This window comes from Terriglobales bacterium (assembly GCA_035624455.1).
In the GTDB taxonomy this organism is placed as follows: Bacteria; Acidobacteriota; Terriglobia; order Terriglobales; family Acidobacteriaceae; genus DASPRM01.
In genome coordinates this window covers 1-57,671 of record DASPRM010000004.1, presented here as the reverse complement: position 1 = coordinate 57,671, position 57,671 = coordinate 1, and the positions used below count along the sequence as shown (strand labels likewise).

Sequence of the window (57,671 nt, the reverse complement as noted above, 5' to 3'; positions counted from 1 at the left end):
TGCGGTTGCCGGCGTTTTCGGCGGTCTGAACACTGGTGATCTTCCCGAAGGTGGCGGGAGAAGAAACATCGGTCGAAGGGGCTGCATAGTTGAGATGATTGGGCAGATTGGTGAACGTGCTCTCAAATTTGATTCGAGCCTTCTCCCCAATAGCGAAGGTTTTGGAGAGTCCGCCCGCAATTGCCACCGTGCCTGCGCCTACCAGACTTCCAACGCGGCAGTTGCCGGTTGCTCCAGCAGGAACAGGATTGAACGCGTTGATATTGAAGTATTCGTTCACGGTAGGCTGCGAGAGGTTACCGTTGGCTACGCAATCCGGCCGCTGGAGTGCGCCACGATAAACAAGGTTGAGATTTCCAGGATCGTAATTGGGGCTCGTCACCGGAGTCAGAAATGGTCCCGTCTGCCACATGCTGACGGTGCTGATCGACCATCCACCAAAAATGGCTTGTGGCACGGAACTCATATGGTTGAGGAAGTGCCGGCCATTGCCCACCGGAAGTTCGTAGATCGCGGAGACCAGCACCCGATTACGCCGAACGGCCGCGACGTCACCGCGATTGGCCGCCAGGTCGAATCGGTTGGCTACGGGGGTTCCGTAGATGACTTCGGGAGAGAAGGCAGTGGGAGCATCTCCGCCCACATTGCCCAGGCTCTTGGCCCACACGTGACTCGCCTGTAGCGTCAGGCCACCGCGGCTGCGATGGTTGATTTCCGACTGCAGGGCTTCGTAGTTGACGGAGCCTTGATTCTCAGAGGAGAGAATGCGTCCCCAGTTGAGGTACGGCCGCAGATTGGGATTGGGCGACACTGCACTGGGCGGGACCTGATTCAAGTCCACGGTCTGGCTCATGCGATACGAGTTGGTGCCGACATAGCTGACACGCAGGGTGGTGTCGCGAATCAATTCTCTTTCCACAGTCAAATTCCATTGCGCTGACTGCGGATCCCGATAGTTGATGGGCGTGTTCTGATAGAAGTCGCCCGTTCCGGCTATCGTCAGAGGATTGTCGGGTGTGCGAACGTTGGGGAACTGGTAGGCCGGCAGGCCGCTGACCACACCATTGGCGGTGGTGCGCACAACACCTACGCTGATATTGGTGGTGTTGAACGAGAGCTGCCCCAGGTTTGTCATGGTGAAAATCCCGAAGCCGCCACGGATCACAGTTTTTTCGTTGCCGAATGGGCGATAGGCGAATCCGATGCGCGGCTGAAAGTTCTTTTTGTAGAACTCGCGGACCCCAGAGCCCAGTCCTTGCGAGCTGGCGGATTCTACCGGACCGCAGGGAAGCGCGGGATTGGAGATACCATAGGGGTTGTACGCTCCAGCACAAGCATTGATGGACTCGAGGAATCCCTGCACGGGCACGTTGTGATCAGGAACAATTACGCCTCCATTCCTCTTGTCGAATGCGGTGAGGTTGTTGAGCGGGCTGACGAAAGGCGGCAAGGCTTGCCAGCGCAGGCCGAAGCTCAAGGTCAACCGAGGGTGGATGCGCCATTCGTCTTGCGCGTAGAGTCCGGTCTGCCAGGTGTGGGCAAGCACATCCGGCCCTGATTGTGCCACATAGGTCTTGGCCGGCAATCCGAGCAGGAAGTCGGCAAATGCCGACTCGCAGAGATAAGGAGCCGTTGCGGTGGGATCGCCGCAGGCCTTGTTTCCCGTCAGAGCGCCGGAGGTAAACGTAAACGCCCCGAAGTCGTCGGATCCGCCGAAGCTCTCGATATCGGCGTAAGCGACACGACGAATGTCAGCCCCAAACTTCAGGCTGTGCTTGCCGCGTGCCCAACTCAGGTTGTCGGTGAATTGGATCGTTTGCGACTTGGTTACGCCCGCTTTGTCGCGACCAATGGGAGTGAGACCCGTGCCGTCGTTGAAATTGAAAGTAGGAAAGGCCGAAGCATCGGGGTGGTCGCTGAGGTCAAGCCCGAGCAGGCCCAAGTCCTGCACTGCGGTCGCACCCTGAATGGGAAACTGCACGCTCATCCGGAACATCGATAGTCCGAAACGCGCTTCATTCACCAGAGTGTTGGTGATCGCGTAGTTGTGAGAGAAGATCAAGTTGCGATCGGTTTCGCTGTCTTGATCGCTGGGAAGAAGCGGGTTGGCGATCGTGGTAGAAATGTTTTTCGCGCTCCAGCGAACGTAGAGAGACTGCTTGTTAGTCAGCGTGTGATCTACGCGGATGTCGTAGCCATCGGTGTTGCTGGGGGTTGCAGTCTGCTGCAGATAATTTGCGCCTGCCGCTGTCGCATTAGGTAGCTGCGTCAGGTAATTCTGCAACAACGATGCGGAGGTGGCGCTAATGCGGTTGGCGGGAATCGTGTTGTTGGCGAACGGCTGACCAGTAAGCGGATCAACTACCCGGCCGTAGCTGCCAGTCAGCTCATTCAGATTGCCCGCCCGCATATCTAGACTCGGCACGTTTAAGAACAACGGCGTTACTGTGCGGCGACGGTTTCCTTCGTAAGCGACAAAGAAAAATGTGTGGGGTGTCTTGCCCGTCAGGTGGGGAATCCTCAGCGGTCCTCCCAGGCTTCCGCCGAAGGTGTTGAAGGCCTTATGGGGCTTGCTGGGAAATCCATAAGTGGTGGCATCCAGAGCGCTGTTTTGCAGGTACTCAAAAGCGCTGCCGTGAAAGTGATCGCCGCCGCTCTTGGTGGCGATGGTGACATCGCCGAGCTGAGCGAATTCCGCGTTGTTGTTGAACTGCGAGACCTTGAACTCGCTGATGAGCTCCGACGAAGGGTTCATATTCGCCAGTGCCCCGTTCTGTCGGATGTTGACCGTGGAAGCGCCGTCGACCGAGTACTGGACTTGCGAGGGCAGGCCGCCGCCAATGGTGACATTGCCGTTGCCATCCTGCTGTGTGCCTGGGACCGTGGCCAGCATTGCCAGGGAACTGGTGGTTGCGCCACGATAGTTGACCGGGAGCTGAGAGATTTGGATGAAGTCCTTGGACTCGGCGAGCGTCGCGCTTTCGGTGTTGATCATGGGCGCGGTGCTGCCGACATCGACGATTTCTGATCCGCTGTGCACTTTCATCGAGAGATCGACACGCAGAGTCTGACGAGCTTCGAGTTGCACCGATTCCAGCTTGAATTGGTTGAAGCCCTGGGCATTGGCCGTGATCTCGTAGCGACCAGGTTTTACGTTCATGAACTGAAAGGAGCCATCCATTTCAGAGGCGGTATCATGCGTGGACTGCTCCTCCAGGCTAAGAAGCGTGATCTTGGCCGCAGGGATGACTAGCCCGCTGGGGTCTTTTACTACGCCCAGGATCGAGCCGAAGGTGGACTGGGCATGTGCCGCCGAGGAGAGAACAACGGCACAGGCCAGCAGAACAGTTGCAGCCGACGAAAGTCTAAGCACGTGATGCACCCTCCGGGGGAGCCAGACTTGCTCCTTTGTATTGCGGTTCAGAAATCCACGACTGCTGACCCTATTCTCTGGAGGAGGTACAGAAATCCCCCTGCGCTTCTTCCACGCATAAGTTTTGTTGCAAACATCAGGGAATTACGTGGGAAACGAATTCTTATGCCAGGCACTGAGAAAGCTATTAGCAGTCGGACATCTTCCCCTCACGAAGTCATTCTTTGGTGCGGGCAATCTGAAATGTTCAAGTAAGCGAAAGGTAGACCGAATCGCATAAAGAAGTCGTAAGGGCCGACATGCGAAGTTTGTATGGAGGGGATAAAAACTTCTGATACCCGCTCTGCGCTCAGAAATACGCGCGCAGCTCCGGAAAGCGTTTCAAGACGAGAAGTTTGCGATTCGAGGGTTCGGAGCAGAGGTCTTCGTCCTCCAGTACCCAGGTGTTATCGTGGGGCACAAAAACCGCGTTCAGACTGGCGCCGATTGCCGGATTAATATCGGATTTGGGAGAGTTGCCCACCATCCAGGTGACCTCGGTCGATAAGCCATACTTCTGGACAATCGATCGATAGACCGGGACATCTTTTTCTGCCACCACTTCAATGGCGGCAAAATATTCTTTCAGACCAGAGCGTTCGACCTTGCCGGACTGCTCCGTCAGGTTGCCCTTGGTGACCAGAATGAGATGATGCCGCTCGGAAAGATACAGCAGCGTCTCGGGCACGCCTTCGATGATCTCCACGGGGTGGTCGGCAATCGAGTGGGCGAAACCAACTATCTTCTGGTGGAGTTCGTGAGTGATCGGCTCGACCGAAAGCCGTTCGAAGGTTTCCACCAGAGCGTGAGCGAAACTGTGCAGGCCGTATCCGTGCTTCAGGATGTTGCCGCGCTCTACGTCGTTGAGAAACTCGCGCACCTCAGCAGGCGAATAGTGCTTCTGATCCAGAAAAGAAATGAAATTGGCAATAGCGCGCTCGAAATAGATGTTGTTTTCCCAAAGCGTGTCATCTGCATCGATCAGCAGAGTTTGGGAGCCGTTGTTGGACAAAGCAGCCATTATCGACAAATCAAACAGAGTGCCTTATGTTTGGTTTGAAACTGAGTCGGAGGTTCCTGAAGGAAAGTTTAGCTCACGAAATCGACTTTCGCCGGATGCGGTATGATCCCCGCCTCATAGCCCATATCCAGAAGCCGTCGCACCGCTTCCCGCCCTTCCGCTCCGTAGTCCACCGTGCGCTCGTTAACATACATTCCCACGAACTTGTCGGCTGACTGTGCATCGAGATCGCGGGCAAACTGCATGGCATAGGCCAGGGCCTCTTCGCGATGATCCAATGCGTATTGAATGCTGTTCTTCAATGCCAGAGCGACGCTTTTGATCACTTCCGGCTGCAGGTCTCTCCGGATCACATTTCCGCCCAGAGGCAAGGGGAAACCTGTCATATCGCGCCACCATTTTCCCAGGTCCACGATGCGGTGCAAACCCGACCTGGAATAGGTCAACTGCCCTTCATGAATAATCAATCCAGCGTCGTATCGGCCTTCGAGAATACGTGGGATGATCTGATCGAAAGGCACCACAACGGTTTCCACCCTGGGCGCGAATAATCGCAGCACCAGATACGCGGTCGTTAGCGTGCCAGGAATCGCGAGCCTGATCTCCTTGATCTCGTTGACGGAAAATTTTCGGTTGGCGACGATCATGGGCCCATATCCTTCCCCTACGCTGCCTCCACTCGACAATAGCGCATACTTCTCCTGCACATAGGGGTAGGCGTGGAAGGAAATGGCGGAAACGTCGTATACGCCATCCATCGCTTTGCGATTCAGTGTCTCGATATCACAGAGGGTATGGCTGAACTTGAGGCCAGGAACCCGGACTTTGTTTGTCGCCAGTCCGTAAAACATGAAGGCATCATCGGAATCCGGACTGTGGGCGACAGTGACGTCTTGAACGAGTGCAGTTGTACTAGTGGTCGCCATTTTCGGTCTCCCCGGAGCGATTCTCGCAATCTCCCGCTGGCCGGAGCTTAGCTGAAGAAACTCCCGATAATAGGGCTGCGCTTCAGTCGCAACGATATTGCTGCCGCAGATAGGATCTTGATAACCTCTGCGAAAATGAATGGATAGAAGCCAAAATAGGCCGCCTTGCTGAAAGGCGTGTGGATCAGGAGCATCAGCCAACCGATCCCGGAAGCAAAGAGCGCCAACTCACCTGCGCAACAAGCAACCAGGTTTCGTAAGAAACTGGCCCCATCACTTTGAGCGATCCAGCCCGTCAGCGCGGCCACAAATGGGTAAGCCATCAGGTAGCCACCAGTCGGGCCAAAGAGCTGAGCAATTCCTCCCGGACCGGCGGGGCTGAACACCGGCATACCTGACGCGCCTTCCAGCAGATAAAGCACGAGGGCAGCAAAACCTCGACGCGCACCCAAGACCAATCCAATCAATAGCACGCCGAAATTAGCTAATGTCAGAGGAATAGGGGTAAAAGGTAAAGGAATGGATAACCGTCCACACACAGCCATAAACAGGCTGGCTCCGACCACGAGCGCCACCTGTTTGAGGATCACCGACGACGGTCGTGATGCAGCGCTCACCGCTGTCTTTGACATGCTGTTTCCCCCTTTCCGCGACTAGTCTCTGCCGCTGCTCACCATCTGCTGCTCTTCGATCTCCTGAAGGGCTTTGCGCAGCATGGCATCGGACTCAAACATCTCGTGGCGAATACGGAGATAGAACGAAGCTGACGCCCACAGCAGCGCCACTCCACTCAGCACACAGACCGCAAACAGGAATTTAATTATCAATGCGTGAATAGAATACCAAAGTCAGTACTGAATTCTCCTCAGCCGGGCGGTTAGAGCAGAGGGCGATTCCCTCTACCTGGCCGCCATCGCCGCCTCTACTTCGTCCGCTGTCCGTACCAGGTTTCCTGACAAGCGTACCAGCCTGCCGCCCTCATCGACCCAAAAGATATCCTCGATGCGGACTCCGAGGTTCTCCTCGGGAATGTATATTCCGGGTTCAATGGTGAATACCATGCCCTTGTCGAGCGGGATGGAAGTGTCGCCTACATCGTGGACATTCAGACCTACGTGGTGGCTGAGCCCGTGGATGAAGTACGGGCCCAATGGATGACCGTGCAGGTCTTTGCCATGGCTATTGATGTAATCGAGGGCAACCCGGTAAAGCGAGTCCGGACCATCACGGCCGAGGCTGGACTTTCCGGCTTGAAATGCCCTGACGGCGGCATCCTGCGCACCCAGCACGATGTCATAGATCTCGCGTTGCCGAGGAGTGAACTTGCCGTTGGCAGGCAGGGTACGAGTGATATCGGAGGCGTACATTGAGTACTCTCCGGCAACATCCATTAGTACCAGGTCTCCATCTTTTATCGCTCGGTCGTCCCTGGAGTAGTGCAGCACCGTGGAATCAGGGCCTGAACCCACAATCGGTGCATAGGCTGGCCTTTCGCAGCCCCGCTTCTGAAATTCGTACTGCATCAGTGCGGAAATGTCATGCTCGTTGAGCCCCGGCCGCACTGCCTTCATGGCTGCCTGATGAGCCGCTACGGAAGCATCGGTAGCCGCTCGGATCAGCCGGATCTCCCCGGCATCCTTCACCACACGCAGGGCGGCAAGAAGGGGTCCGATGTCGGCGATAGACAGATATGGGGGAAACGCGTTGGCGCGCTGCAGCCATTCTATCGACGCGTCGGAGATGGGCCCTTTGTTGACGTACAACGTGCTGCGGCCAGAGGGCAGAAGTCGCATTAGCTCATCGCGCAGTTGATCGAGCGTCTCTACGCGATCAAAGCCTGTAACCTGCGCCGCTTGGCGGTTGTCTGCTCCCAGCTTGCCCCCAGTCCATTTTTCCTGGATCGGATTATGAGCCGGAAGAAACAGGATTTCACTGTAGGGCTGGGCCGGGCTTGAATCGCTTGCTGGGTGCGCAGGGATGATGAGAACTGCGGCCCCCGGCTCGGCCCATCCGCTTAAGTAATAGAAGTTGTCGTCCTGACGAAAACCATAAACTGCATTGGGCCCTTGCGCTTCCGTCGCCGCGAAAACGAGGAAGGCACCCTCAGCCTTCTCGGCGAGCCGAGTGCGCCGAGCCCGGTAATCCGCATTCGGCTGACGCTCGATCGCCCACAACAGCGATGTAATCAGAAGAAGAACAGGGATCAGCGGCTTGCGCAATCTGCCTCGCAGTTACAGCAGGAGATGCGCGGGATTATACATCGGCAATTTTTCATCTCCGATGCGCTAGCGTCGCAACACTGCAGCAATCGCGATTTGTAAGGAACCGGCTTACTTACCCGGCTTGTTGGCAGCTTGTGCCTGGATCACGCTGTCGACATTCGTCTTATCGATCAAGATCGCCCCGGTGTCCACAAAAGCGGGAAGTGGAGAAGTTGTGGAGCCGGAGACCGAAGGCAGCGTGGGATACGCGTGGTGCAGGTCATCCAGCATCTTCAGGCCGAAGTAACCCATGGTGTAAGGCCGTTGCGCGATAGTAGCCGCGATGACGCCTTTCTTCACCCAGTCCAGCGTAGCTTCATCGGTGTCCATGGCGATAATGGTTTTTCCGGCAGTTTTACTGTTGTTGATGACGGTGGCTACTTCTTTCCCCGCCAGAGCTTCCAGACAGAGAAAACCATCGATCTTCTCCTTGCTGTCGATCACCTTTTGAGTTTCGTCGAAGGCCACGCGCGGGTCGCCCTTAATGTCCACGACGCGAGCAATTTTGATTTGAGGATACTTCTCAAACACCTGCCGGTACCCGCGTAAGCGATCCTCGAGGTTGGTCTGATTGGGCATGGTGAACACGATGACCGTGCCTTTACCCTGCAGTTGCTTAGCCGCGATCTCGCCACCCAGGATTCCGGCCTGGTAGTTGTTTGTGCCAATAAAGAAAAGGCGTTTGCTGGCTGGAGAGTCTGAATCGATAGTGAGCACCGGGATCCCCGCCGCAATCGCATTATCGATATCGGCCTTCATGAATTGGGGATCGGCAAGGGAAATAAGAATCCCTGAGGGCTTCGGATTTTTTGCCAATATCCGCCTGAACTCGTCTTGTTGAGCCTTAGCGTCGTAGGTGTCTGGTCCTGCGATCTCAGCCCGAACCTTGATTTCGGTGGCTGATTTGAGAAATCCTGCAGCCGCTGATTGCCAGTAGGGAATTTGAGTGTTCACGGTAACCAGGTAATAGCGCTCATCAGCGCTGTGCTCGCCACAGCCGGTTGTAATAACAAGAAGGAGAACCGGAAGTAAGAGCAACCAACAGCTTCGCTTCGACGACATCAGACACCTCCATTGAGGCCGAATCATCGTGAATTGGGGGAAAGCCGGGCGGCATTGTAGTGCTTAGCGGGCCAGAGGAAAAGAGCATCCTTCCCTCTCTGAGATCAAACGCCGACAGGATAGGGCTTTGCCGTCTGTGGCTCACGCGCTTCCCGGCCCAGGAATCGCTCGAATCTTCCCTGCAACAGCGACATCAGACCGGTGCACCAGTAGCCGAAGACGAAAAGGGCGAGAAAAGGCACCGTAATGTAATTCTCATTGATTACGGCGTAGTAAACCGTAGCCGCAAAATACGTCCCGATTCCCAGCTCGGCCCAGGGAATCCATCCCAGACGCTTGCGATATTTGCCGGTGCGCGGCTTGTCGCTCTTGGAGATCACCCGGTACTTGGGAGTCCGGGCAAAGGCCGTCTGTTTTCCGAAGAGCGCCTCCAGCACTGCCTTGGTGTTGGTGATAGTCAAACCGATGCCCAAAGCCATCAGGAAGGGCAGGTAGAGGAATGTGCGAAGCCAGGTACGAGGAAAGAGCTGCTTTTGGGAGACGAGGTAGAAGCTGGAAATCGAAAACGTCGAGGCCATAAACAGCGGCAGGTCGATGTAGAGCATCTGAAACCAGCCCTGGTAAAAGCGAATAATCATGGCCGGCAGCAGCAAGGTCGATAGCACGATCATCAGCGGATAGCTGATATTTGCCGTCAGGTGATACCAGGCTTCCATCTTGACCCGTCGCGGGGCATTGCTTTTCAAAACCAGGGGAAGATCTTTGAGGGCGCACTGAATCAGACCTTTGGCCCAGCGCGCCTGCTGGGTCTTGAAGGCGGTCATTTCCACCGGCAACTCGGCGGGACATTCCACGTCCTCCAGGTAGAGAAATTTCCATCCCTTCAGCTGCGCTCGATAGGAGAGATCGGTATCCTCCGTGAGCGTGTCGTGCTGCCAGCCGCCCGCTTCGTCAATGGCCTTTCGACGCCACATTCCGGCGGTGCCGTTGAAGTTGAAAAAAAGATTGCTGCGCGAACGTCCGCCGTGCTCAAGGACAAAGTGGCCGTCCAAAAGGATGGCTTCCACTTCGGAAAGAAACGAGTAGTGGCGATTCAGGTGAGTCCAGCGGGTCTGGACCATGCCGATCTCAGGGTCGGCAAAAAAGTGGACAACGCGCATGAGCCAGTCTTCCGCAGGAACGAAGTCGGCATCGAAAATCGCGATCAGCTCTCCCCTGGTTTGTTGCATCCCGTGCTGCAGCGCGCCGGCTTTGTAGCCCGAACGATTGCTGCGATGGATATGGCTGATGGCGTGACCCATGGCAGCGTAGCGCTCTACGACACCGCGTGCGACTTCGACCGTCTCATCGGTAGAGTCGTCGAGTACCTGAATTTCCAGCTTCTCGCGCGGATATTCAAGCCGGCAAATCGCGTCCACCAAGCGATCGACCACGAACTGTTCATTGAAAATAGGCAACTGGATGGTGATCAGAGGCAGCTCCGAGAATTTGTGCGTCGCCTCTGTCTTCTTGTTCCTGCGGTTCTTGTAATACATGTAGACCAGTTGATAGCGATGCAGACCATAGAACGCCAGCAGGATAAGAACGATGAAATAGGGGATCAACAGCGCCATATCGAAGGCATTGGCACGGTATAGCCCGCGAAAGGTCGTATCGAGTACGTGGGTGCGGACCCAGTGCCCAATCCCCCTCGGTTGGGCAAACACACTAAACGCCAAGAATGCGAGCGCAAAAACCAATTTGTCCCCGGGAAACAGAGATCGACTTGCAGCAGCTAACGATGCATTTTACTTGAAGGGCGGTTGGGTCTGTCGAGGACAGGCAATCATGACTGTCCGCGGATCTCAATTCAGGAAATACGTTCTGTATAGCGTATCGCGTTGCACCGGGCGAAAGCCGGCATCGCGGATGATCCGACGCAGCTCTTCTTCGGTGGTGCAGTTGCTCGTTCCTGCTGCCTTCACCACGTTTTCTTCGAGCATCACCGAACCGACATCGTTGCCGCCGAACCGCAGGCCCAGCTGACAAACCTTCAGTCCCTGGGTCACCCAGCTTGATTGCACATTCAAGAAATTCGACAGATACAAACGGGAGATCGCCAGAACCTTCAAGTACTCGACCGCGGTAGCTTCATCCCAGTGGCGTCCGCCCATAGCGGTATTCTTAGGCTGAAAACTCCAGGGGATAAAGGCTGTAAATCCGCCGGTTTCCTCCTGAAGCTCGTACAACCTTTGGAAGTGATTTACACGATGCTCGTAACTCTCGCCGACGCCAAACATCATGGTAGCGGTGGTGCGCATGCCGAGCTTGTGCGCGGTTTGGTGAACGTTAATCCAGTCTTCAGTGAGGCATTTCAGCCGGGCGATTCGATAACGCACTTCGTCATCGAGAATTTCGGCTCCGCCGCCGGGGATGGAGTCCAGGCCCGCGTCGCGCAGACGCCTAATAGTGTCCTCAATTGTAAGCCCGCTGTACTCGGCGATGGCGATGATCTCAGAAGCCGAATAACAATGCAGATGAATTCTGGGAAAGAGCTGCTTGATGCCGCGCAACAGCTGCTCGTGCCAGTCAATCTTCAGATCGGGATGCAGACCGCCCTGCATCAACACGCCGGTTCCCCCCAGCTCGACGGTCTCGCGGATTTTGTCGTAAATGGTCTCAAAATCGAGGATGTAGCCTTCGGCAGCCAGCTTGCCTTTCAGCGGACGGTAAAACGCGCAAAAAGTGCAGTACTCGGTACAGAAATTCGTGTAATTGATATTGCGGTCGATGATGTAGCTGACGATGCCATCGGGATGAAGCTTTCGCCGCTGCTGGTCGGCTTCCATGCCGATGCCAATCAGGTCGTCAGACCGGAACATCTCGAGCGCTTGTTGTCTGGTTAGCGACATCCCCACTCCCGGGTAAAGAAACCCGCAGGTTCATTGTAGACGCTAGAGCCGCGAAAGCGCACCACTGCTTGTCATGGTTTGAAAGAATTGCCAGAACCTTCAAATCAAACCTACGTCTAAGGGGAGCAAAAGCCGGTGCTTGCCGACGGCAGGAACCTGCGGGCTCCGCCAGGGAAAGGTTACTCCAATGAAACAAGTGCGACTCTTCTTCGTATCGGCAGTGCTTATTTTTTCCGTGACGCTCATGGGACAAGGGACAAACAGCCAGGCTGGGAGTTCGCCTCAGACGCAACCGCCGCCAACCGTCGCGTCGGTGGTGGACCGTCAAATCAGCAACATTGAGAAGCTCATCGTAGGCGTCGCCGATGCCATGCCGGAAGATAAGTTCAATTTCTCTCCTGAGAGTTTGAACATTCCCGGCAGCGACTACAAAGGTGTGCGCACATTTGCTGTGCAGGTGCGGCATGTTGCCGCTTCTAATTACTTTATATGGTCTCCGGTTACAGGCGAGAAGCTGCCCGAAGGTTTGAAGGACGGGAACGGTCCCGAGAACTTGAAGACCAAAGCGGAGATCATGAAGTTCTTGAACGATTCTTTTGCCCTGGGGCACAGAGCAGCTGCCAGCTTGACACCTGAAAACATGATGCAGGTGCCGGAGCACAGCAGATCGCCGCGCCTGAATCTGGCTACATTCGGCGTTGCTCACGCATACGATCATTATGGACAGATGGTGGAGTATCTGCGGATGAACGGAATCGTGCCGCCAGCCAGCCGGGGGAAGACAGACTAAGGTGCTTCCGCTCTGGAGTGGAAGGTTCGTGAACTAAGTTGGGCGAGGAGCTCAGAGCCAACCTATCCATACATCCGAAACGCGGCACTGCCCACGAAGCGAACCGTCGGAGGCGCGGCGATCAAACCACACTCGGCCGCATAACGGTAGAAGAGTTCCAGCCCTTCCAGGTTCTCGCGATCCAGATAATAATGAATGTTCTGGGTCAAATAAGAGTGCACGTTTTCCTGAGTGAGCCCTAATTTGGGCGCCCATTCACGGCCCAGGGTGGCAACATTCTGCGGCTCCAAGCCATGATCGCGAGAGCTGCTGAAAATCGAGTCCAGTTCCATGCGCGGATGCGCTTCAGACAGAGCCGCCATCCGGATGGCCCAGAAAGCGAACACAAACGGCTTGCCAGTGAACTGATGCCACTGTTCCGCGAGGTCGTAGGTCAGGTATCGCTCGCGCCCCACCTGCAGTGCGCGATCCCCTATCAGCAATGCAGCATCACATCCCGCCAGCATTAGCTCAAGATCTGGAGGCATGGGCACGAATTCCCGGCGCACTCCGGCCCCGGTTGGAAAAAACCTTCCCATCAGAATCTGGGCCAACGCCACCGAAGTTCGGGACGAAGTGTCAGCAGCAACGGTGCGAATTTCTTCCAGCGGCTTCTTGCAGATCAGCAAAATGGATCGCACAGCCCGTTTGGAGGCGATGGCTGCATCGGGAATGATCAGCAGATTCGGAATCGTGGCGAACACGACAGAGGGGATGATCCCTATGTCAGCCACGCCCGTCGCCAGCGCTTCTGCGCACGCCGAGGGAATGGTGTAGGAGATCTCAAAATCTTTTCCCACCGAGCTGTGTTGGAAATCCCACATAAGAGGGGCAGTATTCAGGTAGGAGATCGCGGAGATCCGGAGCGGGCGCATCAAAACGGTCCATTGTAACAAAGCGAATGCGACGTACTTCCTTGACGCGCGGACAACAGCCGGATACATTCGCCAGGTTTAGTGAATTCCCGGCGGACCCTCAGGAAATTCGGTTGAGTACTTCATCTCCCGCTACGACACAGCAACTGGAATGGTTAGCGCTGGCACTTACGCCAGGTCTTGGGGCAACGCGCTCACGGCATCTGGTGGATCACTTCGGCAATGCGGACCGCGTGTTTCACGCGTCGCTTACGGAGTTGGAGGCTGTTGGCCTGCAGCCGGTTTCGGCGCAGGCGATCTTCAACGGAGAATCGCTGGCTAAGGCGGAAGAGGAAGTTGCACGCGCAACAGCGGTGGGGGCCGAAATAATCACGCTGTCCGACGACGCCTATCCGTCGCCGCTCCGGCAGATCTACGATCCACCGGTGTGCCTGTATGTCATTGGAAACAAGGGAATTATTGGATCAGCCGGAATTGCCGTGATCGGAACCCGGCATCCGACGCCCTACGGGATCGGCATGGCGTCCCGGCTTTCCTGCGACTTGGCGGCGCGCGGCATCATCATTATTAGTGGCATGGCCCGGGGGGTGGACAGCGCAGCCCACCGCGGCGCGATCGAGGCGAAGGGTAAAACCGTAGCTGTCTTTGGGACCGGCGTCGACGTCATTTATCCCCGCGAAAATCAGAAATTGTCGGAGCAGATTCTGGCTCTGGGTGGGGCTTTGATCTCTGAGTTCCCGTTGGGGACCTTTGCAGCTCCGCAGAATTTTCCGATTCGCAACCGCATTATCAGCGGGCTCTCGATCGGCGTGCTGGTGATTGAGGCGGGCGAATACAGCGGCACACGCATTACCGCACGTTGCGCACTGGAGCAAGGCCGCGAAGTTTTCGCCGTTCCCGGAAATGTGACCAACAAGAACTCCTGGGGACCTAACACCCTCATCAAGCAGGGAGCGAAGCTCACTGCAACCTGGGAAGATGTGTGGGAAGAGATCCCTCCAGATCTGCGGCTGCAACTCGCGCCCGAGGCGGGTTTCGCAACCAAAGGCGGTTCTACGGCATCGTTATTCGAGCAGGAATCGTTAGCGCCGCAGGAGAGGAAGATATTTCAGCTGCTGCGGGCGGACGAGGCGGTGCACATCGACGAGATCGTGGAACGCTTGGCCGACGCGATGTCCTCATCGGAAATTTTCGCGTCGCTATTTGAATTGGAGATGTCGGGAAGAGTGAAGCAACTGCCCGGGAAAAATTACGTCAAGACTTTCTGAATCAGCCGGTTGCCAAGGGAATAACACTTCCGTTCTCAAACCAACGGTTGACGAACCGTCCCGTATCCGTGCTAGCTTCAAGAACAGTTTCTTAAGAATGAGGTTGTTTTGGCGAAAGGTTTAGTTGTCGTTGAATCGCCGGCTAAGGCGAAAACCATACAGAAATACCTGGGAAGGGGCTATTCGGTCGAGGCGTCACTCGGCCATGTGAAGGATCTGCCCAAAAGCAATCTCGGGGTCGATATCGATAACGACTTCGAAACCGAGTACGTCGTCATCCCCGGTAAAGAAAAAGTACTGGCGAAGCTGAAGAAGGCCGCCAAGTCTGTGGATGCAATCTATCTGGCGCCCGACCCCGACCGCGAAGGCGAGGCCATCGCTGCACACTTAGCGGAAGAGCTTGGCGGGGAGGCATTCAACGGAAAGAAGAAAAAGAAGGCTAGCAAACTGGATATTCGCCGCGTCACCTTCAACGAAATCACGGCACGCGCGGTGAAGGCGGCGTTCGAGCATCCGCGCGACATCGACCGCAATCTGGTCGATGCCCAACAAACCCGCCGCGTCTTAGATCGCCTGGTAGGCTACCAGGTTTCCCCGCTGCTCTGGGATAAGGTACGTCGTGGGCTCTCCGCGGGACGAGTCCAGACCGTAGCGCTGCGCTTGATTGTCGAGCGCGAACGCGAAATCAAGGCGTTCCAGAAGCAGGAATACTGGACCATCGATGCCCATCTGGCCGCGGCAAAACCGCCTGCCTTCGATGCACGCCTGATCGGCAAGGGCCAGGACAACGAGAAAATCGAAATTCCCAACCAGGAAGAAGCCGACAAGATCAAGACTTTCCTGGAAAAGGCGGACTGGGTTGTCCGCTCGGTCGAAAAGAAGGAACGCCGCCGCAATCCGGCAGCTCCGTTCACCACCAGCAAGTTCCAGCAGGATGCCTCACGCAAACTGCGCTTCAGCGTGAAGCGCGCAATGATGATCGCTCAGCGTCTCTATGAAGGCGTAGAGTTGGGCGACGAGGGCCTCGTCGGGCTCATCACGTATATGCGCACCGACTCCGTGCACGTCTCGAATGACGCGCTGACGGAAGTGCGCGAGATGATCCCGCTGCAGTTCGGAGCGCAGTATCTTCCTGAAAGCGCCAATCTCTATAAATCCAAGAAAGGAGCCCAGGAAGCGCACGAAGCCATTCGGCCAACTTCGGCTCTCCGCCATCCCGACGCGATAAAGAAATATCTCAAGGAAGACGAGTACAAGGTTTACAAGCTGATTTGGCAACGCTTCGTCGCCTCGCAGATGTCGCCGGCAGTTTTCGATCAAACCACGGTTGACATCGATGCCCAGCAGGGAAGCGAATCCTACCGGCTCCGCGTCACCGGTTCCGTACTGAAGTTTGATGGCTTCCTCAAAGTCTACGAAGAATCGAAAGACATGCGGGACGAAGACGAGGAGGCGCTGAAACATAAGCTGCCACCGCTGGCAGAGGGACAAAAGCTCACCCTCAGGCAACTGCGTCCGGAGCAGCATTTCACCGAGCCACCGCCGCGTTACAACGAAGCTTCTCTGGTGAAAGAGCTTGAGGAGCGCGGAATCGGCCGTCCTTCCACCTATTCGGCGATCCTGAGCACGATTCAGGAGCGCCAGTATGTCAATAAATTGGGAGGCAAATTCGTCCCCACGGAGATTGGACTGGTGGTCACCGATCTTCTGGTTGAGAACTTCAAAGACATCTTTGATCCGCAATACACTGCGCGTCTCGAGGAAGAACTCGACGATATCGAAGAAGGCAAAGAGAAGTGGACGGAGGCGCTGAAGGAGTTCTACAAGAAATTTCAGCGCGACCTCTCCTACGCCGAGAAGCACATGGAAAATCTCAAGGCGATGGAGAAGCCCACCGACGAAAAGTGCGAGCGCTGCGGATCACCGCTGGTTATCAAGTGGGGCAAACACGGATCGTTTTATGCCTGCAGTTCTTACGACAAAAACGATCCCAACAGTTGCACCTTCACCAAGGAAAATCCTATCGATCTGCCGGATCTCGATTCGGCCGACATGCAGGAGACCACGCAGGAGGAGTACTGCGAAAACTGCGGCCGCCCCATGGTCCTGAAGCGTGGACGCTTCGGACAGTTCATGGCCTGCACCGGGTATCCGGATTGTAAAACCACGCGGCGCCTCGATCAGGGGAAAAAGGTCCCCGACATTCCCCTGGACGAGAAGTGTCCCCAGTGCGGGCGGAATCTGATCCTCCGGCATGGGCGCTATGGTGAGTTCACGTCGTGCAGTGGCTATCCGGAATGCAAGTACGTCAAGCAGAACTTCATTGGCATGAAATGCCCGCAATGCAAGGACGGAGAGCTCGTGGAAAAGCGGGCCCGCAAGCGAGGGAACTCGTTTTACGGCTGCTCGAATTACCCGAAATGCAAGTTCACTTCTGCCAATCGGCCGATTCCTGAGAGGTGCCCGGAATGCGGACACGAGTACCTGGTGCAGAAATTCCTGAAATCGGGGCCGGTGATCGCCTGTCCGAACGAAAACTGCGAGTATTCGCGACCCGTCGAAGCTCCGGTTCCGCAGCTGACGTAATATACGCGAGTCTCACCTGGCCAACATAGCCTGCGGCTCCTGCACCGCAGCATTGCCATTCTCTGTAGGCCGCTGCTCCCCGCGCAGTGCCAGCCACATTTCCATCACTCGCTTCTTCAGCAGAGAGGTTAGCTCTTCGTAGGCAGCTTCGGGATCTGAAGTCTCCTTGGGCGGATAGATGGGATCGCCGAATGCCATCTTCAAAGGCGCGAATCGCTGGAAATGCTTGCCGCGTGGCCAAGCCTCATAAAATCCATCAAGCGCGACGGGATAGATTGGGACCTGGAGGTTACAGGACAAAATGGCGGCGCCTTTCTTGAAAATCCTCGGGCTGCCGTCGATGCTTCGTTCGCCTTCCGGGAAAAGAATGAGCACCTTTCCGCGCCGCAAACCGAAAGCGCCGGCGCGCATAGCGGGAACCAGATTGGCATCTGGATCTACCGGTACCAGATTCAGCGTGTACGCCAGCTTTCGCGCCAGGCCGGTTCCGAAAATCTCGCTGGTCCCCACCGAAAACTGGTCGCGAAACAACCGCCAGGGGAGGACACTCAGCAAAATGATTGGGTCGAGATAGCTCTGATGATTGGGCGAAAGAATAAACGGACCGCTCTTTGGCAGTTTTTCCAGACCGGTGACGCTCAGCTGGAATCGGTCTCGCGCGAATAGTTGAACAATACAACCCACGGTGTACCAAAAATGCAGCGCGAACGAGTGAGGCTTGGAAAACTCGACAATTTCGGGTTCGGTGGGATCGGCGCTAAGTACGGAGCCCCAAGCGGTGGCGGACTTGCGTTTGCCATTGCTGCCCATGTTGCTACGCACGGCATCTATCAACTCGCGAACCGTGTAAACCTCCGACACGACTCCGTCGGGAACGTGAGCCCCAAGTTCGCGCTCCAGCGACACTAGTAGTTCGACGCGCTCCATCGAGTCCAAGCCCAAATCAAGCTCCAGATTGTCCGTGGGGTGAACCTCCGCAACCTGCTTTTTTGACGAGGCCCGTACCACTTCCAGCGCGCGCTGGACATCTGGAATTGCCACCCATTCGCGATCACCTGCATTCAAGGCTCGCGGCCGCAATGGCTCCGCTTCGGCCCGCTGTCCATCGCCTGCTCTCACCTGCGCTTCCACCGCGTTTCGCTTCAGCTTGCGCGTCGTGGTACGCGGAAGGTCCTCCTGCCATATTTCGTAGCTCAAAATTCGTTTGGTGGAAGGCAGTTGGGAAGAGAAACCCTCGATTTCGTAGCGAATGATCTCTCTCGCATTCACAATCTTCTGCTCGCGCAGAACGTCAAAATCGGGAACAATCACGGCGTGAAGTCTCTCGGAGAGCGGCTCGCCCGGCTGGCCCTCGATCCCCAACACACACATCTCCTTGATGAACGCGCTGCGGCCATAGTGCGCTTCGATTTCTTCGGGATATATATTTTTTCCCGAACTGAGGACGATGACTTCCTTGGCTCGGCCGGTGATGAAAACGTTGCCCTCAGCATCCATGAAGCCGAGATCGCCGGTGCGCAGCCACCCATCCTCGAGCGCCGCAGCGGTGGCATCGGGGCGGTTGTAATAACCCTTCATTACGATCCCGCCGCGGACAGCGATTTCGCCGATCCGATGGCCAGTCTCGGGATCGGTCTCAGGGCGCAAGATCTGAACTTCATTTCCCGGCAGCGCTCTGCCCACTGACCCGACTACATTCTTCTTCGGCGGCGTCAGGGTGGCGGCGCCGCTGGTTTCCGTCAGCCCGTAGGCGTTGAGGATGGTGAAGCCCAGCGCTTCGAAGTCTCGTCCCACCTGCGGGTCCAGGCGCGAACCGCCGGTGATCAGGTAATGCATGCGCCTTCCCAGCAGCTCGTGCACACGTGGGAAGAACAGCCTCCCCAGATTGATGCCGAACCTTCTTGCCCGCCCATTGAGCGCCAGAAGATAGGAAAAAATCGTTTCGGTGAGGCGCCCGCGGGCATGCACTTCTTTGAAGATGCGCGTGTGAATCAGGTAAAAGAATTGGGGAACACAGCAGAAGAGAGTAATGTCGCGCTCGCGAAGCGCGCGCAGTAGTTCGGTAGTATTCAGCGATTCAAGAAAAACAATTCGTGCTCCCACGATCAGCGGAAGCAGCAGGTTGGCCATCTGCGCCAGGGCATGAAAGAGGGGCAAGACTCCCAGGATGGAATCCTGCGGTCCGATGTCCGTGAGCACTTGGAAAGCACTCTCAGCTTCCGCATCGATGTTGCGGTGGCTGAGCATTACTCCTTTTGGATCGGAAGTAGTCCCCGAGGTGTAGAGGATAGCGGCAGTATCGTCGAATCCGACATCCACTCGCTCGAATCCGCCGCTGCCGGAACCGAGCATGTCGTCGACAGAGACCAGGCGGGATTCTTCTTCCGTTGAGCGCAGCAAGACCAGGCGCACCGGCGTTTCCACTTCAGTAATTGCCTCACGCGCTTTGGCTAATTGCCTGGAGTCGACAAATAGCAGGGAAGCACCACAGTCCGTGAGCAGCTTTGTGACCTGGCTGGAAGTGAAGGCGGTGTCCAGCGGAACTGCCACCAGCCCGGCCGCCAGGGTTCCCAGGTAAACGCAGACCCAGCGAGGGCCATTGTTGGCCAGGATTGCGCATCGGCTGCCGCGCGCCAGCTCTGTCCTGGACAGCCAATTGCCCACGCTATCCGCAATATGACGGACCTCGGAGTAGGTGTAGCCTTCCAGCCTCCCATCCTCGTACTGCATCTGGAGGGCAGTCGCGTTGGGCCACTTGCCTGCGGATTCCAGGATCTTGTCGTAGAAGTTTGGCATTCCGGGACATGCCTATGGTAAACCGGCCGGCAGGCTGTTAGCGAACGCAAAGGATCGAGGAAGTTACCAGCGGCTAGGGCCTGGCGGTGCGCCGCTCTTCAGTATCCCGCTGCTAATGAACCCTGATCGTGGCGACCTTCCGGGATGCGATTCACCGTCGGATGCAACCAGCCTTCATGCGCCGAAATCACTGACGACAGCTCATCCGCATCGGCCAGAAAAGCATCGTGGCCATGCGAACTCACCAGCTCCGCATAGCGGGCGCGAACTCCTGCGTTCTGCATCCTGAGTGTCAAAGCCCGCACATCGGCTGCAGGGAAGAGCCAGTCGGAGGAGACTCCGATCATTAGCACGCGTGAGCGGATTCTCTCGAACGCTGCGTCTTCCGATCCGTAAGTGCGCACCAGGTCAAAGATATCCATCGCCTTCGAGATCGTAATGTAAGTGTTGGCATCAAAGCGGCTGTTGAACTGATTTCTCTGATAGTCGAGGTAGCCCGCGATATCGAAACGGTGCTCGAGCGATGCGTAAGGGTTTTCGCCGTTGCGGTTCGCGCGACGCCCGTAGCGAGCGTCAAACAACTCGGCCGATTTGTATGAGCACATGGCTAATGCCCGCGCCAGGCCAAGCCCCGCGTTGGGCGGTGCTTCGGGAGTATACCGGCCGCCGTTCCAGTGAGTATCCGACTGAATGCTGAGCCGCTGAATGTGGTTCAGCGCCAGTCCCATGGCCGAGAGGGGTGTAGCTCCAATGGGAATCGAGGTCGCTACTCTATCGGGAAACTCAATTGCCCACTGCAGCGCCTGCATTCCGCCGATCGATCCGCCGATGACCGTCCGTAGCCGATAAATCCCCAAATGATCCAGCAGGCGAGCCTGGCTGCGTACCATATCGCGAATGGTGATGAGCGGGAAGTCCGGACCATAGGGGATTCCTGTTTCCGGATTGACTGAAGTTGGACCAGTTGAGCCATAGCACGACCCGAGCACGTTGATCCCGATAACACAGCAGCGCGCGAGATCGAAGGCTTCGCTGGTGCCAAACATTCCTTCCCACCAATCGGCAACCCGCGCCGACCCTGATAGCGCATGACAGACGAGCGCCACGTTATCGAGCGCGTTGAGGGATCCGTAAATCGCGTAGTGAAGAGAAACCGGTTGCAGCGTACCGCCAGCTTCGAGCCGGAACGGTTGGTCTTCGGCAAAAAGAAAGTCGCCTTCCAGAGTAGGCTCGAACAGTTTCATATCATCTCCCGTGTGGCCGGACCTGATCTTGTGTTGCTCCCTCTGCAATTGAGGTTCAGCGGAGAATCGGCAGGGCCAGTGGCGGCTGGACGTGGAAATCCTCATCCTTAATTTCCGCCAACGCTTCCTGCAGCAATGACTTTCCGCATGCTTCCAGCGTGATTACGAATGGCAATTCGTTCTTGGGATATCCCGGGTATTGCAAAACGGAATCAATGTTGATGGCGTGCTTGGCGAACGTGCCGGAAAGACGTGCAATGATCCCGGGACGGTCTTTCACCACGAAGCGCACGTATCGCGGAGCGGTGAAATCGTCGGTGATCTTCGACGGCGTAATTCGCCGATGATGGAAAAAGCCTTCATCTTCGGAGCGCGCTCGGGCAATCGCGATCACGTCCGAGACCACGGCCACCGCCGTCGGGTGCCCGCCAGCGCCGTGCCCCGCCAGAACAGTTTCGCCGCCATATTTTCCGGTGGCAATTACCAGGTTCTGGCTGCCTTGCACACGTGCCAGCGGCGAGGAGACGGGAACCAACGCTGGTTCCACCGCCGCCACCACGTGACGGCCTTCCACTTCCGCTCGTGAAACCTGGCGTATGGTGCAGTCGAGTTTGGTGGCGTAAACAAAATCGGCAGCTCCCAGTGGACGAATCGATGCGCAACTAATGTCCTCGGGCCGAATCTGTGCGTGCAGACCCACGCGCGCCAGGATGGCCAGCTTGGCCCGCGCATCGTACCCTTCGACATCGTCGGTAGGATCGGCCTCGGCAAATCCGAATTGCTGCGCCTCAGCGAGCGCCGTTTCAAACGTCGCACCCGCCGCTTCCATTTTCGTCAGGATGTAGTTACACGTACCGTTCAGAATTCCTGTAACCTTGAAAATCACATCACCGGCGAGACCCTGTTGCAGGGCCAAGAGCACTGGAATGCCGCCCGCGACCGATGCCCCGAATTCCAATTGCTGTCCGTGCTTCTGCGCCAGTTCCTGCAACTCTGGCCCGGACTTCGCAATGAGTTGTTTGTTGGCCGTCACCACTGATTTCCCGGACTCGAGCAGCCGGCGTATCCACTGCTCTGCAGGATCCAGGCCGCCCAGGACTTCCACGACGATGTCCGCATCGGAGCTGACAATGTCTTCGATGTCTTCTGTCCAGTGGACATGCGGCGGCATCCAGGACACCCGTTTTCGGCCGACCCCGCGGTTGAAGATGTGCGTGAGACGGAGTCGCGGCGAAACTCGATGGCAGAGAATGTCGGCGACCGAACGGCCGACGTTGCCGAAACCGAGAATTGCCACATTACACGGCCGCAGGCTCGATTCGGTCATGATTTCTGAGTCGGGAAGAGTGCTCATTTTCGACCCTCTGTCTCGTTGTGTCCCGCAAAAATCAAAAACCCAACGCTTTTTCTGGCGTTGGGTTGCGTTTGAGCGCCTTATAAATGCCGATTAGCTCATAAGCTCCCCTCGCCAAAAGCGCATGCGCATGGCCATGGTAATTCGGCCGGTCCGGGTTACGCGGTTTTGGCAGGCGGAACTCATGTCTGGCGTCAGTTTAAGCGGACCGGACAGCGCGGGTCAATCACAATTTGACCGTGCCAGCTTGCTTAAGCGATCCAACATACTCATCCAATGCTTCCTGCCAGGGGCGAGGCAGTGCGAATCCGGCGGCCTGCAGAGCATTCATCTCCATGACTGCATACTTCAGCCGCGGCCCGATCCGCCCCATCTGGTCGGAAGACTTGCCAATCACTTTGCTCTTATCCAGCCCTGCCAACTCCGCCGCCGCGACCGCAAGCCCCAGGCGGCTGCACGCGCCCTGGTTCGACAGATGGTAGAGACCGAAGCGCCGGCTTTCGATCACTTCAAGAATTTTTCGTGCCGCATCGCTGGTGTATGTAGCCGATCCGACCTGGTCGGCGGCTACTACATAGTCTTTTCCAGCAGACAGCGCTCGCAGCCCTTTCTCGACAAAGTTCGTCTTGCCCGGCCCGAAAAGCACTGACACACGAAAGATCCAATGCTGGGGAATTTTTTTCACTGCCTGTTCGCCCAGCAGCTTGGTGCGTCCGTACACCGAGGGCGGATCGGTCGGATCGCTCTCAACATACGGGCTGCTCTTCTTGCCGTCGAATACGGCGTCAGTTGAAATGTACGCCAGCGCGGCGCCGATCTCCTGTGCCAGTTCGGCCAGAGCCTTCGTGGCTTCTGTGTTCACAGCGTAAGCTAGCTCTGGCTCCCGCTCGCATAGGTCGATATCGGGAATTCCGGCAGGATGAACGATCAGTTGTGGCCTCAAATGCAGCAGTACCGAGCGCATGCGTTGGTGATCGGTGAGGTCGAAATCTCGGCGGGTAAGAGCCACAGCTTCGTGTCGCTCGCCAAAAACGAGCGTCAGGGCATGTCCGAACAAGCCGTTGCTTCCGGTGATTGCGACTTTCAGGCGTCCTCCAACGAGTTGAGCGGATCGGATTGCACCCAGTATTACTGATGAGCAGTGAGCGACTTGAATTCCGGTGTCTGACGCACGAACTCGAGATCTGGGTCGGTGTTCAGCCTGGCCATGTCCTGGTAGCCATGATCCATGGCTTTCCTCAACGCGGAGAGAGCCTTCTTTTTGTCGCGCGCCAATGAGCCAATGGCGGCCAGGTTGTAGTACAGCTCGGGATTGTCGGGGGTGATCTCGGTGTTCAATTCCAGATAGGTCGCCGCCAGCGAAAAATTCCTGCGCTCCCGCATGCGGTCTGCATTCTCCCAGGCGTAAACATACAGCGATCCCAAAGACCTTCGCAGTACGGTAACTGTATCGGGATCTTTTTCTTTGTCCCGCTGGGATTTCAGTTGAGCGAGCCGGCCATGCAGTTCCTGCAGACGATCGACCAGATTGCCGGGATCGTCCTTGAGAGTCTCCATTTTTGCGATCAGCTCGCCCGTCAACTGCTGCTGCATTCGCTCCTGGTCCGATAATTTTTTGGCAGCGGCGCGGACTTCCGGACTTTTCTCCAGGCTCTGAGCTTGCTTCTCCACGTCACCGACGTCGCGCAATCCTCGAAAATCGGCAGCCAGATGCTTATAGGCTTCATATTCTGCAGCTACATCTTTCTCATTTGCCGGCTTTTGGGCGCGCTGCATCCCCTGCTGCCATTTTGTCTCGATGAAGGCTTCATCCTTTGGCCGCAGTCCGCTCGCCATGGCACGCAACTCCATCCATTCGATGGCCTCAACCGCGAGTTCCTTGGGCAGCCATTCGTGTCGCCCGGGAAAGATTGACAGGCGATGGGGAGTCTGCAGCCGCTCGAGCTTGTCGTGCAGGTCCTTGACTTCGAAAAAATTGAAGTCGTACAGCCCAATGGTCGAAAAATAGGCAAAGGGAAGCGGCTTGGCTGGATCCTGAGAGGCAGGAAATCCCGCGCCGCAAGCGATGATTCCAGCAGCGCAGTTTTTGCAGAGCAAGGCAATCGAGGTGGCGACGCGCGCGCCCCCGGAAAAGCCGGTGAAGTAAACGCGGCGATCGTCGATCGCCAAACGAGCGTGGGTATCCTCCCACATCGCTTTGAAGGCGGCCAATTCCGGCGCGAACGGCCCATTCTGCGAGTTGTTCGAACCGACCACGATGTATCCGTACTTTTCAGCCGCCTCACGGAATTTGTCTACCGGGATCTTTCCGTCAGCCGAGGGATCAAATGCAAACAGGATCGGCCACTTCTTCTGGGCAGTGTAGTTGGAAGGCAAATATAGAGCGTAGCTCTGGACGGGTTGTGCGATGGCCGTGACCTTTTCGATCAACTGGCCCGGAGGGGGCGTCTGCGCAGCACTATCGAGTACGAGCCCGAGCCCTAAGATTAGGCACGCTACTGAATGCCTTTTCCGCATCTCCAGTGATTTTCTCATTCCTCTCTGTTTGAGCCTAGCAGCGAAGCCATTATCCGGTTGTGCACCCATCTCCAGCCCCAGTGGTTTGTCACAAGGGCGCGTGATTTCTGCTTTTGTGGTTGCGGTCGGACCACACTAGAATCGCTTTTTGAAAGCTCAGCCGATGACCAGATTTGCCTATCAGGCAGCATAGGCTCTGCTTTCCCGTCCCTGGAGGAACATCAGGTGATTTCCGCAGTGCTTGCCGCCGATTTCGCCAAAACGCGCATTGTGCTTGCGGTGATCGACCGCAGCGGCAAGAGCCTGGCGGAGCGATCGGAAGCCACTCCGGAATTCACCTCGCAATCGGCATTTGCGGACCGCTGCCTGGATCTCGCGAGTGCAGTCGCTAAATCGGCTCGCACTAAATACAAACTGGTCTCCGGCGGCGTTTCGGTCGGTGGGACGGTTGCCAACGAGTCTGATGGCATAAAGCGACCGGGACCCTCCAGCACGAACGAAGCTGAAGTCGTAAAGGCTCTTCAGAAGAAGCTTAAGATCCCTCTGCTCACAGAACAACATCGCAATGCCATGCTGCTGGGAGAAGCATGGAAGGGTTCGGCGGCAAAGAAAAATGATGTGGTGCTGTTGCTTGCCGGAACCGGGATCGAAGCGGGGGTGCTGACTGGCGGGCGCCTGCTGAAAGGGTCTCACGGCTTGTCGGGAAATGCGGCGTGGATGGCAGTCTCCGAGGCGGATGGATTTGAAGTGCGCCGCTTCGGGGGTTTGGGAGCTTTCTGTTCTGAGTCCGGCGTGGTGCGGGCAGCAAAGAACGCCATAGATGCCGGATTTGGCGGCCTGCTCGCCGAATACGATCCCAACAAATTCACTGCGGCCGACGTCGCCACGCTCGCTCGCGAAGGCGATCTTACCGCCCGCAACATCTTCCGGCGTGCCGGCCGTCAGTTGGGATTAGCAGCGGCCAGCCTCATCAGCCTCTTCGATCCCGAGATGCTCGTGCTGGGCGGCAGCATGACCAGCGCCGCGGATCTGTTCTGGGACGAACTCACGCAGACCGCACTCGCCCGCTGTCATCCCTTGCTCGCCAAGAAAGTTCAAATCAAACTGAGCAAGCTTGGTGACAAGGCAGCTCTCCTTGGCGCCGCACGCCTGGCCTGGGAAGCGGCATCGAAAGAAACTTCGCGCTAACTTCCACAACACTGGAAACCCGAAGGCCGATCCCGATACATTGGTCCGTATGTTCTCCAACCGCACAGGCTGGAATCTCGAACCCAACCGATTCGCCGAATCGCTCGCCAGACAGCGGGCACGTGGCAAACAGCTGCTCGATCTGACCGCGTCGAACCCGACCAAAGTCGGGCTGCACTACGACGCTGCCAGGATAGTAGACGCGTTCTCAAATCCGGCAGCGCTCTCATACGATCCGGAACCGAAGGGACTTCTTCCCGCTCGCGAGGCCGTGTCAGCCTACTATCGTTCTCGAGTTGATGCTTCCCGCAACCTGCCGGCCCCCAATCCCGATCACATCATCCTGACCACCAGCACCAGCGAAGCCTACTCGTACGTGTTTCGCCTGTTGTGCAACGCTGGAGATGAAGTTCTAGTTCCGAGTCCTAGCTATCCTCTGTTTCAGTTTCTGGCTGACCTCCAGGATGTGCGGCTGGTTTCGTTCGAATTGTTTTATGACCATGGATGGCAGATTGATTTTCACTCGCTCGAGCGCGCTCTCTCGTCGAAGTCTCGCGCCATCATCCTGGTGAATCCGAACAATCCCACCGGGTCATACATTCATGAGCCGGAAATTCGCAGGCTGAACGAAATCTGCAGAGCGCGCGGGCTGGCCCTGATCGTCGACGAGGTTTTTCTAGATTTCGCTCTCGATGGCGAAGTGCGTACCAGTTTCGCGCTTAACAGGGAAGCGCTCACATTCACGCTCAGCGGACTTTCGAAGATCGCCGGCCTTCCGCAGATGAAATTGGCCTGGCTCGCAGTGAGCGGTGACACAAAACAGCAGCAAGAAGCCTTGGCTCGTCTGGAGGTGATTGCCGATACCTATCTATCTGTGAGCACGCCGGTCCAAATAGCCACGCCTGTCCTGCTTGGAACGCGATATGAATTTCAGCGGCAGCTTTGCCGCCGCATTCAAACCAACTTGGCAGAACTGGATCGGCAGGTTGCGGGGCAAGAAATTTGCTCACGCCTGCTGATTGAAGGTGGATGGTACGCGATCCTGCGCGTTCCTAGTACTCGGCCTGACGAGGAACTCGTCATCTGCTTGCTTGAAGAGCGGCAGATACTGGTTCACCCTGGCCATTTCTATGATTTTCACTCCGAGGGCTACCTGGTAGTGAGCTTGATCACGCCCGAGGCGGAATTCGCGGCTGGAATCCGCGAACTCTTGAGCTTTGTGGGTGCTTCGTCCTGAGAGGTCTGCCTGCACGCGTGACGGCAGTCTGGCGGTTTTCCAGATTGCCCGATTACCACTTACCCGATTGCACGATCCGTAGACACCAACTCTCGGAATCTACTGGAGGAAGGGATTGCTTTCGCGCTCTTCGCCTATCGTAGTTAGCGGCCCGTGCCCGGGGATGACTTCGGTTTCATCAGGTAGTGCCATCAGCCGATCGCGCAGCGAGCGCATGATTTTGTCGAAGTCTCCGCCCGGGAGATCGGTTCGCCCGATGCTTCCCGCGAACAGCGTGTCTCCGGCGATCAGTTTTTTTTCGGCAGGGAAGTAGAGACAGGTGCTGCCTTCGGTATGACCGGGGGTGTGCATCACTGTAGCCCGAGATTGCCCCACCTCAAGCTGATCCGCCTCTTCCAGACTGGCATCGATGTCCACTGGCCCCGGGGCGCGCATACCTAACCATGACGCCTGCATATCCAGCAACCCGAGCTGGGTGGAATCGTTCTTGTTGATCAGGATAGGTGCTCCGGTGGCCCGTTTCAGCTTCATAGCACCACCGACGTGGTCAATGTGGCCGTGGGTGATCACGATCTGCTTCAACTTGAGGCCGTGCTCTTTCAGGATCTCGAGCACGCGCTCGATGTTGTCGCCCGGGTCGATGACCATGCCTTCATGCGTGGTTTCGTCCCCTACGACAGAGCAGTTGCACTGCAGCGGCCCGACGGGAAAGATCTCGTGGATCATGGACGCTCTTGGAGCTAGCTTAGCACCTCATCCGCGATGCTGAGGGTCCCCATCCAGGCCTTCCGTTGGCTAGGGTGGGGAGTTGGTTTAAGAGCCGAGTGAGAACCTCGGATTTACTTCTGCAGCGGCGGATTGGGGTTCGCCGGAGCCTTCTGCTGCTGCGTCGGAGCGGGCTTGATCCCCTGGAGCACCGAACCCGAGCTCGAGCGTCGCGAGGCCAACACAGACAAGGTGATCGAAGTAATCATGAATAAGATGGCAGACCAGGTAGTGGCGCGGCTGAGCACAGTAGCGGCACCGCGCGGGCCGAAAGCCGTCTGGCTGCCCATGCCGCCGAACGCCGCGGCGATGTCGGCGCTCTTGCCGCTCTGCAGCAATACAACCACGATCAGAAAAAGACAAACAGCAACATGAATAGCCGTGATCAGAATAACCATTTCAATTCCCAACCGGCCGCGCCTGGCTCTTCGAACGACTCCAGCAGCTCAGCGTAGCCTTTTCTTTTAATTCCCGAAGCTGTGGGGGAATGATGGTGCGGAAGGGGGGATTTGAACCCCCACGCCTTTCGGCGCCACCCCCTCAAGATGGTGTGTCTGCCAGTTCCACCACTTCCGCACACCAGCCAGACCGGTTTGGAGGGGTGCAAAACCAGCCGACCGCAAACTTCAGCTTGTAAAGCGATTATAACAAAGCGGCTGCAAAGGATTGGAACCAGCACTTCAGTACCGCACAATCGCCGCAAACGATTTGGGATCCAGGCTGGCTCCGCCAACCAGCGCGCCATCGATCTCCGCTTCTGACATCAGCGCCTTGGCGTTGTCCGGCTTCACGCTGCCGCCATACAGGATGCGCATGCGGTCCGCGACCTCCTGGCCCACAGCTTTAGCCACTTCGGCGCGAACCGTTCGGTGGGCATCGGCCGCGATCTCTGGGGTCGCGGTCTTGCCCGTCCCAATGGCCCACACCGGCTCATAGGCGATGACCAGCTTGGATGCTCGTTCTCCGGAAATGCCACGCAGGCCCATGATGCACTGGCGGCACAGAACGTCATCGGTCAGACCAGCCTCGCGCTCCTCCAGCATCTCACCCACACAAACAATCGGAGTCAACCCGGCATCCAAGGCTGCATTGAGCTTTTTATTCACCGTATCGTCGGTCTCGGCGAAATATTGCCGCCGCTCCGAGTGGCCAATGATCACATGGCTGCATCCCACAGCCAGCAGCATTGCAGCGGAAACCTCCCCGGTGTAAGCGCCTTCCTTTTCCCAGAACATGTTTTGCGCGCCGATTCCCAGGCGTGAGCCCTTGGCTTCTTCCACCGCTGCGGGGATGTCCGGGAACGGTGGGCAGATCACGATCTCGTCGCGCTGGTGATCCCACACCAGGGGCAGAAAGTTGGCGAAGAATTCCCGGGTCTGCTCCGGGGTCTTATACATCTTCCAATTGGCAGCGATCAGTTTCTTGCGCGGCATAGCTTGGAAATGGCGGGTCCGAAGTTATTTCTTCTCGGTCAAGGCCTCCACACCGGGCAGCTTCTTGCCCTCCAGAAACTCGAGCGACGCACCCCCGCCGGTGGAGATGTGCGTGATCTTGTCGGCGACCCCGGCGTTCCTCACGGCAGCCACGGAATCCCCTCCACCGACAATCGAGACGGCTCCGGCGTTCGCAGCTACGCCTTGCGCAATGCGGTTCGTTCCCCGCGCAAACGGCTGGACTTCGAAAACCCCCATGGGGCCGTTCCACACGATGGTTTTTGCGCGGCTGATCTCCTCCGCAAACCGTTCAATCGTCTTCGGGCCAATATCCAGCGCTATGGCGTCCGCGGGTATTTCGTCTACCGTGCGAGTCAATGCATCGGCTGATATCTCTGACGCAACCACATGATCCACCGGAAGCAGGAATTTCACCCTGCGTTGCGCGGCCTCCTGGAGCAGTTCCTTGGCCAATTCGATCTTGTCGTCTTCAACCTTGGATTTGCCGATCTGCTTGCCCTCGGCCTTCAGGAAGGTGTAAGCCATCGCCCCGCCAATGAGGAGGGCATCGACGTGAGTCATGAGGCTCCGAATCACATCAATCTTGTCGCTGACTTTGGCCCCGCCCAGGATTGCAATGAACGGCTTGGCAGGATTGTGCAGCGCCCGTCCCAGGTATTCCAGTTCCTTCTCCATCAGCAAGCCGGCTGCGGATTTCTCCACGTAATGCGTGATCCCAACTGTGGAGGCGTGCGCCCGGTGAGCTGCCCCGAAGGCATCGTTCACATAGTAGTCGGCCAGCTTGGCCAGCTCCTTGGAGAACTTTTCGTCGTTCGCCTCTTCCTCCGCATGGAAACGCAGATTCTCCAGAAGCAGCGTCTGCCCGCGCTCCAGTTTGCCAGCCATTTCTTCTGCCTGGACCCCGATGCAGTCGGTGGAAAAGCCGACGTTCTCGCCGCGGCTCAGATTGCTGTCCAGCAGCATGCGCAGGCGCTCGGCTACAGGCCGCAGGCTCATCTTCGGGCTCGGCTTTCCCTTGGGACGGCCCAAATGCGAAGCCAGGATCAGTCGCGCCCCATGTCGCAGTGCGTACTCGATGGTAGGTAGGGTTTCGCGGATGCGCGTGTCGTCGGTCACTCGCCCGTGCTCGTCGAGTGGAACGTTGAAGTCCACACGCATGAAGATGCGATGATTATTCAGAGAAAGGTCGCGAACCGACAGCTTTGACATTCACGCACCTCCCGCCGCACGCCGCCGAAACACTCCCCGGCGGCTGCGGACGGCTTTCAAAGCGATGGTTGACTCCAAAACAAGGCGGCCGGATGTTTGCAACTCGTCTAACGGGTCAGCTATAAGCCTTTGCCGCCCATGTAATCAATCAGGTCACGCACCCTGCAGGAGTACCCCCACTCATTGTCGTACCAGGCAATCACTTTCACGCAATTGCCCCCGACCACCCGAGTCAGCGGAGCGTCCACAATCGAAGAGCGCGAGTCTCCACGGTAATCCGCGGAAACCAGCTCGTGATTCTCGTACCCCAGATACTTCGCCAGGCGCCCGGATTCCGAAGCCTTCTTCAACGCCGCATTTACCTCTTCCACCGTGGTCTTTTTCTCAGTGAAAACCACCAGATCGACCACTGAGACGTTGGGCGTGGGCACCCGCATGGCGAAGCCGTCCAGCTTGCCTTTCAGCTCGGGAATGACCAGATAAATGGCTTTGGCAGCACCCGTGGTTGTGGGAATCATGGATATCGCAGCCGCCCGGGCGCGGCGCAAATCCTTGTGGGGAAAATCGAGGATTACCTGGTCATTGGTATAGGAATGGATCGTCGTCATGGTCCCACTAACCACGCCAAAGCTGTCATTAACCACCTTGGCCACTGGCGCCAGGCAATTCGTCGTGCAGGACGCATTGGAGACGATATGGTGTTTTGCGGGATCGTACTTGTCCTCGTTCACGCCCAGCACCACCGTCAGATCTTCATTCTTGGCGGGGGCCGAGATGATCACTTTTTTCACCGGCCCGCGGAGATGCTTCCTGGCATCTTCCGCATTGGTGAAACGTCCGGTCGACTCGATCACAACCTGCGCTCCCACCGACTCCCAATCGATCTTGGCCGGATCCTTTTCGGCGAACACGCGAATGCGCCGGTTATCCACCACCACGCAATCTTCGCCGGCTGAGACATTGTTATGGAGGTTGCCAAGGACAGAATCGTATTTCAGCAAGTGCGCCAGGGTCTTGGCGTCAGTCAAATCATTGACCGCTACGAATTCCAGATTATGATCGTTCAAAGATGCGCGCAGAACGTTGCGTCCAATGCGGCCGAAACCATTAATTCCTACTCGAATTGCCATTGCAACCTCCATAACGTGGAACGGTTATTAAGAAAAATTTCCCACACACTATCGAAGCAAAAAATCCTAACATCCGACCCAGAAGCGCGCAAATGACGGGCATCACGACCTACTTGTCCAGATTTACTATTCGTGTCATTCCCAAAAATGCATACCAAACGGACGATCAAGTGCGATTTTGCTTGCATTCTTGCGCGTGCAAGTTTCCAAGAAAATCGAACTGATTTCCACCCGGTTGCAGTTTGCCTCGGTGATTGCTCGTGCAGGGGGGATTGTGTTCCAATCCCATCATGGATCGCGGTAAGAGAAGACGACGTCGGCGGGGAAATGGAGCTCCTGCCAAAACCGAAGCGCCGCTGCAGCCTGCCTATCCGGAACCTGGGGAGACGCCAGTCCAGGAATCTCAACCCGAGCCGCCGCCGGCAGAAGCGCGCGATTCTGCCGCGGCTCCCGAACCCGGCCGGAACCAGCCTCCCGCTGCGCGTGGACGTCGCCGCCGCAGGCGCGGGGCTCGGCCGGAACAGCCGCGTGTCAGGCCCACGCCGGAGACGACCGCTTCCCCGCGGCAGGAAGCAGCAACCGCCGAACCCAGCGCCCAGGCGGGAGCCGAATCTCTAGACGAAAGCAGAGCGGCCGTCGTGCCCGGGGTCACCGCACCCACCCCCGCAAAACGTCAGCCTCGCGGTACGGTTGTGTTGGCCATCGGACTCCCCGGCTCGGGCAAGACGAGTTGGTATCGACGCCGAGGAATTACGCCCCTTTCCAGCGATGTCCTCCGCATGTTGCTCTTCGACGACATCACCGAGCAGCGCTATCAAGACCTTACCTTCTCCACTTTGCGCTATCTGCTGCGTGCTCGCTTGATCGCGCGCATGCCTTGGAATTACGTCGACGCTACCAACCTCTCCCCCCGCGAGCGCCGCGGCTGGATCAAGATGGCGCACGAATTCGGCTACGACGTACACGCCGTCTTCTTCGACGTTCCCCTGGAAGTCTGCATGGAGCGCAACCGCAAGCGCCACCGCATGGTGCCCGAGGATGTCATGCAGCGCATGGCGCAGAAGTTGCGTCCACCCAGCTTCGATGAAGGCTTTTCGAAAATCATCGTGGTGCGAGTAAAGAAAAGCGCTGCCCAGGCCGCGGCTGAAACGCCAGAGGTGTCGTCAGAGACCTTTCCGGAAGCGGAAATGTCATCCGAGGAAGCAGCGGATTTCCCTAAAGAGCCCGAAGACTACTGAGCTTGCAACCCTTCCGACCATGATGAGGCGCTCTACCGGCCTTGGCTCGCCAAAGCCAGTGGCGCTGATATCCATAGCACGCCCGTAATTCTGCTCGTTGCAAGGGACTCGCTTCACAAAGCGCACGAATTCGATTTGCTCTTGTGCCCTCTAGAGTGGCATGCCAGAATGTCGTCCTCCCCCTATTCTTAACGGCGATCATTTTGGGTGAAACCATGCCTCGGGCTCTATGTGTGTGCCTGCTGATTGGGTGCAGCGTTTGTTCTATCGCCGATTCGGGCAACAACCAATCTCAATCCAACTCCCCTGGCCAATCTGGCGCTCCTGCAGCGGTTTCAACTCTCCCGCAAGCTGCAACCAATGCTGGACTAGCTGCCGCGCCTGGCGCTGCCGTACCCAATCCGCTAGGCGATGCCAAAGCCTGCTACCTCAAGGGAGATTTTGAACATGCCATTGAGAAATACCAGCAATTGCTTCAGGAGCGGCCGAAATCGCCAGACGCCTACGCCGGCCTGACTCGCGTTTACCTGAAGAAGAAGGATGTCGCGAAAGCCAACGAGACGATCACCAAGGCTCTCGAAGTTGCCAATTCGCCAGTCGTACGGGTCGCTTTGGGCGAAGTTTATTTTCGCCAGGGCAAGATTCCCGAGGCTGAAAGAGAGTGGGTCAACGTAATTAATGCCGGATATCCCAATGCCTGGGCATACATGGGACTGGCGCGGGTGCGATGGGCGCTTTCCATGTACAAGAGTGGCTGGTCCATGATCGCCAAAGCGCACGAGATGGACCCCACCGACCCGGAAATTACTGGCCTTTGGTCGAGGCGGCTAAGCCGCGCAGAACGCATAAAATACCTGGAGGAATCCCTCGCTGCCGAATCCTACGAAGATGAGGAAACCCGCGCCCATATGCGGCAGTATCTCGAGTACCTGAAGGCTCGGACGAAGGACCCCCGGGGTGCTTGCCATCTGGCCGGCAAATCCACCAGCACGCAAACCGAACTCGTCCGTCTATTGCTCGACCCCCAGCATCTTCGGGGCTACGGTTTGTCAGTGGCAGTGAATGGACAGAAATCCAAGTTGTTACTCGACACTGGCGCATCGGGGATCATGATCAACCGCAACCTGGCGGTCAAAGCCGGTGTCCACAGACTCTCGGACGTCGATATTCGTGGCATCGGGGACAAAGGCAATCGAGCGGGATATCTGGGATTGGCGGATTCTCTCAAGATCGGTGACCTGGAGTTCAAAGATTGTCCGGTGAGGGTGCTTGAAGATCGCTCGGTGGCCGGGGAGGATGGGCTCATCGGCGCAGACGTCTTTGATGCTTTTCTGGTGGAAATCGATTTTCCGGGAGAGAAGCTGTATTTGCGGGAGCTGCCGAAGCGTCCTGGGGAAGGCTCGACCAATATCGCTCTACATGCCGACGCCGACGACTCCGATTCCGGTTCCGGTTCAGAACGACCTCAGAAGGATGATTCCACAAACACGAAAAATGATTCGAGTCAGGCGCCTGCCCTCCAGGATCGCTATATCGCCCCGGAGATGAAGTCCTGGACGCAGGTTTACCGTTTCGGGCACTACCTCTTGGTCCCCACCCGCATTGGCGAAATACCACCCAAGCTGTTTCTGCTCGACACCGGCGCCTTCAGTAATCTCATCTCCACCGATGCCGCCAGGGAGGTCACCAAAGTGCAGGGCAACTCCGGCATGATCGTCAAAGGCATCAGCGGCTCGGTCAAGAACGTGTATTCAGCCGACACAGCGATTCTCCAGTTCGGTCACCTGCGTCAGGAAAATCAGGACCTGACTGCGTTCGACATGACATCCATGAGCAACGGCGCCGGAACGGATGTTTCCGGCTTGCTTGGTTTCGCCATGCTTCGTCTTCTCGATATCAAGATCGACTACCGAGACGGTCTGGTGGATTTCACCTACGATCCCAAGCGATGGTGAAGGCCGTTGTGTCCAGGAACGCAAGAGATGCGCCAGATGCGGCAGAAATTCAGCCCTTCAAATAAGGCAGCATCTCTTTAAAGCTCGAGCTGCCGGAGGACCGCAGCAGCTCGTAGATCATCGTTTCGGTGGATGAGATAAGGGCACCGGCCGCCTGCATGCGCTCCAATCCGATCCTCCAGTTCCATTCCACGCGAGAACCCACGGCATCGGAAGCCACGTGCACCAAATATCCGCGATTGAGCGCTGCCAGCGCCGTCTGCATCACGCAGATGTGAGTCTCCATGCCGCACAGCAGCACAGTGTTGCGATTGCCTGGCAGATTCTTTAGGGAATTGCAAAATTCGTCGCTGCCGAAGCAGCTGAATTCCAGCTTGTCGATGGGGGCGATCTCCGGCAGCAGAGATGCTATTTCAGGAATTGTCGATCCCAATCCGCGCGCGTACTGAGTGGTGACCAGCATCGGCAGCTTCATGATCTTGGCGAGACGGACCAGCAGCTGTCCATTTCGCACCAGTTCCTCTTTGTTGAAGATTGGCGGCAGGAGCTTCTGCTGGATATCCACCACCACCAGGGCACATTCTTCAGCCTGGAGGGGGCGTCGGGCAAACTCAGTTGTATCGGGCGAAGTGTACAGTTTCCCTACGGCGGCAATCATCGGAGTTCACCATCTACACTTTTTCGAAGCGGAACTATTGTAGTCCCCCGCTGAAAGCTCGGGTTCCAGGGGCGAGGCGGGTGACTCTGCCATGCAACGCTCGCGGACCGGCATTCACACGGCCTCTGGGCGGGATCTGATGCGGCGATTGTCCAGAAGCAGCATTGACCATTCCCCGCAGCATACATAAAATCGATGGTGGAGAACGGTTCCAGCCGTAAATCCTGAAATAACTGCCTTTTCGCTGCCCCCTCGTTCAATGGTAGGACAGCTGACTCTGGATCAGCATATCGGGGTTCGAATCCCTGGGGGGCAGCCAATATACCCAACAACTTAGCTACTGCACCCATTCGTCTCTGTGGGGACTTTCAGCGCTCGCAAGTAGCGTAACTGTGGTAGCCACGTGATTACTGTGTGCAAGCTTCTGCATCCACCTTCGAATGCAGGACCGGAAACCCGGTGTTTTCTTCATAACAATTGGCAATGGAATTGCCGCTGTTCGAATGAGTCTTGCGACACGGAAGGAGGCCACATGAGACAGCGCACCGTTGCAAAAGGTCTAATTGTGCTCCTCGCACTGGTGATGGCTTTATCAGCCGCGGCTCCCGCTTGCGCATCAACGATCGTTGAGGAAGCAGCGCCCCATTGCACGATCGCGACGGCGCAAGATCTATCGCCTGGAGTAGTTAATGGTACGGTCGACCTTCTTGGATCAGTAAGCACGGCCTCGAATTGCGGCGCGAATGGCGCCTTCTTCAGCCTTCCGCCAGTGTCGGCCGCAGACTCGATCAACATCGACTTAATCTCAAATGCTAATGCGTTCTTGGTGGAGCCGGCATTGTGGGACGCTTCGGCAAACGTCACTTGCAGTCGGTGTCCCTGGCACTCCATTTCATGAGTTGATTACAAACTTCATCGCCCCAACCAGTGCTGTCTTTTATGTATCAGTAACTCCCCTGAATGGCGCGTCGGAGGGAACCTACGATTTGTCGGTAACCCTTCCATCTGCTATCCCGGAACCGAGCACTCTGCTTCTGGTGTTCTCTGGGATTGCAGGTCTGAGCCCCTGGCGGCGCCGGTCCACAACCCGCCGTAAGGTAAGTTAATTCGTTGTGACTGAGTGCAAAGTTGGAATAGTTGGTTGTATTCGCCTTGCTATTAAGCAATACCATTGCTGTCCGGGGAAAATTGCGTAAAGTTGTCGTAAACGGTTGACTGGTCGTGGATAAGTAGTTTTGACGTCGGGAACGATTTGAATTCAAAAGGGCTGTTCACAACAACTACGTCCATGTTGACGGTCACTGGGGCGACTTAGCTCCTGCGACCCGCCGTGTCGCAGGCAAGCTAGTTGACTCGCAGCCGGGCAAAAAGGGGGACGCCCATTCAGAGACTGTTGCACCGCATTGACGTGCCGATTGTCGGCGCCAAGCTGAAACTGCAGAACGCGATAACGGGAGCCGTGTACAACACGAGTTCGGACGCTGACGGCACTTTTGCTTTTGACGGCGTTCCAGCTGGCACATATGTGTTGCATATCGATGCCGGCAGAGTAGGACCCGATCGGGAGTACGACTCAAGCGACTCATTACTTGCACTCGCTCCGAGTGCAAAGCGCGATGCGCTTCTTTTGCGACGTCAAGAGGCAGGTGGCGGCAGTTGTGGTGGCACATCTCTGGAACTGCAAGACAGCTCACGATGAGATTCCATCTGTGGGGCGTCGGGAAGTAGTCCGACGCCCAACAATGCCTTCTACCTCCTCCCCAGCGGGGACGTGTGACCCATCCCCCGAGTCCTCCGTGAATCCGGCGCGACATTCACCGTTTTTCTGTCAGAGCGCCAAGCGTGGCGCGCAAGTCTTTCATCATCAGCATCAGGTGGAGTTCAAGGCCAGGGCAGCTCTCAAAGCCGTACTTTCGGTAAAACGCTGCAGCTTCGGCGTCGATGGCGTGAACCAAGACGGCGCGGCCGCCGATGATCTCCGCCCCTGCATAGGCCCGTTGCAAGGCGTCTTTCAGCAGAGCAGCGCCAAGGCCTTGGCCCTGCTCTGCCTTGTCAAGGGCTAGGCGCGCAAGCAGCACAATTGGAATTGGCTCTGAGGCCGATCTGCTTGCCCGAGCAGTCGCTTCTTTCCGTGAGACGCTCCCCGGAGCAAGAGAGTAGTAGCCGACCACCCGGAGATTTCGGTGCACGACGTAGGTGCGCGTGTCGCCGCTGGCCTGGTTCATGCGGGCAAAGCGCTTCAGCCAATCTGTAAGGGAAACGTGCTTGCCGCAGTCAAACTGGCTGACGTCGTGATTGGAGGTCAGCAGTTCGACCGCAGAGAGGGGCGGCTTTGTTTGCGATTCGTTCAATTAGCGTTCAAGAACCGACTCCTGCGAGAACAGTCTTTGTAACGACGGGATGACCTTTGCAGGGCGGTCGAGCGCTTCCGCGAAACGTGCAAATTGGGACGGAGCCAGTTCGAAGTGTTTCTGGTCAGCGAGCGCCACCTCAGCGGCGCTGCAGGCGCTCTGCACGATGAAGCGCGTCACCTTCTCGCCTCTTTTCGCCGCTCCGAGCCGAATCAGGCGCTCCTCAGCGGCGGATGCGCGGAAATTAATCCTCTGTGACTTCGCCGTCTGTTTCTTACCTGCCGTCGCCATAACATTCTCCGTTGTACATACAATGTGCGTACACACATAGAGGCTACGCTCTTGGTCTCCGGTTGTCAAGTCTCCTGTGCCATAACTGTGCCATGCGGTCCGAGCCCCTGTGCGCCAACGCGCGATTCTTCAATACTTCGAACGCGGTGCTTCCCTGCGGGCTTGCGGTTACGCAAGTCACTGAATCAGAATGGCGTTGCCAGAGATTCCGCCTCGACTGCTGTAAAACTCTGGATCAGCATATCGGGGTTCGAATCCCCTGGCAGGCAGCCCAATAGATTCAGCAACTTCACGCCTTCCTTCTCCCACCAATATCCGTTGATTGTGGCGCAGCTGCATTTCTTAGCGGAGTCTTTTGTCTCGAGGCGATCCCGTTGTCTTTGATAGAGTCCTCGAATCGTTATCGATGTTTTAGAGCCTCAAGCTCTTCCATCGTTCTTGGCCAATCCGACTGCAGCAGTCGCGACAGACTTCGATCCGCCAGCAGCTTTCCCCCGGTCTGGCAGCGAGCACAGTAGTTGGTTTCATTGTCAGCGTAGCGGATGCGCTGAATCTTTTCGCCACATCTCGGACAGGGTTTCCCGTAACGACCGTGTACTGCCATCCCTTTGCGAAAGGCGGTCACGTTTTCAGGGAAGCCGTTCTCCGCTTCGCTGCGAAGCCGGTCGATCCATAACTTCATAGTGTCGCGAACCGCTGTGAATAGCCGCTCCCACTCCTCCGCTCTTAGTTTTTGCGTAAGAGTGATGGGAGACAGTTGTGCTGCATGCAGGATTTCATCCGAATAGGCGTTACCGATTCCGCTGATGATGCGAGGATCGGTAAGTGCCCTCTTGAGCGTGCGATTTTCGGCGCGGAGCGCCTGGCGAAATGCATCGAGATCGCTGGCGAAAATGTCGATTCCACCAGGGTCAACCGATTGGAGACTCTCCTTCCCGCGCAGAATATGCAGCGACGCCCGACGCTTGAGGCCGGCTTCGGTGAGTACGAGCGAGCCGTTGGGAAAATCAAAAGCCGCCAGACTCTGGCGTCCCGCCAATTTTGCTCCTCGCTGTCGCCAGTGCAGCCGCCCAGCGATCATCAAATGCAGCACCAGCCAGAGATCGCCCTCGACTCCAATAGCTATTCGTTTGCCGATGCGTCGCAACTCACGCACGTTGCGCCCCTCCACCTCCGCCAGGGATGGTTCCGTGGTACGCAGCAGGAACGGACTCGCCAGCCGTATCTGCTGGACAGGCTGTGCCACGATTCGCGATTCAAGCGCGTGGATATAGGTGACGATGTCGGGCAGTTCCGGCATATATCCAATGCTCTCTAAGATAGGCCGTGAATCGGTTCAATCGTCGCGTATCAGGTTTCGTGCTAAAATCCGCCGCTATTCCGGCATGATCCCGATCCAGCAAGTGCTGGCCTGATATTAGCCAAATTCATCAGTATGGCGCGAATCTTTGGCTTTAGGGGGTGACCAGTTGTGGAGGAGCATCAAAAGCCTCGCGCTTGCTTCGGTTCTGATCGTCCTGGCCTCCAGCGTTCTCCTGCTTTCCGATCTTGACCGGCGAAAACCGGGCAGCAACGATTCCCACAATGCCCACAACGCCCTCAACAAAAAGAGGTGGAAGCTTTATCTAATCGAGTACAACGACGTGCTGGACGTCAAAGAGTCTGAACGGGGCGTACTCGATGGGCTGCGCGATTCCGGGCTGAAAGAAGGACATGACTATGTAACTCAGATTCTGAACGCGCAGGGAGACATGGCCACCGTCAGCGCGATGATCGATGCGGCCGTGACGGGCGGCGCCGATATGCTGATAACATTTTCCACCCCCACATTACAGGCAGCAATCCAACGCGCTCCATCCTTGCCCATCGTGTTCACCTACGTGGCAAATGGTCTGATCGCCGGGGCCGGGCGAAGCGAGACCGATCATCTGCCCAACCTTACTGGCGTCAATCTCACGCCGCCGAGTGAAGACATGGTGGCTTTGATTCGCACCTGGTTCCCGCGGGTAAAACGAGTGGGGACGCTTTTCGTTCCCTCGGAAGTGAATATGGTGTATATGCTGAACCAGCTGCAAAAAGCAGCTCATCCGCGAGAAATTAAAGTGGTTTCAGTTCCGGTGAGCACCGCAACCGAAATTCCAGACGCCGCGGCTGCCCTGACCAGTCGTCACATCGACGCCATTTGCCAGATTCCCGGTAATTTGACTGCATCCGCTTTCGGAAGCATCAACCAGGCGGCCATCCGGGCGAAGTTGCCGGTTTTTGCTTTTCAACGACAGCAAGCAAATGATGGGGCCCTGGTCGTGTTGGCACGGGACTTCGCGGGTGCAGGCCGCCAATCCGCTGCCCTGGCGGTACGCATCATGAGAGGTGAAGATCCCGCCCATATTCCACTGGAGTGGTTCACCAAGACCTCGGTGGTCCTCAACCTCAATGCCGCACGCGAACTGGATCTGCAACTACCGCCGGCGTTAGTGCGCTCCGCAAACGAAGTTCTTGGGGAGACAGATGCAAATCAGCGAGCAACAGCGCGGTGATGTGCTCGAGCTGAGCATCAAGGGACGGTTGGACAATTATTGGTCCGAGTTCCTTGCTCAAAGACTCAACACTGCCGTAAACGACGGCGCCCTCCATCTTCGCCTCGATCTCTCCGACGTTAATTTCCTCAGTTCCGCAGGTATTGGCATTTTGATGCGCGTCTACCGGCAACTCCGAGCCATCCACGGAACCTTCGTAATCGATAAAGCCTCCGAGCGTGTCCGCTCAACCCTAAAGCTGGTTGCGCTGGAGCCCATCTTGTTCGGCGATGGCAAGCAGGCGATCGCTGCCTCCGCGACAACTGCACCCAACAATACCATAGAGACGGAATGTGGCACGGTTGAGGTCTATAACTTGTCTCCCACGGCACGAATGGAGTGCCGGCTCATCAACTCTCCCAGTGTGGTCAAGAGAGGGAACATCTCTGCAGAAACGTGCCAAACGCGGCAATTGTCCGATTCTCATCTGGCGCTCGGAATTGGGGCACTGGGGGCGGATTATGATGACTGCCGATGTCGATTCGGGGAATTTGTTGCTCTTGGCGGATGCTGTGCGCATCTTCCCACCGATGGCGCCTCTGTTCCCGACTACCTGGTCTCCGCTGAAGAGTTCGTGCCCGAGATACACGTTCTCTATGGCATCGAGTGCCATGGAATGCCGACACAGTTTTTGCGTTTTGACTCCCGGCGCGATGTGCGATGGACACTGTTCGAGATCGTCCGCCAGTCTCTGAACATCTCGGGTTCAACTACGATTGCGATTGCCATGATTGCGGAGGCGTCGAGAGTTGTAGGCGCCGCCTTAAGATCCTCGCCGGCAGCAGTGCCCACAGAACTGGACTTCCCGAAAATTAGAGAGTGCATTTCATTCGCGCCGGAGATCACTGGCACGCGTTCCACGGTCGCCGCCGCCGGCATTGTCAGCTCCGATGCCTGGCCGGAAGTACTTCCATTCCTCCGGCCCTTGGATCCCGATAGCGCTATCCGCGGCCACTTCCATGCTGCTCTGTTCCCTTACCGTCCCATCCAGCGTGGACTACTTGAACTGCCGGCAACTGCGCATAACGCCTTTCAGTCGCAGGTTGTCACCTCCGTACTGCATCTGCTCAACGATCAGCGTCCGATCAACGGCGCAGGTGATACTACGCTGGTGCGCGGCGCCTGCTGGATCGGCCGGCTTAATTTTCATCCGGATGGGAACATATGACTCTACTCGTCAGCGCCTGGACAATCGGCCTTATCCTGTCGCTTCTCGCCTTGGGCACCTACATCAGTTTTCGGATCTTCTCTTTTCCCGATATCACCGTCGACGGTTCGCTGACCCTCGGCGCTTCCGTGGCCGCCATTCTGATCGTGAAAGGACACAATCCTCTGTGGGCCACTGCGGCAGGCGCGGTCGCGGGCGCACTCGCGGGCACAGCCACGGGGTTGTTTCATACGCGCTTCGGTATAAACAAACTGCTTGCTGGAATCCTCACCATGACCGCTCTTTATTCCATCAATCTTCATGTGATGGGCAAAAGCAATCTGCCCCTTATGTCCAGCCGCACTCTTCCGAGCCTCGGGGAGAGTGCCGCCCAGCGCATATGGTCTGCGCATGTGGTCCATATCCTGGGCTGGGAAATTGCCCTACGCGATGCCACCTCGCTGTTTTTTGCCTTTCTCTCGGCGATCGTAATCGGATTGGCACTCTATGGTTTCTTCCGCACCAACCTGGGCACCGCCATGCGCGCCACCGGCGACAACCCGCAGATGATCCGCGCTCTTGCGGTGAGCGTCGAAAACATGACGGTTCTCGGTTTGGCATTGTCCAACGGGCTGGTCGGGTTGTCCGGGGCGATGCTCGCTCAGTATCAAGGCTTCGCCGACGTGCAGATGGGAATCGGCATGGTGGTTTGGGGCTTGGCTAGCGTCATTATCGGCGAAGCCCTGATCAGTTCCAGCAACCTGGCTTTCACCATAGCAGGAACCATAATTGGATCGGTGCTGTTCCGGCTGATGGTGGCTATCGCACTCCGCTGGGGTCTGGATCCGAACGACCTGAAACTGATTACGGCTGCCTTCGTTTTTGTTGCGCTGGTGGTGCCATCTATCACACGTCGGTTTCATATTCGACGCCTCAAATTACGCCATGCTCACGCTGCGTGAGGTGACCAAGACCTTCAAGGCTGATGCCGGCAATACCGTGCTGGCATTGGACCACGTTTGCCTGGAAATCGAAGCCGGCTCTTTCGTGGTGGTGATTGGAACCAACGGCTCGGGTAAGAGCACCTTGTTGAATGCCATTGCGGGGTCGGTCTTGCCGGATGGCGGCAGCATCCATTTGGGCGGACGCAACATCACCCATTGGCCGGAGCACCGCCGCGCGCGGCTTATCAGCCGCGTTTTCCAGAATCCATTTAGCGGGACCGCTCCCAATTTGACCGTCGGAGAGAATCTTGCCCTTGCCTCCAGACGCGGTCAACCTCGCGGCCTGGGCTGGGCGCTGGGCCGCCGCTCAGGCGCAGAGCTCCGCCATCAGCTGGCCAGCCTTGGTTTGGGATTGGAAGACCGCTTCCAAACTCCCATCGGCCTGCTTTCCGGCGGGCAGCGGCAGGCGATCACATTGATGATGGCAACCCTCGTCCGCCCTGAGCTGCTCTTACTCGATGAACACACCGCCGCCCTCGACCCCAAAAGCGCCGAGCAGATCATTCGCCTTACCCGCCAGGTTGTCCAGCATCACCATCTGACCACCCTCATGGTCACCCATTCCATGCAGCAGGCGGTCAATGTGGGAGACCGCCTGGTGATGATGTACGAAGGCCGAACCACCATCGATTGCTGTGGTACGGCCAAGCAGCGCCTGCAGGTCGAGGAGCTCTTGCATCGCTTCGAAGAGTTGCGTCGCCGCGAACTGCTCGACGAAAGCGCTGCCGAGATGCTCCGGTCGGCATACGTGTAGGCGAAGTTTGATGCTACGCACGAACCGCTTTTCGGCATCCTCAAAGAAATTTGTTGAATCCGGGCAGGTGCGAGGCATGTCAACTCATGCGAAGGTATGAATCCATACCCTTCCGATAGTTTCGTCCCTGCATTTCTGACTTGAATTGCGAGTCGTGCATTGATCAAGCGTTCTTTCACCACCAAATTCAAATAAGGGAGAACTCGCCATGACACAGGGCATAACCCCCATCGACAAAATTCTCTATACCGCCAAAGCGCACACGACAGGTGGCCGGGAGGGAGGAGCATCGCGCACCTCCGACGGCCACTTGGATGTCAGGCTTTCGGTTCCCGGAACCCACGGCACCGGTACGAATCCAGAGCAGTTGTTCGCTGTGGGTTGGTCAGCGTGCTATCTGTCGGCTATAAAGATCGTCGCCGGCAGAATGAAAGTCAGGCTGCCAGTGGATGCTGCCGTTGACGCCGAAGTGGACTTGGGCACAACCAATGGTGGTTATTTCATTCAGGCTCGTCTCAATGTAAGCCTGCCAGGTATAGACCGCGAAGTTGCCCAGAAACTCGTGGAGGGAGCACACTTGGAGTGTCCATATTCCAAAGCCACCCACGGCAACATCAACGTTGTGACCAATTTGATCGACAGCGGAGGCGCCACACAGGTAGCTTGATCCGCAATGCGATGGTCGAAACGCGACGGTCGTTACCACGCAGCGCTGGAGGCAGCCATCCAGGCCCGGTCACGCGCTACCGCTCGTTCGCCACGTTGACGGACCCGGACGGAAATGGCTGGCTCATCACCGCGCGGCGCGACCTGGCGTACGCGCTCATGGAGCACTGGGCCTGGTGATTTTGGTGGATGCGCTGCCCCGCGTTGGCGAACCCGGAACGCAGTACACGATGAGCCCGAACGGTGCGAGAATAGTGATCGAGGAAATGATTATTCGTTTCCGCACAGGAGCAACTCCGGCATAGCCGGAGAAAGCAATGTCAGCTATAGGCAAGTTGATGAAGTGGGGCAGTCTTGCTGCCCTTATTTATTCGTTAGTGTATTTCCGCGGCGACAAACGCTACACCAGGATGAAAGCAATGTAGGGCGTGCGGATGCACGAACTCACGATCGCTCTAAACATCGTGGATGGCGCGCTGGAAGAGATGCAGCGCCGGGGCATTTCGCAGGCTTCCGCAATACACCTCCGCCTCGGCAGGCTCTCAGGTGTGGATAAAGATGCACTGCTGTTTTCTTATGGGGTCGCATCTGAGGAGACGCCTCTGGCAAAATCCCGGCTAATCATCGAGGATGTAGACGTCGTGGTCCTCTGTTCCGCATGCGGATCAGAGCGGCCGATCGAATCATTTCCGATATTGATATGCGCCGAATGTGGGGCACTCGCCGCGCGCGTGGTTCACGGCGAGGAATTAGAAATTACCGGAATGGAGATTGACGGATGAGCGAACCACGCATGGTAGAGGTTCGACGCAAGATTCTGAAAGAGAATGATCTCGTGGCCCGCCGCCTGCGTGACCGGTTCCACCGCGCCGGGGTGCAGGTGATTAGTTTGGTTTCGAGTCCGGGCGCCGGCAAGACTACGCTCCTCGAACGAGTACTCACTGACCTCGGCCGTGATCACCGGATTGCTGCCCTGGTGGGGGATCTTGCGACTGAAAATGATGCTGCCCGCTTGGCCCGTTTCGGTGCCCCAGTAAAGCAGATCACAACCGGCACGGTTTGCCATCTCGATGCCACCATGGTGGAAAGAGCAGTTGAAACCTGGACGCTGGAAGAATTCGATTTCCTTTTCATCGAGAATGTTGGGAATCTGGTGTGTCCTTCGAGCTTCGATCTGGGCGAAAACCTGCGCATAGTCCTCGTTTCTACTCCGGAAGGTGAGGACAAGCCGCTCAAGTATCCGACAATTTTTAACACCGCGGATGCAGCGTTGGTGACCAAGCTGGATCTGACTGATGTGCTGGGCTTCGATCTCGACGCGCTGATCCAGAACATTCAACTGGTGCGCCCCGGCATGCCGGTTCTGAAAGTGTCTGTGCGCACCGGGCAGGGCATTACAGAATTTGAGCAATTCCTGCTGAAGCGGCGCTCCACATTGGAATCGGCCCCCACCGTGTAGGACCTATCTCCTCGTGACTGCCATCACTGCGGCGAAGAGATCGCCAGACGCGCCTCTTACACCGCCGCCTCGGCCAGCTCGGGCACATCGCCTTCGGAGCGCTGTTCCTCTGACGGCAGCCCCTCATGTCGTCGCGCCACCAGCATGTAAATCGACGGCACTACGAACAATGTGAATATCGTTCCAATGATCATGCCGCTGACCAGCATGATGCCGATGCTGTTGCGCGCGCCGGCTCCGGGACCCTTGGCCAGCACCAGTGGGAAGTGGCCGACCACGGTAGCGGCGGTGGTCATCAAAATCGGGCGCAGACGAGTGGTGGCCGCCTCGATCACCGCAGCCAGCTTTTCCTTTCCTGTCTCCTGCAGATGGTTGGCGAATTCGACGATCAGAATGCCATTCTTGGACACCAAACCCACCAGAGTAATCAGTCCCACCTGGCTGTAGATGTTAAGCGTCGTGAAGCCCAGGAACGAAAACAACAGCGCGCCAGAAATCGCCAGGGGCACTGATCCGGCAAGAATAATGAAGGGATCGCGGAAGCTTTCGAACTGCGCCGCCAGCACAAGATAGATCAAGACTGCCGATAGCAGGAACGTTCCAAGAAACTTGCTTCCCTCCACCCGCAGCTGACGCGACTCGCCCGCGTAGTCAATGTTGAAGCCCTGCGGCAACATCTTCTTGGCTTCGGTCTCCAGAAAACTCAGTGCCTGATCGAGCGGGACCCCTGGCGGGATTACGCCCTGAATCCGCACTGCATTGAGCTGCTGGAATTTCTTTAGCTCGCGCGGCTCCGTGGTCGTCTTCAACGAAGCAAAGGTCGACAGCGGGACAAGTTTGTTATCCGCCCCTCTGACGTAGATCTGCGAAAGTTGTTCCGGCGTCAAGCGCTCGACGCGCTTGACCTGTGGAATCACTTTATAGCTCTGCCCCTGGATGCTGAACCGATTCACGTAGTTTCCACCGAGCATGGTGGAAAGATCCTTGCCAACCTGGCTCAGATCCACGCCTTCCGAGCGCAGTTTGTCACGGTCAAAGACAACCTCGGCCTGCGGCTGGTCAAACTTCAAGTCAGAGTCAGCGTAGATGAACATCCCGCTGGCAAATGCCTTTGCCACAAGCTGATTCGCGATCTGGACGAGCTGCTGCGGCTCAGCTGAGGAAGCGATCACGAAATCGACGGGAAAATTCCCGCCGCCCGGCAGCGGGGGTGGGGTTAGCGGAATTACGCGAACCCCGGCAATCTTCGATAAGGGCCCCGTCGACGCCACCAGCAGTTGCTGCGCGGTTCTCTTGCGCTGGCTCCAGGGTTTGGTCACCATGCCACCAAAGCCACCGTTGGGATCCATGATCTGAAAGACGCTCTCGCTTTCGGGGAAAGAGTGGTACACGTCATAGATCTGGGTCGAGAAGAGCTTGGTCTGATCAATGGTTGAGTTGGCCGATGCCTGCACGACACCGAAGACCACTCCCTGGTCTTCCGCCGGAGCCAGCTCGCGCTGCGAAAACATGTAGAAAGGAACGATCAGCAGCGCGACAATTACCCACACACCGAGAACTACCGGCCGGTATTGCAGCGTGCCCGTGAGGGTTCGCGCGTAGGCCCTGCGCACGCTCTCAAAACGACGATTGATCCAGCCGGAGAAACCCTTCTCAGTGTCCCCGGCACGCAGCAACTTCGAGCCCATCATGGGCGACAGAGTCAAGGCGACAATGCCGGAAACCACCACGGCGCCCGCCAGAGTAAACGCAAATTCGCGGAAGAGCGCGCCCGTCAATCCTCCCTGGATACCGACGGGGGCATACACCGCCGCGAGCGTGATGGTCATCGCGATGATCGGGCCCACCAGCTCACGGGCGGCGTCAATCGCTGCGCGGAAGGGGGTCTTGCCTTGGTGTAGATGTCGTTCTACGTTCTCCACCATGACGATGGCGTCGTCCACCACCAGTCCGACCGAAAGCACGATCGCCAGCAACGTCAGCAGGTTGATCGTAAATCCCGCCACCAGCATCAGGAAAACAGCGCCAATCAGCGAGATGGGAATCGCGACGATCGGGATCAGCACGGAGCGGAACGAGCCCAGGAAGAGGAAGATGACCACAATGACGATCAACAGGGTCTCGCTCAGCGTGCTCAAGACTTCCTTGATCGCGTCCTGAATATAGGCCGTGGAATCGTAAGGGATCCCCACCTTCATACCGGCCGGCAATTGCTCTCGAATCCCCGGAATCGCTTCTCGAACCTTTTGAATGACCTCGAGCGAGTTCGCCGTGGGCAGCACCCAGATACCCATGAAGGTGGCGGCCTCCCCGTTGAAGCGAACATCCTCGTCATAGGTTTCTGCGCCCAGCACCACGTCGGCAATCTCGCCTAAACGAACGATGGTGCTTTTGTCCTGCTTCACCACCAGCTGGCGAAATTCTTCCGCGGTGCGCAAATTGGTATTGGCTACCAGGTTCACCGAAACCATTGAGCCCTTGGTCCGCCCCAGGGCAGAAAGATAGTTGTTGTTCGCCAGCGCGTCCCACACCTGTGATGGGGAGATGCCGAGCGCTGCCATCTTCTCTGGCTTGAGCCACACGCGCATGGCAAAGGTGCGTTTGCCAAGAATATCGGCGCGCTGCACGCCGCTGATCGCGCTCAGCTTAGGCTGAACAACACGGGTCAGGTAATCGGTGATCTGGTTCTGATCCAGTTCGGAGGACGAAAACCCCAGGTAGATCGATGCAAATTGGTTATCGGCGGTTTGCAGCTCGATTACCGGCGCCTCGGCCTCCGGCGGCAAATCATTTCGGACCTGCGCCACCTTCGCCTGAATTTGAGTGAGCGCCGCGTTGGTATCGTAGTTGAGCTTGAGATGGACGGTGATCGTGCTCAGGCCCTGTGCGCTCGACGACTCCATGTAATCGATGCCGTCTGCGCTCGCGATCACTCGTTCCAGGGGAGTCGTGATGAATCCGCGCACCAGGTCAGCGTTGGCTCCGGTATAAACCGTGGTGACCTGCACCTCCGCGATATCGCTGCGCGGATACTGACGTACGCTCAGCGACCTGATGGCCTGAAGGCCCGCGATCAGAATCACCAGGTTCACGCAAATTGCGAGAACTGGCCGCTTAATAAAGAGGTCCGTAAACTTCACTAGTTGTCCTCAGGCCTGGGGTTCGGATTGTTTTCTGGTTGTACCTTATTGTTGACTGCCACCGCCGCGCCGTTGCGCAACTTGAACACTCCTGAGGTCACAACCTCGTCTCCTCGCTTGAGGCCGGAAATAACACCTACCTGGTCACCGCGCGAGCCCGCGACCTTCACGAATTGCTGGCGCACACCGCGGTAAGTATTTCCCTTGGGGTCCTTGAGATCCGTAACAATAAAGACTGAATCCCCAAACGGAGCGTAACTGATCGCCGATGCCGGCAGCGGAATCACCGTTTGCTGCGCTCCCACTCCCACCTCGACCTGAGAAAACATGCCGGGACGCAGCTTTCCTTCCGGATTGGCCAGGGTCGCTTGAATCTGAACGTTACGCGTAGCCTCATCGACCACCGAATCGATGGCGTTTACGCGTCCCGTGAACTCCAGGCCGGCAAGATTCTCGGTGGTGAGCCGCACGGAATGTCCTACTCGAATCTGACCAAGTACCTCCTGCGGGACACTGAAGTTCACATAAATCGGATTTAAGGATTGAAGCGGCACGATGGGGGCGCCCGCAGCCAGATACTGTCCCAGATTTACCTGACGGATGCCCAGCACCCCGGAGAAGGGAGCCTTGATGGTCTTGCGCTCGATGGTGGCCTTGATCTCGGCAACGTTCGCCTCGGTTTGCCTCTGATCGGCGGTAGCCTTGTCGTAATCCATCTTCGAGATCACGCCTGCTTTCGCCAGTTGCTCGTAGCGGGCATAGTTGATTTTCGCCAAATCCCGCTGCGCCTCATTCGCGGCCAGTTGGGCGCGTTCCTGGCGGGTGTCAAGTTCTACCAGCACCTCTCCCTCGCGGACCGCCTTACCAGACTCGAAGTTGATCCGATCTACAACCCCAGGCAGATCCGCACTCACAGTTACCCCATGCACCGCCACCATCGTCCCGACCACCTTGAGAGTAGTGGGCCAAGTATCCTGTTTCGCCACTATGGTCGTAATAGCTTCCGGCGGAGGCTGGAAGGTATTGGCCTTCACTGCCGCCTGAACCTGCCGCATCTTGAAATAACCAAGCCCCGTGAGCAGCGCCGCCGCCACGGTTAACATCAGGACCATCCTTTTGGCCATAAAACCTTCTGTACCCCACACAAACTTTGGACTGTCAGTGAGCAGCGAAGGTTGCGAAGACACGCCTCCAGACAAAGCTTTCTCTGGAGTGCTACGGTGGGACCCGCCTCAGCAAGGGTTCCGTAATCCTGCTGGACGCATCGCTACGCTACCCCTGACACCGATATCAGTCGGCCTGCCTCACCCAGACTCAAACGGTGTTTCTTATGGGATTCCTTATTTAGGAATAAAGATGAAAAATTTATCTCTTTTTTAGGTCTTGCCGCGCTGGCTCGGTCAAATCGAGGCCATTGAACTGAGGGGGTGGGCGTCAGCGTCTCGCCGGAAATTCCCATCCGATATTAATTTCTGGGACGAGCTTTTCTCACGCCGGATCCCGCGCGAGCCGCAAAGCACTCTTTCAACCGCCTTTCCTTAATTTAAAGTCCGTCGCGTCATCGACCGATGAAGGCAACGTACGTCCCGGAAGTTCCTCACTGACAATTCATTGCGTCGCTTTGTAGGAGCGAACCGAGACAAAAGCACCCGAGCGGGATAGCCCGGTAAGGTTTGGCAATGCTCCTGCTCGTGACGAAATTAGTTTCTTATGGAAAATGCCGAGATTATTAATGAGTTCTTAGTCGAGAGTTACGAGAATCTGGACCGGCTGGATCAGGATCTGATCGTTCTCGAAAAAAATCCTGGCAGCCGCGAGACTCTGGCCAGCATTTTTCGAACGATTCACACCATTAAGGGCACCTCCGGCTTCTTGGCCTTCCATCAACTCGAAGCTCTGACCCACATCGGTGAGAGTCTGCTGGCTCGATTGCGCGATGGCTTGCTCGCCTTGAATCCGGAGATTACAAGCGCGCTGCTGGCCATGGTAGATGCGGTTCGCCAGATGCTGGAAACCATCGAGACCACTGGAAACGAGGGCGAGCGGGACGACCGTGAACTGATCGCAGCCCTAAACCAAGTGCTCGAGCCCAAGCCGGAATCAGGTCCAGCTCCAGAGCCCGCGCCTGCAAAAACAGAAGAGCAGCCGGGGAATTCATCCCCGACGGTGCCGACCCTGGGGGACATTCTCATCAACCACGGCAAGGCCGAGCCCAGCGACGTTATCGAAGCCTTGACGCAGCAGAACGCGGGCGACCCGCGGCACGTAGGCGAGATTCTGGTAGCGAAGGGCGTGTTGAAGCCGCAGGACGTGGTGGACGCGCTCAAGGTGCAGCAACAGGCCCGCGGCCAAAGCGCTAGCGACAGCACCATCCGCGTGGACGTGGCCCAACTCGACCGCTTAATGAATCGGATGGGGGAATTGGTGTTGCTGCGCAACCAGATCGTGCAGTTTACCAACTCCAGCCAGGACAATGAGCTGCTGGGCACCAGCCAACGGTTGAATCTGCTTACCACCGAACTGCAGGAAAGCGTGATGAAGACCCGCATGCAGCCCATCGGCAACGTCTGGAGCAGGTTCCCGCGTACGATCCGGGATATTGCTGTGGCCTACGGCAAATTGGTCCGCATCGAGATGGAAGGCAAGGAGACGGAGCTGGACAAAACCATCATCGAGGCGATCAAGGATCCTCTCACGCATCTGGTGCGCAACGCGGTCGATCACGGTATTGAGCCCCCGGAAGTACGCCGGGCGGCGGGCAAGGATCCCGAAGGACGGCTGTTCTTGCGAGCCTTTCACGAGGGCGGGCAGGTCAATATCGAAATTACCGATGACGGCGCCGGCCTGGATTACGAGAAGATCCGCAATAAAGCGATCCAGAAGGCTTTGATCAACCCCGATCAGGCTACCCGGATGACGGAGCGCGAGATTACCAATCTGATTTTTCTTCCGGGTTTGTCGACGGCGGAAAAAGTCAGCAGTGTATCTGGTCGCGGCGTCGGCATGGACGTGGTGAAAACCAACATTGAAAAGATCGGTGGAACGGTAGACGTGCAATCCCGGCCCGGGCAGGGATCGACGGTGCGGATGAAGATCCCGCTCACGCTGGCCATTATTCCCGCTCTCATCGTAACCACCGCTGGCGACCGCTACGCCATTCCACAAGTCAGCCTGCTCGAGTTGGTGCGCCTCGAAGGGGAGCAGGCGCGCAACGGCCTGGAACTGGTCAATGGCGCTCCCGTATATCGTCTGCGGGGAAAACTGCTGCCCCTGGTCTACCTCAGGAAAGAACTGAAGGCGGAAATGGAAGTGGATCCGATAGCGGCGGCATCGGCTTCGGGGAAAGCGGACGCGCAGAGCGTCAGCATCGTGGTCTTGCGCGCCGATGACCGGCAATTCGGGCTGGTGGTTGACGAAATCAACGACACCGAAGAGATCGTGGTCAAGCCGCTCAGCAAACAGCTGAAAAGCATTAACACCTACGCCGGTGCCACCATCATGGGGGACGGCAAGGTTGCGCTCATCCTCGACGTGCTCGGCCTGGCGCAGCACGCCAGCGTGATTGGCGAGGTTCGCGACCGGGCCGTGGTGGAGTCGGAAGAAAAGCAGTCGCATGCTCTCGCCGGCGCCTGTCAGCGCGCTGCGGTGCTTCTGTTCCAGCATGGGGAGAGCGGAAGAATCGGGATTGATCTCTCGCTGGTGGCGCGGCTGGAAGAATTTCCGCGCGACGCCGTCGAAATCGCCGCCGACCAGGAAGTCGTGCAATACCGCGGCCACATCATGCCCCTGGTTCACGTTTCCGAAATTCTTCAGAGCAGCCGCCAGAAGAAGATCACCAACCAAGGCGAATCCCTGCAGGTAGTCGTCTATACCCACAACGGGCGCAGCGTAGGGCTGGTGGTGGACCGTATTCTCGACATCGTCGAAGAGTCCTTTGTGCTTCAGCCTCAGTCGGGGCGCAAGGGAATTTTGGGTTCGGCGGTCATTCAGAAGCGAGTGACCGACATTTTGGATCTGCCCGGCTTGATAGCCGCAGCGGCCAGCAGCCACTCTTATGCTGCGGCGCTGGCGTAAACCGAGGAAGGCATGGCGAACAACCAGCAATTCTGCACATTTTTCCTGCAAGACCAGTTCTTTGGCGTGCCCGTGCAACAGGTGCAGGAGGTGATCCGGTATCAGGAGATGACGCGCGTGCCGCTGGTCCCGGCGGTGATACGGGGGTTGATCAATCTGCGCGGGCAGATCGTTATGGCTATTGATCTGCGCCGGCGCTTCGGAATAGTGGACCGTCCGGAATCGTCGCTGCCCATGAACGTCGTGGTGCGCACGGAAGACGGTGCCGTCAGTTTCCTTGTCGATGAAATCGGAGACGTGCTGGAAGTCGACGAGCAGACCTTCGAGCGTCCTCCGGAAACATTGCAGGGACCGGCTCAGGACCTGGTACGGGGCGTGTACAAGCTTCAGGACCGGCTCATGTTGGTCCTGGACACGGAACGGGCGGTGGGGGATCGCGAGGGGGTGGTCCGGCAAATTCGCAGCAGAAATTCGGGCGCGACTAATTAAGGAGAAAGCAAATGGCAGCGACCTCGGTAGCAAGAAAATTGCACAAAGACGACAACGGAAACGACAGCGCAAGGAAGCTGGAGTGCTTCGTCAATTCCCGGCCTTACGTTGAGTTCGACGCTGACGGCCACTTCCTTATCAGTAATCAGCTCTTTCTTGACCTTGCCGGCTACACCATGGACGAGATCAAGGGCAAACCATACACCACAATTCTCGACGCGACGGCCGAATTGCAGCAGTTGTGGCGCAACCTGCAGCAGGGAGTTGGTCAGCACGGTTGTTACAAAGCGCGGCGCAAAGACGGCGGAAGGATCTGGCTCGACGCGGCCTATTACCCCATGTTGGATTCGCAGCGGCGGCTGTCGAAAGTGATGCAATTTTGCTGGGACGCCACGGCGCAAAGACTGCACGAAAATGACGTAGACGGGCAACTCGCGGCCATCTCCAAATCGCAAGCGGTGATTGAGTTCCAGATGGATGGCACCGTCATTACTGCCAACCAGAACTTCCTTCAGGTTCTGAGTTACACGCTCGAGGAGATCAAGGGCAAGCATCACAGCATGTTCGTGGAAGAAGCCTACCGTCATAGTCCCGAGTACAAAGAGTTCTGGGCCAAGTTGAATCGCGGCGAGTTCGTTGCTGACGAGTTCAAACGGCTGGGCAAAGGCGGCAAAGAGGTCTGGATCCAGGCGTCGTACAACCCCATCCTGGACGAGGCGGGTCGGCCTTTCAGAGTCGTGAAATATGCCACAGATGTCACCAGGCAGAAGCTGCAGAATGCTGACTACCAGGGGCAGATCGCGGCCATCAACAAGGCACAGGCGGTGATCGAGTTCCACATGGACGGCACGGTCATCACCGCCAATGAAAACTTCCTCAAGGCGCTCGGTTATACGCTCGAGGAGATCAAGGGCAAGCATCACAGCATGTTTGTGGAGGAGGAGTATCGACGCAGTGCCGACTATAAGGAATTCTGGGCGAAGCTGAATCGTGGGGAGTATCAGGCTGCGGAGTACAAGCGCATTGGCAAGGGCGGCAAAGAGGTTTGGATTCAGGCGTCGTACAACCCAATCTTCGATCTGAACAACCGTCCTTTTAAGGTCGTGAAATATGCCACTGACGTCACGCAACGGGTGAAAACGGCGAAGGAAGTCGAGCAGATTTCGCAGGGCCTGGCCAGTGCTTCCGAAGAACTCACCGCCACCAGCCAGCAGATGAGCGCGAACGCGGAAGAGACTTCGGCGCAAGCCAATGTGGTCTCGGCCAGCGCCGAGCAAGTGAACAAGAACCTGCAGACGGTCGCAACCGGCAGCGAAGAGATGAGTGCTAGCATCAAGGAAATCGCCAAGAATGCCCACGAGTCTGCCAAGGTTGCTACCAGCGCCGTGCGCGTAGCGGAGGAGACCAATCAGATCGTCACCAAGCTGGGCGATTCCTCCACGGAAATCGGGCAGGTGATCAAGGTCATCACTTCCATCGCACAACAGACGAACCTGCTGGCGCTGAATGCCACCATCGAGGCGGCTCGTGCGGGGGAGGCGGGGAAAGGCTTCGCGGTAGTGGCCAACGAAGTGAAAGAGCTGGCCAAGCAGACGGCCAAGGCCACCGAAGATATCAGCCGCAAGATCGAAGCCATTCAGGCCGATACCAAGAACGCGGTGGTGGCGATCAGCCAGATCAGCGAGGTGATCAAGCAGGTCAACGACATCTCCAACACCATCGCCAGCGCGGTGGAAGAACAGAATGCCACCACCAACGAGATGGCGCGCAATGTCGGGGAAGCCGCAAAGGGGTCAGGCGAGATCACCAAGAATATCGGGGGGGTCGCGGAAGCCGCCAAGAGCACCAGCCAGGGAGCCAACGACTCGCTGAAAGCGGCTCAGGCTCTGGCCAAGATGTCCAATGATTTGGGCGCCCTGGTCCGACAATTGAATTGTCAATAGCAAGCATGATCGGAACCCGGGTTTCCACTCACATGCGGTGGCGTGACTCCAGCGTCCATCGCCGCAGGAAGCCCCGGTCACACTATAGGACGCACTGACTTCATATTCGCCATGAAGGAGACGTATCCGATGGCCTCAATTGCGAAACCAACATTAGAGGTTCCACCGAGCATGCCGAAAGTTGCGAATCCCGCGCCACTGGGGCTCGCCGCTTTTGGAGTAACCACCGTAGTTTTATCGTGCATCAACGCAGGAGTCCTGCCAAAGGAGGCAATCCCGGCGGTAGTTCCTTTGGCGTTTGCCGTTGGCGGTTTAGCCCAGTTAATCACCGGAGCACTGGAATTCAAGAATGGGAACACGTTTGGAACGGTTGCATTCACCGCTTATGGGACCTTCTGGTGCTGGTACTCCCTGCTGATCTGGACCGTCGGGGCAGGCTGGCTCAAGCCACCCGCCGCCGTGGGAGTGGGTGCCACGTTGTTGATGTGGGGAGTGTTTTCCGGCTACATGTGGATTTGTACATTTAAGGCCAACAAAGGCGTCTTCCTTACATTCCTACTGCTGTGGATTACGTTCTTCCTGCTCGCGGCCGCCGACTTTGGATGGACGAGGGGAAAAACACTTGGCGGGGTGATGGGTCTGGCGACGGGTCTGGCTGCACTCTATGTTTCATTTGCCGAAATGGTGAACGGCACCTTCAGCAAAGAAGTATTGCCTTTGGGCAAGCCCATCATTAGCTAAGAAACTGGTGGTGCGCAGATCGCAGCCTGAGCCCGCCTGCGCACTGCCATCTGTTGGCTGCGCGTGCGGTGGCAGGTATGCAGACTCGAGTTCTGATCGTGGATGGTTCCGTAGTGGTCCGCAAGCTCTTGTGCGATGCCCTGGGAGGCAGTCCCGAACTCCAGGTGGCAGGAACCGCCTCCAGCGGCAGCATTGCTCTGGCCAAGATCCCTCAATTGAACCCCGACGTGATTACGCTAGACATCGAAATGCCGGGCCTGAACGGCATGGAGACTCTCAAGGAGATCCGCAAAAATTACCCCAAGCTGCCGGTCATCATGTTCAGCACATTAACGGAAAGAGGGGCTGCCATCACTCTCGAAGCCCTGTCGATGGGCGCTTCCGATTACGTTACTAAACCGAGCGACAGCGAAAGCCTGGCCAACGCAATGGAGCAGATCCGCTGCGAACTGTGCCGGAAGATTCTCGCCCTGGCCAAGCGCGAAGCCCATGCCGTCGCGGGACCTCGATCCACTTCCCCTGGCAGACGGCCAACTGCCACCAGCCGGATCGAGATTCTCGCCATTGGGAGTTCGACTGGCGGCCCCAACGCACTCGCCGAGGTGATTCCCCGGCTGCCTGAGAATCTGCCGGTGCCGGCGGTGGTGGTGCAGCACATGCCCCCGCTGTTTACCCGCCTGCTGGCAGAACGATTGAATGCACGATCGCGGATTCCGGTGCGGGAGGCGGAAGCGGGACGGCAGCTGGAAGCTGGGCAGGTCTGGATCGCGCCGGGTGATTTCCATATGACCGTGGTCCGCAAGGGGCTGAAGAGTGTTTTGGAACTAAACCAGGACCCACCGGAAAACTCCTGCCGCCCCGCCGTCGATGTCCTGTTTCGCTCTGTGGCCCGCAGCTATGGCCCAGGTGTGCTTGCCGTAGTCATGACCGGCATGGGCTCCGATGGCGCCCGTGGAGCCACCCATATCCGCGAAGCCGGCGGGCAAGTCTTGGTGCAGGATGAAGCTTCCTCGGTCGTCTGGGGCATGCCCGGAGCGGTGGTGAGTTTGCAATGCGTGGACAAGATCTGTCCCTTAGCGGAGCTCGGTCAAGAGATCGTGCGGCGCGTCTCTGCAGGCAGGGCAAAAGGCTTGCTGGCGCACCCGATCGTGCGAACGTAA

The 57,671-nt window shown here is 57.1% G+C and carries 47 protein-coding genes and 2 tRNA genes (1 of these 49 running past the window's edge); 22 read left to right on the top strand and 27 right to left on the bottom strand.

The genetic code is table 11. The features are described 5' to 3' along the window. From VEG30_00555 to mqnC, 9 genes are all read right to left on the bottom strand, one after another. A protein-coding gene (locus VEG30_00555) for a carboxypeptidase-like regulatory domain-containing protein (GenBank protein HXZ78389.1) crosses the window boundary here: on the bottom strand, positions 1-3,373 show its 5' portion. The gene continues 32 nt to the left of window position 1, outside the view; the window shows 3,373 of its 3,405 coding nt (coding positions 1-3,373); it begins with the start codon at positions 3,371-3,373; the stop codon falls past the left edge of the window. 349 nt (positions 3,374-3,722) lie between these two features. Further along, positions 3,723-4,433: an HAD family hydrolase gene (locus VEG30_00550; protein HXZ78388.1), complete on the bottom strand. Its 711-nt coding sequence runs from the start codon at positions 4,431-4,433 to the stop codon at positions 3,723-3,725. A gap of 68 nt (positions 4,434-4,501) precedes the next feature. Beyond that, a complete protein-coding gene (locus VEG30_00545; protein HXZ78387.1) occupies positions 4,502-5,359 on the bottom strand; it encodes an MqnA/MqnD/SBP family protein in 858 nt (285 codons plus the stop codon). A 47-nt stretch (positions 5,360-5,406) separates the two neighbouring features. Further along, on the bottom strand, positions 5,407-5,991 hold the full coding sequence (locus tag VEG30_00540) for a biotin transporter BioY (protein HXZ78386.1): 585 nt from the start codon (positions 5,989-5,991) through the stop codon (positions 5,407-5,409). A 21-nt stretch (positions 5,992-6,012) separates the two neighbouring features. Further along, on the bottom strand, positions 6,013-6,186 hold the full coding sequence (locus VEG30_00535; GenBank protein HXZ78385.1) for a hypothetical protein: 174 nt from the start codon (positions 6,184-6,186) through the stop codon (positions 6,013-6,015). A 72-nt stretch (positions 6,187-6,258) separates the two neighbouring features. Further along, positions 6,259-7,578, bottom strand: coding sequence for an aminopeptidase P N-terminal domain-containing protein (locus VEG30_00530; GenBank protein ID HXZ78384.1), 1,320 nt, complete (start codon positions 7,576-7,578; stop codon positions 6,259-6,261). Positions 7,579-7,689: 111 nt separating this feature from the next. Continuing rightward, entirely contained in the window at positions 7,690-8,682 is a 993-nt protein-coding gene (locus VEG30_00525) for a substrate-binding domain-containing protein (GenBank protein HXZ78383.1), read from the bottom strand. 104 nt (positions 8,683-8,786) lie between these two features. Then, complete coding sequence (locus VEG30_00520; GenBank protein HXZ78382.1) at positions 8,787-10,388, bottom strand: cellulose synthase family protein; 1,602 nt, start codon at positions 10,386-10,388, stop codon at positions 8,787-8,789. A gap of 138 nt (positions 10,389-10,526) precedes the next feature. Then, positions 10,527-11,573, bottom strand: a complete 1,047-nt coding sequence (gene mqnC / locus VEG30_00515) for a cyclic dehypoxanthinyl futalosine synthase (GenBank protein ID HXZ78381.1) — start codon at positions 11,571-11,573, stop codon at positions 10,527-10,529. A 187-nt stretch (positions 11,574-11,760) separates the two neighbouring features. On the opposite strand from mqnC, the gene VEG30_00510 reads away from it, so the two are divergent. After that, the gene (locus VEG30_00510; protein HXZ78380.1) at positions 11,761-12,363 is read left to right on the top strand and encodes a DinB family protein; all 603 of its coding nucleotides are present in this window, start codon (positions 11,761-11,763) and stop codon (positions 12,361-12,363) included. A 62-nt stretch (positions 12,364-12,425) separates the two neighbouring features. Here the strand turns inward: VEG30_00510 and VEG30_00505 are convergent, their stop codons facing one another. Further along, a complete protein-coding gene (locus VEG30_00505) occupies positions 12,426-13,277 on the bottom strand; it encodes a menaquinone biosynthesis protein (GenBank protein ID HXZ78379.1) in 852 nt (283 codons plus the stop codon). Between the two features lie 113 nt (positions 13,278-13,390). Here VEG30_00505 and dprA point away from each other — a divergent pair, with 113 nt between their 5' ends. Together dprA and topA are read left to right on the top strand one after the other, a co-directional pair. Beyond that, a complete protein-coding gene (dprA, locus tag VEG30_00500; GenBank protein HXZ78378.1) occupies positions 13,391-14,545 on the top strand; it encodes a DNA-processing protein DprA in 1,155 nt (384 codons plus the stop codon). A gap of 108 nt (positions 14,546-14,653) precedes the next feature. Next, on the top strand, positions 14,654-17,131 hold the full coding sequence (topA, locus tag VEG30_00495) for a type I DNA topoisomerase (GenBank protein ID HXZ78377.1): 2,478 nt from the start codon (positions 14,654-14,656) through the stop codon (positions 17,129-17,131). Between the two features lie 12 nt (positions 17,132-17,143). On the opposite strand, the gene VEG30_00490 is transcribed toward topA, so the two are convergent. The 5 genes from VEG30_00490 to VEG30_00470 form a co-directional block, all read right to left on the bottom strand. After that, positions 17,144-19,927, bottom strand: a complete 2,784-nt coding sequence (locus tag VEG30_00490) for an AMP-binding protein (GenBank protein HXZ78376.1) — start codon at positions 19,925-19,927, stop codon at positions 17,144-17,146. Positions 19,928-20,025: 98 nt separating this feature from the next. Next, a complete protein-coding gene (locus VEG30_00485) occupies positions 20,026-21,171 on the bottom strand; it encodes a homoserine O-acetyltransferase (GenBank protein HXZ78375.1) in 1,146 nt (381 codons plus the stop codon). A gap of 55 nt (positions 21,172-21,226) precedes the next feature. Then, positions 21,227-22,525 carry a homoserine dehydrogenase gene (locus tag VEG30_00480; GenBank protein ID HXZ78374.1) on the bottom strand — a complete coding sequence of 433 codons (1,299 nt, stop codon included), beginning with the start codon at positions 22,523-22,525 and terminating at the stop codon, positions 21,227-21,229. Positions 22,526-22,751: 226 nt separating this feature from the next. Then, complete coding sequence (gene rfbD / locus VEG30_00475; protein ID HXZ78373.1) at positions 22,752-23,600, bottom strand: dTDP-4-dehydrorhamnose reductase; 849 nt, start codon at positions 23,598-23,600, stop codon at positions 22,752-22,754. A 53-nt stretch (positions 23,601-23,653) separates the two neighbouring features. Next, on the bottom strand, positions 23,654-24,955 hold the full coding sequence (locus VEG30_00470; GenBank protein ID HXZ78372.1) for a hypothetical protein: 1,302 nt from the start codon (positions 24,953-24,955) through the stop codon (positions 23,654-23,656). 312 nt (positions 24,956-25,267) lie between these two features. On the opposite strand from VEG30_00470, the gene VEG30_00465 reads away from it, so the two are divergent. Then, entirely contained in the window at positions 25,268-26,230 is a 963-nt protein-coding gene (locus VEG30_00465) for an ROK family protein (protein ID HXZ78371.1), read from the top strand. Positions 26,231-26,279: 49 nt separating this feature from the next. Next, positions 26,280-27,467 (top strand): pyridoxal phosphate-dependent aminotransferase, encoded by a 1,188-nt coding sequence (locus VEG30_00460; GenBank protein HXZ78370.1) that lies wholly within the window; start codon positions 26,280-26,282, stop codon positions 27,465-27,467. A 99-nt stretch (positions 27,468-27,566) separates the two neighbouring features. Here the strand turns inward: VEG30_00460 and VEG30_00455 are convergent, their stop codons facing one another. The 6 genes from VEG30_00455 to gap form a co-directional block, all read right to left on the bottom strand. Next, the gene (locus VEG30_00455; protein HXZ78369.1) at positions 27,567-28,193 is read right to left on the bottom strand and encodes an MBL fold metallo-hydrolase; all 627 of its coding nucleotides are present in this window, start codon (positions 28,191-28,193) and stop codon (positions 27,567-27,569) included. 113 nt (positions 28,194-28,306) lie between these two features. Beyond that, a complete protein-coding gene (secG, locus tag VEG30_00450) occupies positions 28,307-28,630 on the bottom strand; it encodes a preprotein translocase subunit SecG (protein ID HXZ78368.1) in 324 nt (107 codons plus the stop codon). A gap of 93 nt (positions 28,631-28,723) precedes the next feature. Beyond that, positions 28,724-28,808: transfer RNA gene (locus tag VEG30_00445), tRNA-Leu, on the bottom strand. Positions 28,809-28,912: 104 nt separating this feature from the next. Then, positions 28,913-29,665 (bottom strand): triose-phosphate isomerase, encoded by a 753-nt coding sequence (gene tpiA, locus VEG30_00440; protein ID HXZ78367.1) that lies wholly within the window; start codon positions 29,663-29,665, stop codon positions 28,913-28,915. Between the two features lie 24 nt (positions 29,666-29,689). Next, positions 29,690-30,895, bottom strand: coding sequence for a phosphoglycerate kinase (locus VEG30_00435; GenBank protein HXZ78366.1), 1,206 nt, complete (start codon positions 30,893-30,895; stop codon positions 29,690-29,692). Between the two features lie 119 nt (positions 30,896-31,014). Next, positions 31,015-32,025, bottom strand: a complete 1,011-nt coding sequence (gap, locus tag VEG30_00430; GenBank protein ID HXZ78365.1) for a type I glyceraldehyde-3-phosphate dehydrogenase — start codon at positions 32,023-32,025, stop codon at positions 31,015-31,017. A 290-nt stretch (positions 32,026-32,315) separates the two neighbouring features. Between gap and VEG30_00425 the strand changes: the two genes are divergently transcribed. Together VEG30_00425 and VEG30_00420 are read left to right on the top strand one after the other, a co-directional pair. Further along, positions 32,316-33,263, top strand: a complete 948-nt coding sequence (locus VEG30_00425; protein HXZ78364.1) for an AAA family ATPase — start codon at positions 32,316-32,318, stop codon at positions 33,261-33,263. 215 nt (positions 33,264-33,478) lie between these two features. Further along, a complete protein-coding gene (locus VEG30_00420) occupies positions 33,479-35,218 on the top strand; it encodes an aspartyl protease family protein (GenBank protein ID HXZ78363.1) in 1,740 nt (579 codons plus the stop codon). A 49-nt stretch (positions 35,219-35,267) separates the two neighbouring features. Here the strand turns inward: VEG30_00420 and VEG30_00415 are convergent, their stop codons facing one another. Then, the gene (locus tag VEG30_00415; protein HXZ78362.1) at positions 35,268-35,876 is read right to left on the bottom strand and encodes a hydrolase; all 609 of its coding nucleotides are present in this window, start codon (positions 35,874-35,876) and stop codon (positions 35,268-35,270) included. A gap of 245 nt (positions 35,877-36,121) precedes the next feature. On the opposite strand from VEG30_00415, the gene VEG30_00410 reads away from it, so the two are divergent. Continuing rightward, a tRNA-Gln gene (locus VEG30_00410) sits at positions 36,122-36,195 on the top strand. Between the two features lie 1,074 nt (positions 36,196-37,269). Next, the gene (locus VEG30_00405) at positions 37,270-37,575 is read left to right on the top strand and encodes a carboxypeptidase-like regulatory domain-containing protein (GenBank protein HXZ78361.1); all 306 of its coding nucleotides are present in this window, start codon (positions 37,270-37,272) and stop codon (positions 37,573-37,575) included. A gap of 115 nt (positions 37,576-37,690) precedes the next feature. Here VEG30_00405 and VEG30_00400 read toward each other — a convergent pair whose 3' ends face one another. From VEG30_00400 to VEG30_00390, 3 genes are all read right to left on the bottom strand, one after another. After that, positions 37,691-38,227, bottom strand: coding sequence for a GNAT family N-acetyltransferase (locus VEG30_00400; GenBank protein ID HXZ78360.1), 537 nt, complete (start codon positions 38,225-38,227; stop codon positions 37,691-37,693). Beyond that, positions 38,228-38,518, bottom strand: a complete 291-nt coding sequence (locus VEG30_00395) for a DUF1778 domain-containing protein (GenBank protein HXZ78359.1) — start codon at positions 38,516-38,518, stop codon at positions 38,228-38,230. A 400-nt stretch (positions 38,519-38,918) separates the two neighbouring features. Continuing rightward, a complete protein-coding gene (locus VEG30_00390) occupies positions 38,919-39,818 on the bottom strand; it encodes a DNA-formamidopyrimidine glycosylase family protein (protein ID HXZ78358.1) in 900 nt (299 codons plus the stop codon). 169 nt (positions 39,819-39,987) lie between these two features. On the opposite strand from VEG30_00390, the gene VEG30_00385 reads away from it, so the two are divergent. From VEG30_00385 to hypB, 8 genes are all read left to right on the top strand, one after another. Beyond that, positions 39,988-41,055, top strand: coding sequence for an ABC transporter substrate-binding protein (locus tag VEG30_00385; GenBank protein HXZ78357.1), 1,068 nt, complete (start codon positions 39,988-39,990; stop codon positions 41,053-41,055). Further along, positions 41,027-42,262, top strand: a complete 1,236-nt coding sequence (locus VEG30_00380; protein HXZ78356.1) for an STAS domain-containing protein — start codon at positions 41,027-41,029, stop codon at positions 42,260-42,262. The genes VEG30_00385 and VEG30_00380 overlap by 29 nt, the downstream gene beginning before the upstream one ends. Next, entirely contained in the window at positions 42,259-43,203 is a 945-nt protein-coding gene (locus VEG30_00375) for a hypothetical protein (protein ID HXZ78355.1), read from the top strand. Before VEG30_00380 ends, VEG30_00375 begins: the two co-directional genes overlap by 4 nt. Beyond that, positions 43,187-43,999, top strand: a complete 813-nt coding sequence (locus VEG30_00370) for an ATP-binding cassette domain-containing protein (protein ID HXZ78354.1) — start codon at positions 43,187-43,189, stop codon at positions 43,997-43,999. Before VEG30_00375 ends, VEG30_00370 begins: the two co-directional genes overlap by 17 nt. A gap of 208 nt (positions 44,000-44,207) precedes the next feature. Beyond that, positions 44,208-44,666: an organic hydroperoxide resistance protein gene (locus VEG30_00365; GenBank protein ID HXZ78353.1), complete on the top strand. Its 459-nt coding sequence runs from the start codon at positions 44,208-44,210 to the stop codon at positions 44,664-44,666. An 11-nt stretch (positions 44,667-44,677) separates the two neighbouring features. Next, the gene (locus VEG30_00360) at positions 44,678-44,845 is read left to right on the top strand and encodes a hypothetical protein (GenBank protein HXZ78352.1); all 168 of its coding nucleotides are present in this window, start codon (positions 44,678-44,680) and stop codon (positions 44,843-44,845) included. A 254-nt stretch (positions 44,846-45,099) separates the two neighbouring features. Next, the gene (locus VEG30_00355) at positions 45,100-45,447 is read left to right on the top strand and encodes a hydrogenase maturation nickel metallochaperone HypA (GenBank protein HXZ78351.1); all 348 of its coding nucleotides are present in this window, start codon (positions 45,100-45,102) and stop codon (positions 45,445-45,447) included. After that, the gene (gene hypB / locus VEG30_00350) at positions 45,444-46,124 is read left to right on the top strand and encodes a hydrogenase nickel incorporation protein HypB (GenBank protein HXZ78350.1); all 681 of its coding nucleotides are present in this window, start codon (positions 45,444-45,446) and stop codon (positions 46,122-46,124) included. Before VEG30_00355 ends, hypB begins: the two co-directional genes overlap by 4 nt. A gap of 56 nt (positions 46,125-46,180) precedes the next feature. On the opposite strand, the gene VEG30_00345 is transcribed toward hypB, so the two are convergent. Then, positions 46,181-49,264, bottom strand: coding sequence for an efflux RND transporter permease subunit (locus tag VEG30_00345; GenBank protein HXZ78349.1), 3,084 nt, complete (start codon positions 49,262-49,264; stop codon positions 46,181-46,183). Beyond that, positions 49,264-50,388 (bottom strand): efflux RND transporter periplasmic adaptor subunit, encoded by a 1,125-nt coding sequence (locus VEG30_00340; protein HXZ78348.1) that lies wholly within the window; start codon positions 50,386-50,388, stop codon positions 49,264-49,266. The genes VEG30_00345 and VEG30_00340 overlap by 1 nt, the downstream gene beginning before the upstream one ends. 586 nt (positions 50,389-50,974) lie before the next feature. On the opposite strand from VEG30_00340, the gene VEG30_00335 reads away from it, so the two are divergent. The 5 genes from VEG30_00335 to VEG30_00315 all read left to right on the top strand — a co-directional run bounded on the left by VEG30_00335 (position 50,975) and on the right by VEG30_00315 (position 57,671). Continuing rightward, the gene (locus tag VEG30_00335; protein HXZ78347.1) at positions 50,975-53,338 is read left to right on the top strand and encodes a chemotaxis protein CheA; all 2,364 of its coding nucleotides are present in this window, start codon (positions 50,975-50,977) and stop codon (positions 53,336-53,338) included. Positions 53,339-53,350: 12 nt separating this feature from the next. After that, entirely contained in the window at positions 53,351-53,827 is a 477-nt protein-coding gene (locus tag VEG30_00330) for a chemotaxis protein CheW (protein ID HXZ78346.1), read from the top strand. A gap of 11 nt (positions 53,828-53,838) precedes the next feature. Continuing rightward, entirely contained in the window at positions 53,839-55,770 is a 1,932-nt protein-coding gene (locus VEG30_00325; GenBank protein ID HXZ78345.1) for a PAS domain-containing methyl-accepting chemotaxis protein, read from the top strand. Between the two features lie 171 nt (positions 55,771-55,941). After that, positions 55,942-56,511: an acetate uptake transporter gene (locus tag VEG30_00320; GenBank protein HXZ78344.1), complete on the top strand. Its 570-nt coding sequence runs from the start codon at positions 55,942-55,944 to the stop codon at positions 56,509-56,511. Positions 56,512-56,588: 77 nt separating this feature from the next. Beyond that, positions 56,589-57,671 (top strand): chemotaxis response regulator protein-glutamate methylesterase, encoded by a 1,083-nt coding sequence (locus VEG30_00315; GenBank protein HXZ78343.1) that lies wholly within the window; start codon positions 56,589-56,591, stop codon positions 57,669-57,671.

Bases quoted from the DNA above. Each gene is read 5' to 3' on its own strand.
- VEG30_00550 (HXZ78388.1), bottom strand. From the start codon at position 4,433: ATGGCTGCTTTGTCCAACAACGGCTCCCAAACTCTGCTGATCGATGCA.
- VEG30_00545 (HXZ78387.1), bottom strand. From the start codon at position 5,359: ATGGCGACCACTAGTACAACTGCACTCGTTCAAGACGTCACTGTCGCC.
- VEG30_00540 (HXZ78386.1), bottom strand. From the start codon at position 5,991: ATGTCAAAGACAGCGGTGAGCGCTGCATCACGACCGTCGTCGGTGATC.
- VEG30_00525 (HXZ78383.1), bottom strand. From the start codon at position 8,682: ATGTCGTCGAAGCGAAGCTGTTGGTTGCTCTTACTTCCGGTTCTCCTT.
- mqnC (HXZ78381.1), bottom strand. From the start codon at position 11,573: ATGTCGCTAACCAGACAACAAGCGCTCGAGATGTTCCGGTCTGACGAC.
- VEG30_00510 (HXZ78380.1), top strand. From the start codon at position 11,761: ATGAAACAAGTGCGACTCTTCTTCGTATCGGCAGTGCTTATTTTTTCC.
- VEG30_00505 (HXZ78379.1), bottom strand. From the start codon at position 13,277: ATGCGCCCGCTCCGGATCTCCGCGATCTCCTACCTGAATACTGCCCCT.
- VEG30_00490 (HXZ78376.1), bottom strand. From the start codon at position 19,927: ATGCCAAACTTCTACGACAAGATCCTGGAATCCGCAGGCAAGTGGCCC.
- VEG30_00485 (HXZ78375.1), bottom strand. From the start codon at position 21,171: ATGAAACTGTTCGAGCCTACTCTGGAAGGCGACTTTCTTTTTGCCGAA.
- VEG30_00480 (HXZ78374.1), bottom strand. From the start codon at position 22,525: ATGAGCACTCTTCCCGACTCAGAAATCATGACCGAATCGAGCCTGCGG.
- VEG30_00460 (HXZ78370.1), top strand. From the start codon at position 26,280: ATGTTCTCCAACCGCACAGGCTGGAATCTCGAACCCAACCGATTCGCC.
- VEG30_00455 (HXZ78369.1), bottom strand. From the start codon at position 28,193: ATGATCCACGAGATCTTTCCCGTCGGGCCGCTGCAGTGCAACTGCTCT.
- secG (HXZ78368.1), bottom strand. From the start codon at position 28,630: ATGGTTATTCTGATCACGGCTATTCATGTTGCTGTTTGTCTTTTTCTG.
- tpiA (HXZ78367.1), bottom strand. From the start codon at position 29,665: ATGCCGCGCAAGAAACTGATCGCTGCCAATTGGAAGATGTATAAGACC.
- VEG30_00435 (HXZ78366.1), bottom strand. From the start codon at position 30,895: ATGTCAAAGCTGTCGGTTCGCGACCTTTCTCTGAATAATCATCGCATC.
- gap (HXZ78365.1), bottom strand. From the start codon at position 32,025: ATGGCAATTCGAGTAGGAATTAATGGTTTCGGCCGCATTGGACGCAAC.
- VEG30_00425 (HXZ78364.1), top strand. From the start codon at position 32,316: ATGGATCGCGGTAAGAGAAGACGACGTCGGCGGGGAAATGGAGCTCCT.
- VEG30_00420 (HXZ78363.1), top strand. From the start codon at position 33,479: ATGCCTCGGGCTCTATGTGTGTGCCTGCTGATTGGGTGCAGCGTTTGT.
- VEG30_00415 (HXZ78362.1), bottom strand. From the start codon at position 35,876: ATGATTGCCGCCGTAGGGAAACTGTACACTTCGCCCGATACAACTGAG.
- VEG30_00395 (HXZ78359.1), bottom strand. From the start codon at position 38,518: ATGGCGACGGCAGGTAAGAAACAGACGGCGAAGTCACAGAGGATTAAT.
- VEG30_00390 (HXZ78358.1), bottom strand. From the start codon at position 39,818: ATGCCGGAACTGCCCGACATCGTCACCTATATCCACGCGCTTGAATCG.
- VEG30_00380 (HXZ78356.1), top strand. From the start codon at position 41,027: ATGCAAATCAGCGAGCAACAGCGCGGTGATGTGCTCGAGCTGAGCATC.
- VEG30_00375 (HXZ78355.1), top strand. From the start codon at position 42,259: ATGACTCTACTCGTCAGCGCCTGGACAATCGGCCTTATCCTGTCGCTT.
- VEG30_00370 (HXZ78354.1), top strand. From the start codon at position 43,187: ATGCTCACGCTGCGTGAGGTGACCAAGACCTTCAAGGCTGATGCCGGC.
- VEG30_00365 (HXZ78353.1), top strand. From the start codon at position 44,208: ATGACACAGGGCATAACCCCCATCGACAAAATTCTCTATACCGCCAAA.
- VEG30_00360 (HXZ78352.1), top strand. From the start codon at position 44,678: ATGGTCGAAACGCGACGGTCGTTACCACGCAGCGCTGGAGGCAGCCAT.
- VEG30_00355 (HXZ78351.1), top strand. From the start codon at position 45,100: ATGCACGAACTCACGATCGCTCTAAACATCGTGGATGGCGCGCTGGAA.
- hypB (HXZ78350.1), top strand. From the start codon at position 45,444: ATGAGCGAACCACGCATGGTAGAGGTTCGACGCAAGATTCTGAAAGAG.
- VEG30_00340 (HXZ78348.1), bottom strand. From the start codon at position 50,388: ATGGCCAAAAGGATGGTCCTGATGTTAACCGTGGCGGCGGCGCTGCTC.
- VEG30_00335 (HXZ78347.1), top strand. From the start codon at position 50,975: ATGGAAAATGCCGAGATTATTAATGAGTTCTTAGTCGAGAGTTACGAG.
- VEG30_00330 (HXZ78346.1), top strand. From the start codon at position 53,351: ATGGCGAACAACCAGCAATTCTGCACATTTTTCCTGCAAGACCAGTTC.
- VEG30_00325 (HXZ78345.1), top strand. From the start codon at position 53,839: ATGGCAGCGACCTCGGTAGCAAGAAAATTGCACAAAGACGACAACGGA.
- VEG30_00320 (HXZ78344.1), top strand. From the start codon at position 55,942: ATGCCGAAAGTTGCGAATCCCGCGCCACTGGGGCTCGCCGCTTTTGGA.
- VEG30_00315 (HXZ78343.1), top strand. From the start codon at position 56,589: ATGCAGACTCGAGTTCTGATCGTGGATGGTTCCGTAGTGGTCCGCAAG.